The following is a 42,772-nucleotide window of genomic DNA, read 5'->3' on the forward strand; positions in this document are numbered from 1 at the left end:
GCCGGGCCGGTTTTTGACGGAGCGAACCACCCATCTGGACGAGATGGATGCAGCCGCGCGTGGGGTCGATCCAGTTGTCATCGCTGCCGAAAGCCAGAGAGAAATTCCGGCAAGACGTTATGGAACACCTGAAGAGTTCGGAGAAGTAGTTGCCTTTTTGGCAAGCGAAGGCGCGAGCTATATCAATGGGGTCGCCCTGCCGATTGATGGGGGCCTCAGCCGATCAATGATTTGAGTAAGTCAATTGCTCGAAAAAGCCTGACTACAAATGAGTAAATCCACTGCCGATGACGGATGGATCGTCAGTGGATTTACCGCAATCACGATGAATAGGGCCTGCTTCAGGCCCTATTCCTATTTTTGCATTACCATTTCATACGGAAGCCGACAGTTCCCTTGACGGAATAGCTGTCGCCAAAGTTGTTTAGGCTGGTGTTGACGAGGCCCTCACCATAGATCGAGTATTTATCGTCGTTCCAGTTGTAAGAACCACCAACACCAAGTCCGCCCCACAGACGGTCCTTCTCGCTGGCGAAACTGGTGCCTGCAACATCAACGCGTGTGCCTTCCAGGAACTCGTAGTAAAGATTGGCAATGCCGTAAACATGCGTGCGGTTCAGCATGCCATTCTCATTCTGCCACGAGTCTTCATGATCAAGCGTGAGACCAAGACGACCCTGAAGGCTTTCACCGCGGTCCAGACTGACACGTGCACCGAATGGATCGGTGAAGGCATCAAAATCGACATTGGAGTAAACCAGCTGTGCCTGTGGTGTGAGCGACCATGCCGGATCAATCGCAATCCGCTTGCCGCCTTCAAGAGACAGCGTATAGCCAAAGCCCTTGTTGCCGTCAGCAAGGTTGGCGTTGGCAAGGTTCGAGTCCAGATCGCTCTTATACCAGGTCACCTGACCCTGACCGTCGAGGTAGAAGCCATTTTCGCCATACCAGGTCAGCGTGCCACCAAAGCCGTAACCGTTCGTGCTGATCTCGCCATCACCATAAACCGAGTTAACATCGGTCTTGCCATGGGCGTAGTGGATCGTGATCCCACCAATCAGCTTGCCATTTTCTGTTTCCGTCAACAGGCCATCAATACCAGCCTGAAGTTTGAAGACATTCTGGTCGTAATCCGTACTCGAAGTCGAGAAGCGTGGATTGATGCTGTTATGTGCGCCTTCGATGCGGCCCCATACACCATTGCCTTCAATCACAACACCGGCTTCTTCAGGAGCAGCATAGGGTGTTCCAATTGGATCAGCACCCTGTGCAACAACCTTGTTGCCGTTACCGGCCCAGAAGCGATTGCCAACACGCTGCTGCAATGTCGGAACGCCGTTTAAGCCCAGCAATGCCTGAGGATAGGCTTCATAGACTGGAACGCCAGCCTGATAAAGTGGTGTTGATGGTTCGGTTGGTGTGAGCTGTGAACGCAGATACCAATTGCCATCATTAGGCGTTGAAGTGCCGCCCTGATAAAGCTGATAGGCATAGGCACCAGCCACAACCGCCTGCTTGCCGCCGACCGTATAATCACCAAGCAGCGAGAATGAGCCGTTAGAAGCACCGTTTACTTCGATAATCTTGATGCCTTCATTGGTCTGCGCACCCGTTCCACCGACATTGTTGACGCCGACATTGGTCGTGCCGGATGTATCGCCATTGACGATCATCATGTCTGTCTTGGAATTGTCGTCACCAAGAACGACGTCAAACAGCATCTGTCCGCCATTGCCATTATAGTCTCCGCCGACGATCACAGTATCGCCAACAGCATTATCAACCGTGGTGATGGTTCCGGCATTTGTCACATCGCCAGTAAATGAATAAACCCCTTTTCCATCTCCCGTTCCAATGAATGTGGAGGTGCGATCGATCGTCATATTACCGTCGAAGGCGAGCGATGCCATCCCGTCAAGCGTGGAGCCGTTGGTGAGGTTTACGCCGGTTGTTCCTTCATCCGCCTCGCCAACATGCCATGCACCATCGTCAATCGACAGATTGGCACCATCGAGATTAACAACTTCCCAGTTGATGATCTTGTTGCCATTGCTGGTCGCAGTCACGCCCTTGAGCGTGAGCGTATCAATCATGCCGTCAGCAATGGAGGTGTCATCACCGCCGTCAAGCATCTGCGAGCCGTCATAGCTCGACGCACTGACGGTTGCTGTGTCAGACCCGTCCTGACCGTAGAAACCGCCAATAAGCTTGCCACCTGTCCAGGTGAATGTATCGTTGCCCTCGTGGTTGACAATGCCATCACTGCTCTGGGCGTCATCGCGATCATCACCATAAATATTGCCGGTATAGGTTCCCGCGATCAGATTGAAGGTATCGTCGCCCAATCCAAGAATTGCATCGCCTGTGACCGTACCAGCGCTGTTGACAATGACATTGCCTCCCAGCGCGTCAGATTCTGCCGGATCGCCTGGAGCACCACCGTCACGGATAGCGATACCTGAAGTTGCTGAAAGCGTGGCCGTCTGAGCAATATTGATGGTTGCACCATTCGCGGACAATGTCTGAATACCAGCACCTGTGCTGCCGCTCACTTTGTCGACGATGCTAACGAGAGACGGTCCAGTACCTTGGTTGGAAAGCAGAATACCCGTGGCGCCTGCAATGGCACCCGATGTCTGTTGTACTGTCACACCAGTGGTGTTTGCGCCACCGCTGGCAAAGATACCGTACCCATTAGCACCACCGGTCACGTTGCCCGAAACCGCAACAGTCGTTGCGCCAGTGCCGCGATTAAACGCATAAATGCCGTAAGTTGCCCCGGTGATCGAGCCCCCTGTCTGATTTACCCGCAGATCAGTGGAACTGCTGGCGTTGCGGGCATAGACGCCATAAGTACCGGTCGCGCTCACATCGTCTGCAAGCGTAACCGCTGTCGAGCCGGTGCCTGCATTGTCTGCAAACACCCCGTAAAGACCGCCTTTGATCGTTCCTGCTTTTTGCTCAACAATGATATCCTTGGCGGTGGCGGCGTTAAAAGCATAGAGACCGGCGCGTACCACAGCCGTGACATCGCCCGAACTGATGATCGTAGTTGATCCGATACCTCGATTATTGGCAAACATGCCATACCAGTTGGCAGAAATCGATCCCGCTGTCTGGATAAGCGTAATATCGGTCGCTGCCCCTTCATTATAGCCGTAGACGCCATAGGTGTCGTTATTGGTGGCGCCAGTCTGAGTCTGATTGATGATCCCGGCCGTTGTAATCGACACAGCACCTGTGCCGTAATTGTCAGCGCGAATGCCGTGCGTATATCCGGTAATAGTGCTACCCGATTCCTGCGTAATGTCGATATTCTTCGCCGTCGAATAATTCAGCGCCCAGATGCCATTGTCACCTGCGCCGCTCAGATCACCGGCCACACCAATTATAGTCGAGCCAATTCCGCTGTGGCTCGTAAGAATCCCATTATCTGTACCAGAAATCGATCCGCCTATTTGGTTGACAATCAAATCTTGTGCATCAGCGCCATTGCTAACTTGAATACCATTCCCGGAAGTTCCCGTAACAGTGCCTGAAGTCGTAACCGTCGTTGAACTTGTGCCATAATTGGAGACGATAATACCTGCAAGGCCGGTTACGCTGCCATTTGATGTTACTGTAACGGCGCCCGATACCCCATTATTATACACCGCCATGCCAATTCCATCGGCGGAGATAATGGTTGAAGCGTTTGCGTCCGTTACGCTGACCCCACCGATCACATCGACGTAAAATGCGTCCCCAGCGGTCGACAAACCAAATCCCGGTTGGGTGATTACCGTTACAGGCGTAGGTTCCGAAATATTCACCGGCGCATCGCCGCCGCTTCCCGACGCAGGACCTGAACAGGTCCACGTCACGGAGTCTACTGTGGTACAGCTCCCCGCGAATGATGGAGACGACCAAGCAAACAGTGTTGCGAGCCCCACCGCGGTACCAACTATAAAACCTGTAAGCGAGAGCGTTAAGCCCGTGCTGAAAGGCGCGATACCGCCAGCGATGCCCTTATACTTGCCTACTCGACCACCACGAAGAAGCGTGCCTGCGTCTCTCCAATGAGCATCAGACGATCTATTGGATGCCTCAAGCAATTCGGACGACTGCTCTTCAAAATTTGCTATCGATGCGATCATGCGCAATTTCCCCTACAACTTCAAATTCACCCTATTAAGCAACATTACGCTTACTTCGCGCGCCGCAAGTGGGTTTGTCCGAACGGGCGTTTCTGAAAGTGATTTATGTATATTTTTAAAATAAAATCTACAGGGATCTACGTTATATAACGGTTAGCTCTTCAAATTCTTTAACAAAACTTTGATAATCCACTTTTGGCCCTTTTTCAGACCTAAAGAGCGGCTTCGCTAAGACGTTTTCTAATTAACTGCAAGCGCGAAAGCTGCAGACTTTTCTTTCAATACTGTAAAGGGCAACTTCCAAAGCCGCAGGGCCAAAGGGCCAAAAAAGCTATAATTGGTGCGCTCTGATGTGGTTGATCCTCAACCCATTTCATTACCCATGAGGAAGACGCAGCACAAAACTCGACAAGCAAAATAGCGCCATCCGATATGCTCAGATCGCCGATGAGATCATAAGAGCGCGGAAATGAATTATCCATTTAACGCAATGACACTGAAACCGGACGTTAAGCTCGATCATGCACCCCTGCACCTATAGGTGCAGCCGTCTTTTTCTCAGGCGTGATAGGAAAGATATTCAACCGGAATTTATTCAGTGCGGCCTGTTTTGTTGTTAGACCACATCTCTTTCTCATGCGCTCAGTCTGGCCACGCATTTGCGTGGGTCCGAGACAACCGCAAAGCCAAAGTCGCCGGCAATAGAAACTCCACGCAAACTTTCATTTGCTGCAGAGAGTTAAATCAAGACGACAGAAAGATAGTTCATAAACGGTGCTAGCCAAAACCATTTCATCATAGCCAACGAGCGCCAGGAGGCGCAGTCAAAATCCCTCTGCGATATGCAGCTTCGCAACGGCCATAGAGGCTATAACGGCCAAAGACGTTTCTAAAAGGGAAAATATGGGATGGCCGATTGCAATAGCATTGGAGAAAAACCCTTCTCAGACAATCAGTTATAGGGGCATTAGAGCACGGTAATTCCGGCTACCATATGTGCCATACTCCCCCTTTTGGTAATCAAAACGCATTTGCCAAAGTCACGGCCTTTTTTTCCTTATCGATGAAAAGTACTAGTCTTCCTTGATTAGCGATGAGTTTATTTTACAATTCTGACCTCACCTTGTGCAAAGAACAATCATTCTGCTTGCGCCTTAATCATGCAAGCGCTGCACTCAGATCGTAAGAATGCCTGTTCATTTCTCGCAAATCGAGTTGGTTTTCTACATGATCGAGGTGGTGCGCCATAAGATCTACCGCCTTGCTCCGATCCTTTTGAATTATTGCATCGACAATCTCAGCATGCTCGTCGGGTCCGCAATTAAAGTAATCTTCGTTGCGATAGACTGCGGTAATTAACGACGTGCGTGAGACCAGATCACGCATCATCGTGAACAGGAAATCTGAGGATGCAAGCTCGGCTAGAAGTAGATGGAAACCGCCCGACAGCTTGATAATATCAGTCGCCAGATTACTCAGATTAGCTATGCGTTCCTTCGCGACGTGATCATTGAGCCGCTTCAAATCAGTTCGCGTTGCCGAGCGACATAAGCGCTCGACGACGCAAGTTTCTACCGTGCGACGTACAAAGAACACATCTCTGGCTTCTGCGACCGTCGGTTTGCAGACGAAGGCTCCTCGATTGGGAACGATATCAACAAGCCCCTCGCGCTTAAGGGCGGCGAGAGCCTGCCGGATTCGTGCGCGGCTGACCTCGAAGATCTCTGCCATCTGCTCTTCTTTAAGCTGCACGCCTGGGCGCAGGCGCCGCTCCGCAATTGACAACCATACTTTCTCGACAATTTGCTGTGTCGATGCACCCTTGAGCTCTGCCATGAGCGACCCTCCCCTTCTTTGTCAAGAAGCTCAAAGCACGACAAAAAGTCAACCATCTTTGGCGTACAAACAAGACAATATTGTCAACAATAAATAGGGTATTACGCTATCTGGGGAACAATCGTGGGTGCAACCGCACTTTTGACACGCGGATAGTCGTAGCTGTTGATTTTGGACGTGGAATAACCTGCTCCGACCAGCGCTTCTGCCATTTTTACTGCAGCTGTCACTCCGTCGATCACTGGAACTCCCGTCGCCTGTTTGAGACGCTCGCACAATGACGACATTCCCGCGCAACCCAGAACGATTGCTTCTGCTCCATCTTCAGCCTTTGCGCGTTCAATTTCCCTGAGCAGGAGCTGCTCGGCATTATAGGCGTCTTCCTCGAGAGCTAGTACTGGGAGGTCGATGGCACGCACCTTGCGACAGTAACGATCTGCACCATAGTCACTCACGAGATCCTCGATGATCGCAACCGATCGCGGCAGCGTTGTTATCACAGAAAAGCGCCGGCTAATTGTCATAGCCACCTGTATCGCCGCCTGACAAATGCCGATGACCGGACCCGTCGCCACTTCGCGGGCGGCGTGCAAACCCGGATCGTCAAAGCAGGCGATAACGTAGGCATCGGCACCCAGAACCTCACCTTTCCGGATTTCCGCCAGCATTCCCGGCAACGACATCGCTTCATCCGCGCCGCCTTCGATACTAACCGGAGTGTCGATCGGGTTCGTCGCGGAGATTTGTGTTTGTTCGTGTTTAACCAGCAAAGCACTTTCGAGAGCCTGCGCTGTCATCGTGGAAGTGGAGTTGGGGTTTATAAGATAAATATGCATCTTGGAATTCTCTGTTGCCAGGCTGTTAGCCTATTGTTTCGGCTTCTTGAAATCGCCGATGGGCGGTGCTTTCAAAACGAATTGGCGATCGGATGTCACATAATTGTCGGCGTGAAGCCGGGCTATGGGCTGATAGAACTCCGGATCCACATAATGTCCTTCAGCATCGAGACAATTGCGCCGGACATGCATCTGCACAACTTCACCCAGGACCAGTGTTCGACGCGGATAATCGATTAAACGTTCGACACGACACTCGAAAACGCAGGGCGCCTCCTCGGGATAAGCGACATCGATTTTGCGACAACCAACGGGTTTCAGTCCCGCAACGTCAAGCTCGTCTACCTCACTGTCGAAACCAAGTCCGCATATGAGCATCTGTTGGGATAGCGCCATATCGACCATGCTGATCGCAAATTCCCCGGACCGACGAATATTGATCATGGTGTCTTTCGGCTCACCGCTCATTCGTGGCTGAATCCCCAGAACAACAATTGCCGGCTCATGGGAAAACACGTTGAAAAAGCTCATCGGCGCAGCATTGTTGTGCCCAGATTCTGAACGGGTCGTCACAAGAGCTATTGGGCGCGGACCAATAAAATTGGTCAGCAGTCGATAGCGGCTTTGCGGGTCAATGGCTTCGAAATCAAATTCCATGGGTAGCCCAAATGTTGAATAATAGCCTACAATCTTGTGTCATATTGTCGACAATACTGCAAGCAATTAAATCCCCGAGTTGACTTTTTCACGCGTATAGCGATTGTCTGCATCAGCAAGGAGAAACCACTTATGAATGAACCAGCTGCACTGTCGGTAGACCAGATAGTTGAACGGGTCTGGCTGTCGATCGCCGAGAGGCGATTGCGTCCTGGTGTTCAACTCAAAGAAGAACAGCTGGCTTCTATATTCAATGTTAGTCGCGCGCGGATCCGGCAGGGACTTAACGTGCTTGAACGAGATGGTTTGGTCACGATTATTCCCAATCGCGGTGCCTTCGTCAGCAAACCGTCCGTCGAAGAGGCCCGGGACGTCTTCTTTGTTCGACAGGCAGTCGAACGATGCATTGTGGAGCGGCTTTGCTCGTCCAAACTCAAAGAAAGTGTAAAAAGGCTTCGCGATCACGTCGATCAGGAACGAGTGGCCAATGCTGAAGACAGTACCACAGATATTATCAAGCTCTCCGGGGGCTTTCATCTTTTGCTCGCGGAACTGACGGGATCCGATTTCCTCTTCACAACAATGCGGGATCTTATTGCTCGCAGTTCGCTGATCATGGCCGTTTATCGTAATACCGCACGGTTTAATTGCGGGCCGGACGAACATGCGGAGATCGTGGAGGCGATCTCGGCAAAAGAAGTTCAGAAGGCGGTACATCTTATGGCGCATCATCTGGAACATGTGGAATCCGAACTTGACCTGAGCGAGATACGTGATCTCTCCCACGATCTGCGAGCAGCGTTGGCTTAAATTCGAAGGAAGCCGGGCACCGGCTCCTTCCATGATTGTTTCTTCAAGCTTCCATTTCGACGAGATGGCAGGCGACCCGGGTTCGATTAGGTAAAAGCTGCATCGCCGGCACTTCCTTTGAACACCGCCCAATCGCCAGAGGACAACGTGGATGGAACGTGCAGCCTGATGGCGGCTTAAGCGGGCTTGGAACCTCGCCTGTCGCGGGTTCTCGGTTGCGATTTGGCGCTGCAATATTGGGGATCGTCTGCAACAAGAGCTGCGTGTATGGATGCCGTGGCTCAGCAAAAAGCTCTTCTGTATCGCCTTCTTCAACAATCCTGCCCAGATACATCACAGCGATGCGGTCCGACATATGTCGAACGACGCTCATATCGTGGCTGATGAAAAGATAGGTCAGTCCCAATTCGTCTTGAAGACGACGCATCAAGTTGAGAACCTGCGCTTGAACCGAGACATCGAGTGCTGAGGTTGGTTCATCGCAGACAAGAAACTCCGGTTCACTTGCCAATGCGCGGGCAATGGAAATACGTTGACGCTGCCCTCCTGAAAACTCGTGCGGAAACTTTTCGCCGTCCGAAGGAGAAAGCCCGACGGTGCGCAAAAGTTCTTCTACTCGTTCGGTTACCTGAGCGGCGCTGTCACGCAACTTGAGTTCACGCAGTGGCTCCGCGATAATGTTTTTAACTCGCCAGCGTGGATTAAGTGACGCATAGGGATCCTGGAAAATCATCTGTGCGGATAAAGGTGCGCCGCTTTTACCGGGCGCAAAGCGCATCTCGCCACTCGTCGCATTATGCAAACCGGTAACCAATCGTGCTACCGTTGATTTTCCGCAGCCGCTTTCTCCCACAATACTCAGGCAGCCGCCGGACGGCACTGAAAAGCTGATATCATTGACAGCCTGCAGATATTGTTTTGGTTTACGCTCGACAACGCGGTTCAACCACGGTGCCGATACATCGAAGGTTTTGACCAGTCGATCAACGGTAAGAGCAGGGACTCGGTCCAGAGGTTTTGTCATGCGGTGCCTCCTGCGTTCAGCCAGCATGCACTAGCGGCCTGATCGGAAAATGTGAGTTCTGGGCGTTCGCGTAGACAACGCGGACCCACAGACTTGCAGCGTGGGTTGAATGCGCACCCATCAGGGATTGCATCAAGGCGGGGCATGGAACCATCAATCTGATTGAGCTTCTCAACACGCGCACCGAGCGAGGGAATTGAGGCCATTAGTCCTTGCGTATAGGGATGACGCGGGTGATGGAGGATTTGCTCCACCAGACCAATTTCAATCAACCGGCCAGCATACATGACTGCAATTCTGTCGGCAGCTTCTGCGATGACGCCCATATCATGCGTCACAAGCATGACGGCGGTCTGCTTCTCCTTGCACAGCTTACGCAGGAGCGAAATGATCTGCGCCTGGATCGAGACGTCAAGCGCTGTGGTAGGCTCATCCGCGATAACCAGCTTAGGTGACGCGGCAAGAGCTAATGCGATTACCACGCGCTGGCGCATGCCACCGGAAAACTGGTGTGGGTATTGGCCAACCCGTTCTTCAGGCGAAGGGATTCCTACGTCGCGCAATAGCTGTACCGCGCGCGCCTTTGCCTCAGCCTTACCTAACCCGAGATGACGGCGGATCGTTTCGACAAGCTGCGCTCCAACGCTAAAAAGCGGGTTGAGCGAGGTGAGCGGGTCTTGGAAGATTGCACCAATTTCCCGGCCGCGGATTTTTTCCATCGCGCGATCATCAAGTGTATCGATCCGTTGCTTGCCGAGCCAGACTTCACCGCCTGCGATATGTCCTGGCTGTTCGAGCAGCCCTTGTATCGCAAGACCGGTCATGGACTTTCCAGCACCCGATTCACCGACGACCCCTAAGATTTCACCTGGACGGATCGACAGGCTAACATCTGACAACGCAGTTACAGTGCCGCGCCGTCCGGGGAAGTCCACACGAAGGTTGCGGACTTCAATGACTGGTTCCTGAATGTTACCCATTTGCGTTTCCCTCTGTCGGACCCTCGATTGGGTAACTTGGCGGAAATATTTCTGCGACGGCAGGATTATTCCAGCTCCGTTCGGGATATTTGGCTATGAGCCCATCATACTGGATCTGCGCCTGATCTCGCGCTTTTTGCATATCAAAACCTGCCAGGTTTCGGTCAAGCATCGAGAGGCGACCATCGACAAAGACGGCTTGAGTGATTTTCCCCGAACCGCCGGTGACGATGGTCGTGATGGGATCAATGGAAGGGGCCATGAACGTGTCATCGAGGCGGAAAACTGCGATATCGGCCCGCGCGCCCGGTGACAAATGTCCAAGATCAGAGCGACCGAGTGCTTTTGCACCACCAATGGTCGCGGCGTCATAGAGATCTGCTGCACGCAACCTCTCCGGGGTGCCATCCGCGACACGACCGGTAATGAGACCTGCAAGCAGGTTCATCAGCATATCTGGCGGCGTAGTATCAGTGCCCATAGCAATATTGATCCCACGCTTTTTGCAGTCCGAAAACGATTTCAAGATCGATCCGCCGCGGCCTGAAACCAGCGGGCAATGAACAATGGAAACACCATTTTCGGCGTAAAGCCCCAGGTCTTCATCGGTAGCATTGGTGGCATGCGGCGCAATCAGGCGGTCGCTTAACAGTCCGTTTTTTGCGAGCCAGACAGGCGCGGTGGAGCCGTGCAACATACGCACGGTATCCACCTCCATCGTCCCTTGCGCCATATGAAGGCGGAATTTGCAGCCCAGATCACGTGCTGCAGCGTCAGTACGCTGAATGAGCCCAAGCGTTGACGTTTCCACGCGGTCTGGAGCGAGCATTCCGCGCACAAGGTCGCCGTGACGTCCATTCTGGCGTTCGATGTATGCAATTGCGTCGTTGAGCCCTTGGAAGCCGCGCTCCTCGTCAAATACGGGCACGATTTTGCCCGGTTCTTCCAACACCATTCCGCCGGTGCGGTAGGCTGGGCTTAGATAGACACGTAGCCCCAGGTCGCCCGCAGCCTCGGCAGCTGCATCGAACTCGGCGACCGTTTCGCCCCATTCTCGGTAAAACAAAGAGGCAATTGGCGCGGCTGTGGTGATACCGTTGAGCAAAAGCTGGCCGAAAGCAAACCGCTTCTGAAAGGCTAACTCCTCGGAAGAGTACATCTCATAAGGCCCAGTATCCACGTAAGAGCGTGGCCAAACCCGACCTTTTGCCCAGCCTGGGTGATGATCAATGCCGAGGATCGTTGTATCGAGATCCGAAAGCGCATCCAGATCAATCAAACCAGGACTGATCAATGCATTTCCGAAATCAACCCGGCGGGCTACCTCGCCTGTAAAACCGTGTCCGACAAACACAATCTCGCTATTTTCGAAGACCACCTCACCGTTTCTCAACAGTCGGTGTCCGCCATCCTTATGCCCCACGACCCAGCTCGCGGTGATGAGTGTCCGTCCTTCAGGGCGACGAGGTGACGAAAGATAATGCGAAAGATTTTCCAGTGATTGATTCATCACGGCATCTCCACCACAGCAATGCCCTGTCGAGCAGTGACGCGGCCGCCTTTGACCACAAGCGGTCGTGGAGCGATATCCACGACTGCGTGCGCCAGTGTCTCGCCTGTCAGGAGTGTGAAGTCAGCATCGCAGCCAACATCCAGTCCGTAATTTTCAAGTTGCATGACATCCGCACCGCCCTGAGAGACGATATGCAACAGATGCTCGAGGTCGTGATCCGAGCGAACACCATTTTTCATACCGATAACTTTTGCACGGTCCAGCATGTCTGGCTGCCCCCATGGACCCCAGGTGTCGCGGATACCATCACAACCACCGCCGATACGAACACCTGCTTCTTTCAGCCGCTTGATCGACGGCACGCTCGCAGAAGGCGCACCGGTCGTAAGAATAGCGACATCAAGGGCAGCGATTTGCTCAATGAGCTGACCGACGCGAAGATAGTCGTTCATTCCGAGCGCGAAGGCATGGCTAATTGCAACCTTGCCTTCCATACTGTTGGCACGGATACGCTCAAAGATAAGTTCCATGGTGAACGCACCAAGATCACCCGTTTCATGGAGATGAATATCGATCGGAACCCCATATTTGGTCGCAAGCGCGAACAGAATATCGAGTTGCCCCTTTGGATCCCGATCGATGCCGCAAGGATCAATCCCGCCCAGCACTTCGCATCCCTGGCGAAGCGCCTCATCAAGAAGCTCTTTCGTGCCCGGCATGACCATAAGGCCCGACTGGGGGAAAGCGACGATTTCGATATCGATGATGCCCTTGAGCTTTTCGCGTGTTTCCCAAACGCCTTCAACCAGTGAAAGGCCATGGGTCGGATCGATATCCACGTGACTGCGGATATGCGTGCTGCCGTTTGCGACCAGACCGATTGCATGGCGCATTGACTGGCGATGTGGATCAAGACCAATTTGCAGCCGGTTCTCGCGTTCAAAGTCAATCCGTTCGCGTAGGATTGCCGCGCGATTATTGACATGCCAGGGCATGCCCCATGTGGTCTTGTCGAGATGCGTATGTGCATCGATCAACCCAGATGCGACAATAGCGTTACCACCATCTTCCACGGCCATACCAGCCTCTGCTTCGAACTGTCCGAAACCGGCAATCTTTCCGTCGCGGATCAGCATGTCACAGGTGTCGCCTGCCATGGGACGGACGTTTTTGAGCAAAAGATTGTTCATAATTCTTACCTCAGTTTCGGATTAAGAGCGTCACGGAGCCAATCGCCAAGCATGTTGACGGCCACGACCAGCAAGCAAAGCTGAACGACGGGGAAAAGCACGATCCACCATGAACCAGAGAAAAGGAACTGATTGCCAATTCGGATCAGCGTACCGAGCGACGGCTGGCTCGGCGGCATCCCGATACCAAGAAAGGATAGCGTCGCTTCGGTAAGAATGGCCATGCCAAAGTTGAGCGTTGCTGCGACCATGATAGGGGTCAGCGTATTGGGAAGAATGTGATTGGCCATGATGCGTCGGGCCGGCACACCGATCAATCGCGCCGCTGACACGTAGTCCTTGCCTGTCTCGACAATAGCCTGGGCGCGCACAGTACGGGCATACTGCACCCACGCCGAAAGTGAGATGGCTAGAATAAGAACCGCAGACGCTCCAATTTCGCGCAAACTGACGGGAAGCATCTGCCGCACAACTGTGGAAACCAGGATCGCCACCAGGATGGTTGGGATCGACAGAGTGATATCACCAAAGCGCATCAACAGATTGTCGATGAAACCGCCAAAATAGCCGGAAACAAGCCCTGCGCTCATGCCAATCACAAGCGAGAGGACGACCGATGCAATGCCGATGACAATTGAAATACGTGTGCCATAAAGGATGGCCGACAACATATCTCGACCTTGCGTATCAGTTCCGAGAAGAAACGGCCATTCACCGCCCTCCTCCCATACTGGAGGCAGTTCTGCCTTCCACATGTCGAGTGCCGCACCGTCATAGGGGTTTTGTGGTGCAATTAGCGGTGCGAACACTGCAGTAAGGATCAAGATTGCGAGAAGCGCGGCACTGAACATGGCCGTTTTGCTATGGGTGAAGGACCACCAGAGATCGCTTTTACGAATGCGCTGAATAAGCGAAGGACGCACGACCGGGGTGGATTGAGAGGCTTGGGTGCTCATGAATTTGGATCCCCCTTAGATCAGCGAGCGGTGCGCAGCCGTGGATCGATTACCGCATAGGCAATGTCCACCAGCGTGTTGAGCACGACGAAGATGAAGGAAATAATGCACAGATAGGCCGCCATTACCGGAATATCGAGAAACGTGACTGCCTGGATGAACAACATGCCCATTCCTGGCCACTGGAAAACAGTTTCCGTGATAAGCGCGAAAGCAATCAGCGAACCAATATTCATTGCGGTCATGGTTACGACAGGCATGAGGCAATTTCGCAGGGCATGTCTGAAATAGATGCGCCAGCGGGGAATACCTCGAGCACGTGCAAATTTCACATAATCAGAGCGCAACACTTCGAGCATTTCCGCTCTGACGAGCCGCATCACAAGCGTTACCTGATATAGTGACAATGCAATTGACGGCAAAAGGATTGCGGCGCGGCCAGATGATGTGAGGAGCCCTGTCGACCAGCCGCCCAGCTGGATGACGTCACCGCGCCCAAATGCCGGAAACCAACCAAGCGACACCGAAAAGACGAGGATCAAGAGAATACCGACTACAAAGCTCGGTAAGGAAACACCGACAATGGAGAGAAACTGCAGACCCTCCGTATACCACTTTCCGCGTTTGATCGCAGTCAGGACACCCAACGGCAAGCCGACAAGCAAAGAGATGAGGGTCGCAACCAGCACGAGCTCAAGCGTCGCAGGGAACCGCTCGGCGATGAGATTTAATACATCCTGGCCATTGCGATAGGAGATGCCAAAATTGCCTTGCGCCGCATTGACCACGAAGCGGGTGTATTGCGTCATAAGACCATCGTTAAGGCCAAGACGCTCACGCAGATTATCGCGGTCAGCCTGCGTCATCTGCTCGTTTGCCATCATCTCGACGGGGTCGCCAGCCAGCCGGAAGATCAGAAAGGCAAGCAAAGCGACGGCCAACATCACCATGATAGCGTTTGCCAGGCGCTTAATGATAAAAACCAGCATAGAAATTCCTCAGTAACAACAGGGCACGTCGGGGGATGTTTTCACCCCCCGAGGCATTTGATTGATTTATTGGGCAAACTGCGTCAGCCAGTGACGCGGCTTGTTGTCGGGCAGCTGTACGATCTTGTCGATCTTCTTTGACATAACCCACGCCATTGGTTGCTGGTGCAAGGGAAGCATTACGATTTCCTCTTTCACCATCTTCAGCGTTTGTGTCTGTAATTCTAAGCGCTTGGTGCGGTCCATTTCGGTGGATGCCTGCACGACAAGCTTGTCGATATCCGGGTAACTCCAGCCGCCCCAATTGAAGACGCCAGCATTGGCAGTCTTGGTCTGGATCATCTGAAGAAGGATAGAGTAGCTGTCCAGCATTGGCTCAGTCGCCCAGCCGATCAGATAGACGTCGGCTTTACCACCTGTGCGTTTGGGCGCCTGTGCTGCGGTCGGCGCAATATCGAGCTGTGGCTTAAAGCCGCCGCGGCTCAACATATTCACCATTCCCTGGCAAAGCTCCTCCTCGTTCACATAAGCATCGGTTGTGCAGACAAGGGTGAATGGAAAGTCAGTGGCGCCAGCGTCTGCGAGAAGTTTCTTGGAAAGCTCTGGATCGTATTTGAGTGTCGTGTCGAGGTCCGGGGTATATCCAGGGATTTCAGGTGCCACGATCGCACCTGCAGTGCGCGACTTACCACGCATGATACGCTTCTGAATAAGGTCCCGGTCAAGCGCATGGGCAAAAGCCTGCCGCACTCGCAGATCATTGAATTTGTTCTCAGATCCGTCTGCCAGTTTGGCTTTTCGATTAAATCCCATCATCACGGTACGAAGGTCGGTGCGCTCCAACACGTTGAGGTCGGGCTGAGCTTGTAATCGCGGCAAATCCTGTGAGGGAGCATTTTCCGTGAAATTGACTTCACCAGAGAGGAGTGCCGCTACGCGGGTTGCTGCTGAAGTGATGGGCGTAAACTCAATTCGATCAATGTTCGACTGTGATTTGTCCCACCACTCCGCGTTCTTCACGAGAATGGTTTTTGAATCGGGCACACGACTTTCGAGCTTGAAAGGACCAGTGCCATTCGTGTTGTAGGTCGCATAGCCTTCGATCTTTGCACCAACATCTGTAGGCTTTTCGGAATTGTTGTTCTTCAACCAATCCGCATCGAAGATATGAATGTTGGTCAAGTCGTTTAGAAGCAGCGGATAAGGGCCGCTCAGCTCGATATCAACTGTGTAATCGTCGACTTTTTTAGAGGATTTATACGCTGGGAGATTTCCACGCAGCGGTGAAACCGGATCACTGACGCGCTTTAACGAAGCAATCACGTCATCCGCATTGAATGCCGCACCATCGTGGAATTTGACGTCTTTACGCAGGTGAAAGCGCCATACCGTATCGGAGACATTCTCCCAGGACGCGGCTAGCGCAGGCTCGATCTTCAGTTCGGCGTCGTAACGTACCAATCCTTCATAGACATGATTAAGGAATGAAAGTGTATAGCTATCGCCATAAGAATATGGATCAAGCGAGTAGATATCGCGTGATGCGCCCCATTTGAGTGTTTCAGCATGGCCCGACAACGTAAGGCTCGCTAGTACCGTGACCGCCAGGCCCAGTTTCTTCAACATATATTTGCTCCGCTCTTGGAAATTTGCGCCCCTTTTTTGGGGTCTGTTTTAATTTATCGACGGAAACCTCCCTCACGGCAGGTTAAGCCCTTTCGCCTTTACGGCGTGCTGTGAGTGTCGTGTGGTTTCCTCCGTGTTAGGTGGCCCAGCCTTTTCGGCTTGTTACTGGTCACGTTGAACAGTATGTCCAATCCCTAAAAGTTGTCAACGAGATTGTTGACAATATGAAAATATTTGCGCGCGGGACTTGTTGACAATGTCGCTCAGGGAAAACGTCAGGAACTTGCCTTCCAAAGTGGATAGCTGGAGGTAAATATCTGTTCAACCGGTGGATGTTGCCAACTTCTGTCGGGGTATTTTGCGATCAGCCCATCATACTGACGCTGCGCGTGTTCTCGCGCCGCCGCCATATCGATACCCGCAACCTTGCCACCAAGCATGGACATCCTTCCGTTGACGAACACTGCTCTGGTGATCTTGCCGGAACCACCCAGTACCAACGTCGTTATAGGGTCAACGCTCGGTGTCATATGGACATCATCGAGACGAAACACCGCAATATCTGCCTTAGAGCCTGCTGAAAGTCGGCCAATGTCGGTGCGTCCAAGTGCTTTGGCGCCGCCGAGTGTTGCAGCATCAAAGAGGTCTTTCGAAAATACCGTGTCGGATGCTTTATCGCCGATACGGCACGCGATCAGACCAACCAGCATATTCATGAACATATCCGGCGGCGCCGTATCGGTGGCCATTCCGATATTGATACCGAGTTTGCGACAGGCAGAAAACGAATTCAGAATGCTGCCCATACGTGCGGACACCAGAGGTGAATGCGCAACCGAGACGCCGTGCTGGGCATAAAGTTTGAGATCTTGTGATGTGGCGTAGGTGCCGTGTGGCGCATACAACCTTTCGCTCATGAGGCCGTTATCCGCAAGCCATTGCGGTCCCGTGACACCATGCAGTCTATGCATTGTATCAAGTTCGAGCTTGCCTTGAGCCATATGAATTCTAACTCGGCAATCGAGATCATTTGCCGCAGCCATTGTTTTCTTTAACAAGGGCAGTGTGCAGGTTTCGATACGGTCGGGAGCAAGCAGACCGTTGACGAGCCCGCCATAACGTCCTTGATTACGTTCAATGAAATTGATTGCGGAGGCAAGGCCCTGAAGCCCGCGCTCTTCATCAAAAACAGGTTCAATGCGGCCTGGCTCCTCCAATACCATGCCACCCGAACGATATGCGGGACTAAGAAAAACACGAAGACCCAGATCGCTGGCAGCCTGCGCTGCGGCTTCAAATTCTGCAACTGTTTCTGCCCATTCACGATAATAGAGCGAGGCGATCGGTGCGGCCGAGGTAATGCCATTTAACAAAAGGAGGCCGAACCCGAAGCGCTTTTGAAAAATGAGTTCTTCCTCTGAATACATTTCATAGGGACCACGTTCCAAGTAGGAGCGCGGCCAGATACGCCCTTTGCTCCACCCTGGCTGATTATCTTGGACGAGCAAGTAAGTGTCGAGATCAGACAATGCATCAAGGTCGACCAGACCAGGGCTGATCAGTGCCGTTCCGAAATCGATGCGACGGGCTACTTCTCCCTCAAAATGCGGGCCAGCATAGAGCACCCTGTCATTCTCGATCACAATTTCGCCGTTCAGAAGGGTTAAACCTTGGGGCCGTTCGCCAAGGATAAGTTGTCGAGAGATAGGCAGGGTAGAGCTGTCGATTTCCATCATGTGATGATCCTGGCCTCGAAATTAAAAGAGCGTTTCATCGAAATGAAACGCTCTTTGTCACAATCAAGTATCAGCTGTGGTCTAGTTATTCAGCCATCATTGTGTGCCAGTGACGCGGCTTATTGTCGGCGCGGAAATCCACGCTCTTAACCTTGTCAAGCATACCCCAGGCGATCGGCTGCTGGTGGAGAGGGATCAAGATCGCCTTGTCCTTGGCAATTTTCAGCGCTTCTTCCTCCAGTGCCAGACGTTTTGCAGTGTCTGGTTCTTGAGCTGCCTTTTTTACAAGCTCGTCAAGTTCTGTATAGGACCAACCGCCATAGTTGGAGACACCGGTTGAACCGCTCCGTGTCGACAGAACCTGGGAGAGGAGAGAATATGCGTCAAGGGTCGGCTCATTGGCCCAGCTCAGATTGAACATATCGGCCTTACCGTTTGTTCGCTTTGGCTGTTGTACAGCACGCGGGCCCATATCAATTGTGGGTTCAAAACCCGCGCGCTTGAGCATGTTCGCAATGCCGGAGCAGATATCTTCTTCGTTAATGCTCTCATCGTTCATACAGAGATAGGTGAATGCCAGGCCTTTCTGACCGGCTTCCTCCAAAAGCTTCTGTGCAACTTTGGGGTCAGCGGGCTGAAACACGTCAAGCGTTTTGGCGTAACCTGCGATTTCTGGAGCGATCAGTGAACCGGAAGGGCGCGCCAGAGCCCGCATGATTTTTTTGTTAATCAGATCACGATCGATACTCGCCTCGACTGCCTGTCGAACACGCACGTCCAGAAATGGGTTCGGACGGCCATCATCGAGCTTTTCCTTCCCATTGAAACCGATAAAGACCGTACGGAGTTCAGTCCGTTTGCTCACCTTAATACCGGGTGAGGATTCAAGACGCGGCAAATCCTGAATTGGCGCTGAATCGACCAGATCAATTTCGTTGGAAAGCAATGCTGCAACGCGCGTTGCGGCAGACGAAATCGGAACATATTCAATACGATCGAGATTATGTTTTTTCTCATCCCACCACTGATCATTGGCGATGAGCACTGTTTTGGAATCTGGAACGCGGCTATCGAGCTTGAACGGACCGGTGCCGTTGGTGTTGTGGGTCGCGTAATTTTCGGTCTTGGAAGCGATATCGGTCGGCTTTTCGGCATTATTGTCCTTGAGCCATTTCGCATTAAACATGAAGATATTTGTCATGTCGTTGAGGAACAGAGCAGTCGGCGCCGAAACCTCAATATCGACAGTGAAGTCGTCCACCTTTTTGACGCCGACATAAAGTGGAATGTTCCCACGCAAGGGCGAGGTCGGATCCGAAACTCGGTTCATCGATGCCACAACGTCATCTGCGCTAAATTCGGCACCGTTATGGAATTCCACGCCCTTACGCAGGGTAAATCGCCAGTATTTATTGTCGACCAGCTTCCATTCGGTTGCAAGCGCCGGCTCGATCTCGAAATTCGGACCGTATCGGATCAGACCTTCGTAGATATGATTGAGAAAAGCCAGATTGGAGGTCGAAGGGACTGAATCTGGGTCCAAAGAATATATGTCCGCCCGGCTACCCCAACGCAAAGTCGCGGCATCTGCGGATGAGACCGCTAGAGGCACTGCAATGGCTGCTGCGGCCAGCGCTGATACGAGGAACTTATTTAGACGCGTCATGCTCTTCCCTTCATGAATATCGACAGGATCCGTTCGTTCGGATTTTGAAGCAGTATCATGAGCCGTTTCATTATTGTCAACGATATTGTTGGCAATTATGATCAGGAACATCAACATCAGCGCTCTGATTACACGCATGCGCGCTGCAACCGGCACTGAACCAAAAGGGGACATAAATGAGTGGGTTACTGCTGCTCCATGGAACGATTGTAACTGTAGACGGCTCGAGGCGAATTATTGACGATGGAGGGCTTGCTGTTGAAGACGACAGAATTGTCGACATCGGTCGTGCAGCGGAACTTAAGCCACGTCATCATGAAAAGAGGATAATCGACTGCACCGGCAAAATGATTATTCCGGGACTTATCGATGCGCACGGACACGCCGGCCACGCATTGATCCGCAGCATCGCGGCAGACACGAACTCTTTATGGATGCGGATCGTCACACCTACTTATTATCACTATGTGACACGCGACTATTGGTACGCCGATGGTCTTGTCTCGGGCCTGGAAAGATTATGTGCAGGTGTGACAACATCTGCCAGCATCATTACTTCCATGCCGCGCAGCGACGACCCGACTTTTGCGATCAATCACGCGCGCGCCTATTCCGAACTCGGCTTGCGGGAAATTATTTGCGTCGGTCCAGCCGGCCTGCCGTGGCCGCAATCAGTAACACGGTGGGAAACAGGCAGCCCCGTGCGCCGAAGCGTTTCTTTCGAGGAAATGCTGGAGGGCGCCGAGGCAGTTATAGAAAATTTGGATGGAACGGCAGATGGACGCATAAAGGTTTTTCTCACACCATTCACGATAGTGCCCTCGGTTGAACCGTCGAACGCTTCAACACCTGATCTTGCCGTCAATTTGACAGATAATGATCGAATGCAGGCACGGCGTATTCGGGAAACAGCCCGCAAATGGGGCGTGCGCATCCACTCTGATGCTTTCGCCGGTCAGATCCGCATGGCATTCCAAGACAAGGAAAATGCTTTGCTGGGACCGGACGTACATCTGCAGCATTGCTGGGGCATCTCGCACGAGGAAATCGATATCCTTGCTGAAACCGGGACGCATGTCACCCATGCTCCTCCCGGACGATCAACACCGGTGATGGAAATGATGGCGCGTGGTGTACCACTTGCGATCACTTCAGACGGCGCAGCACCAAGTCGCCATTTCGACATGCTACAGATCGCTCGCATCGCTCAAGCGACACAGCATATCCTGCACAATCATGACCGTTACATTTTGCCGCCGGGCAAAGTGTTTGAGATGATAACCATCGACGCAGCGCGTGCGATCGGCATGGACCACGAGATCGGATCGCTTGAGGTGGGAAAGAAAGCCGACATTGCCATCATTGATATGCGCAAACCACATTTGACACCAAACTGGATGCCCGTCCATCGTTTGATCCATCAGGTGTTAGGCAGCGATGTAGATACAGTGATCGTTGACGGAAAAATCCTTATGGAAGATGGCAAGGTTCTGACCACTGACATGCAGGAGGCCCTGGCTTTTGGTGAATCGGAGGCTCGGGCGTTGGTGGCAAGAGCTGGATTAGAGAAACACATGCACGATCCTGCGTGGGGTCAATTGCAGCGAACCTTCAACGAGGCAGTCAATTTCCCTTCACTGCCGCAGGACAGTGCTACCCGTGAATAGGTTTCAATCCTCGTCGAGGCGACGGAAGACGAAACAATATGATAGCTGAGCGAACTATCCTGCCAAATCCGACTAGCCGCGACACGTTTTCAGCGCCGAGCCCAACTCGTTTGCATAGATGCGTTTGCCACTTACCCGAATTAAAGCCTAAACAACGGCGACGCCAACAGGGTTTCTATCAGCGTCTGCGTGAGCTTACGCACCTACTTTTGCATCAAGTTCGCATTTAGTCCGCGATCAAGTGCAACATACCAGAGTGCAGCATGGATGGGCTCGGTATTGGAACCTTCGCTACAGCTTCCATCTTAGTTGACCCATTCGATGAGAGTGGGTCGCTGAAAGTTTCAATTCCACTGAGTAAGTTTGAATGAAACCCGCTCAGTGGGTCCATTTCTCCGGGTTAAGTTCATCACTCGGTGGACGACTTCGACCGCAGCCTAATGCCCAGATGACCTGATTGGAAAGCGTGTGTTGCACTGCCTTCCAGCCGGCAGCTTTGAGAGCACTATTTACTTGCCTGTCTTGTAATTACCTCGTTTTGGAACTTCATCGATTAGCGTTTAACAGCCGCTCCAGGAGCACTGCAGCTATAATAATCGTCCCGATTACGGTCCCTTGCCAGTACGGATCTATCCCCAAGAGGTTTAATCCATTCCGAATACAGACCATGATGATTACACCAAAGAACGTTCCGATGATGGAGCCACGCCCGCCGAAAAGACTGGTGCCGCCGATTACTGTGGCTGCAATCGCATCAAGCTCCAGCCCGAGCCCGCTTGTGGGATCGACTGAGCGAATTCTTCCAGCGAGAAAGATTGCTGCCACTGCACACAAAACACCCGTAATGACATAGACCGAGATCTTATAGCGACCCACTGAAAGACCAGCGACGCGGGCTGCCTCCGGATTGGAGCCGACAGCATAAAGCGAGCGTCCAGTCTTAGTCTTTATAAGTAACCAGTAGACGGAAGCGTAAAGCAAGATAAGGAATATGACATTGATCGGGATACCGCCAATCATGCCCATTGCAATTTCGCTTAGTTGGGGCGGCAGATCGGTGATCGAGCGAGCGCCACTCAATGTGTAGGTCAAGCTTCGGCAAATTGACATCATTCCCAGCGTTACGATGAATGCTGCGACCCCACCTTTCTCAATAATAAAACCGTTGGCAAATCCAATGACTGCACCGGTGAGCAGCCCAATCGCGATCCCTGGATAGAAGCCGAAAACAGGAAAACTAACAGCCATCGCAACGCCTGTCAGTCCAACAGTTGAACCCACCGAGAGATCGATACCTGCGGTCAGAATGACCAAGGTGAGCCCGACCGCAAGGATACCGACCACAACCGACTGGTCCAATACGTTGAGTATATTGTTGTAGGTCAGAAAATAGGGACTGGCAAAACTCAGTCCAACCACGATGAAGGCGGTGAGTAAAAACATCCTTAGTTCAAGAGAATGACCGATGTGGCTGAAGCGAGACCAGAGAATTCGGGTAGTGTCGGGTGTCTGAACGCTCATGCTGCAACACTTTCTGAAGTGTGTAATGAATGATGGACAATACGATCCAATTCGCTAGCCAGTGGAAGTTTGGCGGGATCGTTCGTGAGTAACACAATCGCTCCCATCGCTTGTCCCTGCTTGCCCCGCATGGTCGCGATGGTGATGTTCGCATTCTCCGGCTGACTGAGAACGGTGGCTGAAAATGGAAAAAACTCGCCTTTTTGCAACATTCCCGCGACCGGCTCCGAATGTGCGCTGTCCAGGCAAAAGACATAGTCGTCATCATAATGGAGCCACATGCAGCCGGCATTGAATTGCTGCGCAATACGCGTCAGCATCGCACCAATTAAATGCGCCGAGCGACGCGGAGCGGACAGCATTGTCAGACGTTGGGTGTTCAGACAAGCAACCGGAACGTCTGCAACGCTTCTGCCGTCGCTTAAAACAACGACCCTGTCAGACAAGCCTAACAATTCTTCAAAATCGGAACTGATGACCAAAATGGCTGTCCCTTCATCCGAAAGCTCACGCAACGCTTTGTAGATCGTAGAACGGGTTTCAATATCGACGCCCCGCGTTGGTTCATCCAAAATCAGCAGTCTTGGGCTGGCGAGCAACCAGCGCGCAATGATGATTTTTTGCTGCATGCCGCCGCTAAATTTCAAAATATTGGCATCGTTCAGACGACCAAGGTTTAATCCCAGTCGGCTCACCACTTCATGGGCGCGCGCCTCCGATTTTTTGTAGTCTACCAATTGATGGTTCTGAAGACTTAGTTGAACGAGCATCAAGTTTTCCCGCACTGAAAAGTCCGGTATCAACCCCTGCGTTCTTCTGTCTTCGCCTATAAAACCGATACCGGAGCGAATGGAATCCAATGGGGAGCGGGGCGAAAACGCCTCGCTCGCAAACTTGATAGACCCACGCTCAACAGCACGTAGCCCAAAGATCGCCTCGACTGTTTCTGTTCGCCCTGCCCCAACCAACCCGCCAAGCCCAACAATTTCTCCGGCTGCGATGTCAAACGACACATCTTTGACCATTGGCCCTGCGGATAATCCTTCTACCTGTAAGATTTTTCTTGTTGTTCTGATGGGCCGGGTTTCATGATGCGCATAAATATTGGAAAGTTCCCGCCCAACCATCAGGCGGATAAGCTCATTGGCATCAATACTATCCGTCCTGATCCCACCGACGACGGTCGCACCTTCGCGTAAAACCGTCAGGCGGTCCGTTGCGGCAAAAATTTCCTCCATGCGATGGGTCACAAGAACAAGACTATGGCCCCGCTCAGCGAGCTTTCGCGTGAGTTCGAGCAACTTGTCACATTCGTAAGGTGACAATGAAGTCGTCGGCTCATCGAGGAATATAACTTTGGAATTGAGTGCTAAGACTTTTAAGATCTCAACAAGCTGCCGATTGGCCATTGAAAGACGGCCAACCTCGTCGTCCAAGCTGAAACCAACTGAGATCTGTAACTCGTCGATTAATGCTATCGCCTGACGACGATTGTTAGCCCAGTTTAGTCGTCCCGGCTTTGCGAATTCGGGCAGGAAAATATTTTCGAGTACCGATAAGTGAGGTGCCAGACTGGTTTCTTGCGTGACCATGCTGACACCCGCAGCGATCGCATCGCGTGGCGAGGAGAAATGAACCTCACGCCCATCAACCGTCAAACTGCCACTATCGATGCGATGCATTCCCGCAATCGCTCGCATCAATGTGCTTTTGCCGGCTCCATTTGCACCCACTATAGCGTGCACTTCGCGGTGATTGAGCGAGAAATCAACGCCTTTCAGTGCTCTCATTGAGCCAAACCGCTTTTCGATTCCCTGTGCGGTAAGCAGCAACGCAGGCTCCGTGTCATTCCGATCCAAGCGGAATCCTCCCAATTTAACTCCATCCTCGATTTTTATGATAGCGCTATCTTTTCCGATATGGCAAGCATGTGTTTGTCGACGGATTGACTTTAACAGCTTTGGAGGAGGCACGAATGAACCAGGAAGAATACGTGTTTGAGTTTGTTGATGCACATCATCACTTGTGGGATCTTAAGCGACTATATTACGCTTGGCTGACCGACAAACCATTCATCGGCCATCCCTCAGGGGATTACAGCAAGATCATGAAAAACTATCTTGTTGGTGACCTTCGTCGGGAAGCCCAGGCGGTCAATCTGATTAAGTCTGTACACATTGAAACTGCGGATGGCGAGACTGACCCGGTTCGTGAAACGCAATGGCTGCAAGAAGTTGCCGATGAAAAAGGCATGCCAAATGGCATTATTGCGCGCTGTGATCTTGCGAGCGAAGATGCCGCGAGCGAACTTGACCGGCATCAACAATTCGGTAATTTCCGTGGTGTGCGAATGCTTTCGTTTATGGGGCTTGATTTCCTGGATGCTGTCGAATTTCGACAAGGTTTCAAGGAGTTGGCAAAGCGGGATCTCGTTTACGACATGGATGCGGACTGGCAACAAATGCACAAGGCTTATGCCTTGGCAAAAGACTTTCCTTCCACGCGCATCATCTTAGGCCATTGTGGCTTCCCCAAAGAGCGGAACGTTCCCTACTTTCATCACTGGCGCAAAGCGATTGCCCAACTCGCGCAAGCACCCAATGTGGCATGCAAACTATCCGGACTGGCAATGGTCGATCACAATTGGACAGTCGAAACAATTCGGCCCTGGATAGAAACCTGCATCGAACATTTCGGCGTTGATCGCTGCATGTTTGGCACAAATTGGCCCTTGGACGGTCTTCACAGTGAATATGCAACCGTCGTCAATGCTTATCGTGAAATTGTCGACGACTACAGCGTCCCTGAGAAACGCCAATTATTCCGCCTCAGCGCTGAAAACTGGTATTGCATCTAGGCAATTGATCAGGCCGTTCCACGCCGAATAAGCTGGTGGTCAAGAACGATGGTTCTTTTCTCGCTCTTGGCCCCGTCCAATCGACTGAGCAGCATATGGGCTGCGCGTTCACCCATCGCATCGGGTTGGATGCGCACAGTCGTCAAGGCTGGAGAAACAAACGATGCGAGATCGAAATCGCCAAAACCGCAGATGGCCAACTGATCGGGCACGCGAATTCCACGTCTGTTGCATTCCAGCAATGCGGCAAGCGCTAAGCTATCGGCGGAAAAAAAGATCGCGTCTGTCAAGGGTTGCTGCCGCAACACTTCATCCATTCCGATTACTCCATCTTGGGTATTCATCGGCATCGTCAGCTCTACTCTGCAGGCTGGCGACAAACCCGCGGCTGCAATCGCCTCTGCAAGTCCCTCGAATCGTGCGGATGCTCGAGGGTCTTGGGTAGCCCCACCGCCAACAAAAGCTATTCTCTTTGCCCCACGCGCCACGAATAGATCCCCGACTGCGCGCCCTGCCGCAATATTCGAAAATCCAGTAGCCATATCAATGGCTTCCCTGTCAGTATCCCAGGTCTCGACAATCGGCAAACTGCTCGCTCGTAGCAACTCTTCTGCAACAGGTGTGTGGTTGTTTCCTGTGAGGATGAACCCCAGTGGGCGTCGTTCTAACAATGTGCGAATGATATTTTCTTCCCGCAGGGCCGAATATTCGCTGTTGCCGATGATCACGGATATGCCGCGTTTCTCCATAACATCAATGATGCTTTTCACCTCTGCAGCAAAAGCAGAACTGGATAATGTCGGAATGACAACCGCGACGACGCGACTGCTGTTAGACGCCAGATTGCGTGCAGCCTCGTTAGGAATATAGTTCAATTCACGGATGATCTGCTGGACGTGCAGACGTGTTTTCTCCGCGACTAGCTCTGGTCTGCCGATCACCCGAGAAACCGTCTGCGGAGAGACGCCCGCCTTATCGGCCACATCCGACATGGTCACGACCGGCAGGTTCAAAGAAATATTTCGAGATCGCTTCGTCCGCATTGACACCTTCGTATGTTAACGCTAACTGTATCGCAAAATGATAGCGCTAGCACAACCCGCAAATGAGACGGGAAGCCTAGTTTAAGATTCATTTTTGGGAGGAGAAACCAGGATGATTACCCGACGGAATTTTGCGGCGTTGGCCTTATGCGTCACCGCCAGCCTTTTGAACAATAGTTCTTACGCGCGTGCAAGCGATAAGCAACTCGTTTATCTGTCTGCAGGCATTGAAGCCCCTTTCTGGCGTTATGTCTCAAAGGGCGCCGAAGCGGCTGCTGCTGACCACAAATATAAGTTCACCGTCCTCGACTCCCGCAACAATGCACAAAGCCAGCTGCAAAATGCCCAGGACGCGATCGTAAAGGGTGCCACAGGCATCGTTTTATCGCCGACTGATTCCTCGACGGCTCCAGCAGTGCTCGATCTCGCAATGCGAGCAGGCATTCCCTTGAGCTTCGCGGGTATTGGCACGACATCTGGCGACTATACAACATTTGTCACCTCAGATGATGAGGCGGGGGCATACGCCGTCGGACAGGAAATGGCTAAAGCGCTTGCGACCAAAGGCTGGAATAGCGCGGAAATCGGGCTTATCCAGATTTCTCAGGCTCGCCAGAACGGCGTCAAACGAACAAATGGTTTTGTGAAAGCCGTTACCGATGCGGGGCACAAGATTGTCGCGCGCAATGAAATGCAACTCTACACCGCCGATGAGACCTATCGTTTTGTTCAAGATATGCTCACAGCGCATCCAGGTCTGCGTGGCATATTTGTGCAAACCGATACGCCAACTCTTGGCGCTGTGCGCGCCGTCGCCTCAATGCGTCGCACCTCTGATACTCTCGTTGCAGCCTTTGACGGAACTCCCGAATTTGTTCCGCTCATTAAGGACGGCGCTATTCTGGCAAGCGGAATGCAACAGCCATATCTCATGGGAAAACAGGCGGCAGAATCGGTGATTGCGAAGATCGACGGGCAGTCGCCTGCAAAGGAGCAAGTGCTTCCCATTCTGATTGTAACCGCCGAAAACATTGATGAGCAACTTCCCGTCCTGCGGGAAAATGTCTTCGCCAACGAGCTCAAATAGTTCGCTTTGTGAAGTTCAAGTGGAAAATTTCGACCCGGGAGGAACCGCCCGAGTCAGTTACTTCTCGGGTGCAAAATGATAGCGCTACCATTTTCGTGTTAAACGTAAGGGCATGTAATGCGATTGAGTGAAAAAAACTACTTCGAAGACATTGAAAATGATTATTTCTATGAGACCCCCGCCATCACCATGGGCGAGCATCATATCCTGACCTTTGCCGGACTAACGGGTGACTTCACGCCCGTACATGTTGATGAAGAGTTTGCCCGGGAAATGGGGTTTCGGGGCCGCCTTGCCCATGGTTTGCTTGGCCTTTCGATGATCGACGCGCTCAAGAACCGTTGCCTTGTCCAATTTCATGTCGTTGCGGCACTGAACTGGAACTGGCGGTTTACCGGCCCCCTCTTCATCGGCGATCAGCTGAAGGCCCATTTACGCATTACTGACAAGCGCCTGACCAGCAAGGGTAATCGCGGGATTATCACGCTCGATATCCGCGCAACAAACCAGCAAAACGAGACCGTTCAGGAAGGAACCAACCAAATCATGGTCCTTTGCCGTCCAAGCAAATGACCTGAACGGACATACTCAACTAAACTTTCATGATAGCCTTGGAGATAAAAATTGGGAATTCTATCGGGATATAAAGTCATCGACTGTTCAATCGCGATGGCCGGTCCATTTGCAACACAGCGGCTTGGCGATCTCGGAGCGGATGTCATCAAGGTGGAGCCGGTGACCGGGGAATGGCAGCGCCACGTTTCTGCTGGGGGAGCCTCTGGCAACAAGATCAATGTGTCATTTCTCTCTCTCAATCGGAACAAACGGTCTTTGGCAATCGATCTTAAAAGCGACGAGGGCAAAGCGGTATTACTTGACCTGATCAAAGATGCGGATGTCTTCTTGCAAAATTACAGGCCAGGAGTAGCAAAGCGACTAGGCGTTGACTACGAAGCGCTTTCCAAGATCAATCCAGGTTTGGTCTACGTTTCCATGTCAGGTTACGGAGAGGAAGGGCCCTATGTAGACCGGCCAGGGCAAGACCTGGTCTTGCAGGGGCTGTCGGGTGCCATGTTATCGGCAGGGCGGGCCAATGAAGCTCCCAATGCAGCTGGACAATACCTCGTTGATGCCGTTACGGCTTATACAGCCTTTGAGGGTGCACTGGCGGCCCTGCTCCACAAGGAGCGGACTGGCGAAGGTCAGTTGGTGCAGGTTAACATGCTTGATGCCATCGTCACGCTTCAGATGCAGGAACTTTCCGTATTCACGGTTGGTGGCCGTCCGCAGCAGCGATCAGCCGAACCACATGCGCATGTTTATATCCGGGCGCCTTACGGGGCTTTCGCAACGTCCGACAGTTTTATCATCATTGCATTTCCGCCTTTGGCGAAATTCGGCCAAGTGATCGGAGAAGATAGCTTTTTGACGATGAATGACGAAGATGACAGTTGGAAATACCGAGATGAAATCTTCGCAAGAACACGACAGCGTCTGAAACTGAAAACCACCGATGAATGGATGCGCCTTCTGCGCGAAGCCGATATCTGGTGCGGCCCGGTTTATGGTTATGAAGACCTGCTTGACGATCCACAGATTGCTCATAACGGAACCTTTGTAGAATATGACCACCCGACGGAAGGGCATATCAAAGCGCCGGGATTTCCAATCAAATTTTCGAAAACACCGTCCAGTGTGGATCGTGGCGCGCCGATTATTGGGCAACATACCGATGAAGTTTTGCGCGAAGCCGGGTATGACGAAGCAAAAATTCAAGCTTTAAAGCAGTCTGGTATCGTTGTCGCAGGAGTATTGTGACAATGTCAGCGCCGATCATGGGCCTCACCTGGGATCACCCTCGCGGTTACGATGCTCTCGCGGCAGCGGCAAGGTATAGTGCAGCCAGTATCGAGATTGACTGGCAAAAACAACCTTTGGAAGGTTTTGAATCGTCGCCTATAGCAGACCTATGTTCCCGCTACGATCTGGTGGTACTCGACCACCCGCACCTGGGCGAAGCCGTCGACTGCAACTGCCTATTCTCTCTTGAGGAGATTTTCGAGCCTTCCGAGCTTGCAAAACTTCTTGGGACAAGCATCGGCCCGTCGGCCCGCAGCTACGCAATGAATGGCAATCACTGGGCCATTCCGCTTGACGCAGCGACGCAGGTCAGCGCCTGGCGCAGCGATCTGATCGAACCAGACTCCGTAGGGCTTTGCTGGAATGACGTCAGTAACCTATCTGCAGATACGGGAAAGGTCGCCCTTTCTTTAGCCGGCCCTCATGCACTGCTGAGCTACTTTTCTATTCTCGCTTCTATGGGAAAACCGGCTGATCCGGATTGCGAAGTGCTTATCGATGAACAAGGAGGAAGAGATGCTTATGAGTTGATGATGGAGTTGGCGCAGCGAGCTCCCCGCAACACAATACATCTCAATCCGATAGGCATTCTCGAACATATGTCTATAAACTCCGACATAGTGATGTGTCCGTTGATCTATGGCTATGTGAACTACGCGAACAGGTCAAATGTCTTGGGGCAGAGAATCTCCTTTTCAAACGCGCCTACGTGGTCAGCGGGAGGAATGCCCGGTTCCACATTGGGAGGAACCGGTATTGCTATATCAAGGCGAAGTCCGATAACCCCGGAGCTAAAAGCTCACTTGTTATGGTTGATGAGTGAAGAGGTGCAAACAAAGTTTATTCCTCGACACCACGGACAACCATCCTCAGAAAGTGCATGGGGTGATGTTACTCTCAATCACGAATGGTCTAACTTTTACTCAAGCACATTTGACAGTGTATCTCACGCCTACGTGCGCCCGCGCTACAATGGCTACATATCCTTCCAAACGAACGGATCAGCGTATCTACGAGAGTCTGTGCTCGAACGAAGGTCATGGCGAGATGTATCAAACGGGTTACAGGCACTCTATCGCGCGAGCTTAAGCCCTTAACGACAAAAGCTACCACTCAATCGACCGTAGCGGGCAAGGCACTGGGCTGCAATCAGCCGCCCGGTCTTGTTGTTTTCACGAATTCAATCATCCTGGGGAGGAGTTACTATGAGCGTCACGCAAATTGAGCGCATCAACACCCGCAAAATAGATAAAGGCTTGGACGAAGCGAAAAAATCTTCCGAGGTTCGCAGGGCTGTTACGTCGGCTCTAATCGGCACAGCCTTAGAATGGTATGACTTTTACATCTTTGCTACAGCGGCAGCATTGATTTTTAACCGCATTTTCTTTCCGGATTTGTCACCCCTTGCAGGCACGCTTGCAGCATTCGGGACCTATGCCGTTGGCTTTTTTGCCCGCCCGTTGGGCGGAATTATCTTTGGTCGTATTGGCGATCTTCATGGGCGCAAGATAGTCCTTGTCGTTACGCTCATCATGATGGGTTTCGGCACTATGCTCATAGGTTTGCTACCAACTTATGCATCTATTGGGATCGCAGCACCTGCACTTCTAATTGGCTTGCGCATTATTCAAGGTTTAGCCGCGGGCGCCGAGTTTAGTGGCGCGGTCACGCTCGCCGCAGAGTATGCGCCAGTTAATAAACGCGGTCTTTATGCAAGTTTACCTACGCTCGGCGTATGTCTCGGAACATTGTTGTCGGCAGGCGCATTCTTTGCAGTAAGTAACTCCATGTCCGATGAAGCCTTCATGAGTTACGGCTGGAGAATTCCGTTTCTGCTGAGCATTTTTGCTGTCATCGCCGGCATTTTTGTGCGGTTGAAAGTCAATGAATCTCCGACATTCCATAAGCTTAAGGAAGAGGGAAAGACATCCGACGCGCCTATCCGCGATATGATCGAGGACTCTGGGCCGCGCTTCTGGATGGCCTTCGCTGCACGCTTCGCAGAAAATGTCTCAGGCTATCTTTTTCAGGTTTGGACATTGTCCTACATCACGTCTCAATTGCTGATTGATCGCAACATAGGTTTGACGGGTGTATTAATTGGTGCAGCATGCGGAATAATCACAATTCCACTCCTTGGTTTTGTTTCCGATCGCATAGGTCGAAAGCCAGTTTACCTCTTTGGCGCCGCGCTGTTCACGTTTGGGATTTATCCGTATTTCTGGCTGCTTAACACCCAAAACCCAACGATCATCGTCTGCACAATCGCATTTTCTATCGCAATTTCAAACTACTCGATGCTGTCTGTTCAAGGCGCGTTCTTCAACGAATTGTTTGGTGCACGCACGCGCTTCACAGCAATTTCTATCGTTAGAGAAGTCTCTGCAGTATTCGCTGGTGGAATCGCACCATTCATAGCGACTGCTTTGTTATCATGGGGAAGCGGCAGCTATATTCCTGTGGCGATCTACGCAACGATAATAGGCTTGATTACGCTCATTGGTGTGGCAATGGCTCCTGAGACCAGAGGCGCGGACCTGAACCGACTTTAGCTGCAACTATCAGCATATCGCTGCGAGGATGCACCTAGGTCTGCCATTCACGAAAAACTGGCACTTAAGGGATTAAAGCCTCTTTTGCATCACGCAGTATCAGTCTGTTCCCCAAACGATAGTTCCTCGGCCCGTTCCGCACGGCCGAGGAATACGTCTCAGATCTTCGGCCGCACCTTTTCGTCTTGTCGAACCTGTCCGCTCACGTACGCCTTCTCGCTGCAAGAATGTCGGAAAACCGCTTGAGACCCTGCCGCTCGGTCGCGGCAAGGAACTCCTTCGCCGAAGGAACGGTCTTGCGCAAGTTCTGTCGCGCCCGCTGGATGCTGGCAACCAGCGCCTCGGGAGCGACGGTATAAAGCCGGATTAGGAACTCGTCCGGCGAGATGCTGGTGTTTGCGATCATCGGCATGCAGCTTCTCGGTCAGGCGGCGGCCGATCTGGTTGAGCACGAGGCGGATCTGGTTGAGCACGAGGCGGATCAGTGGCTTGGTGCGCGAGATGTCGGAGGGCGGTACAACGAGGTAGAGGGTGGCGGGACGCGGATCGGCGACGAGATCGGCAATCCGCCAGTCGCAGCCCGCCGTAACGGATGCGACCACCGGATCGCGGTAGAGGCCGAGGAATGACATGGCTGTGGACAGTACGCCAGACCGCTCATTGTCGGACTTGTTGAGCAGCTCGCGTGCGGTGGACGCGACTACGGCATGAACGCCTGCTTCGCCCACATGCGCCGTTGCCATCATCGCCTTCAGCGTCGCCTCTATGGTGCGCCGGGGATCGGACAGCAAGCCCGCAACGCCACCGAGCGTTTTGTAGGCCTCGGCGTAGAGGACATGCAGGATGGTGCCGGCCAGCAGTGAATGGCTGGTTTTTTCCCAGTGATTGCGCTTGTCGAGCGAGCCTTCAGGATCGACCAGCACGTCGGCGACGTTCTGGACGTCGCGCACTTCCCACTCGCCGCGCCGAACCTCCAACAATGGATTGTATGCGGCGGAGTTCGCGTTTGTCGGATCAAACAGTAGGACGCGGCCATGCTTGGCACGGAAGCCTGCGGTGATCTGCCAGTTCTCGCCCTTGATGTCGTGGACGATCGCCGAGCCCGGCCAAGTCAGGAGCGTCGGCACGACGAGACCCGACACCCTTGCCGCTTCGGGTTGGCGCGAAACAATGGATGTGCTCCGGCCCGTCGTGACGCAGATATTTACGCTCCAGTTTACCGAGAACGACGCCGTCTGCACCGAGCAGCCCCGCCGCTTTCTCCTCCCGAGGCTCGGCCCAGCGTGCCGAACCATGTGTCTCTGCGCGCTTGATCTCTCTCGCGCGCCAGACCGACATACCGATCGCGACCGCAATCGCGATGAAGCCCCCGGACGCGGCGATGACGGCGCCATGGTTGAAGATCTCCGGCGCATAGGCGTCGTAAGAATATCACCACCAGAAGAAGGACGGGGGCAGGAGAAGGGTAAGCCTAGCACGGTGAACCAGGGGGCCCGAGCTGTGCCTGAAACCCAAGCCTCCATGCGACATATTCAGTCGCGCCCCAGGTGGTGGCGAGCTCAATCAGAAGGACGGTGAGGATCTGGCCCCATAGGATCTTCGTCGCGGTCGCGGTCATAGAACACCTCCGCAAAAGCGAAATGTCGATCGAACAGGCAATTTTCTGAAAATCAATAGTATCTTCAATGACTTCGTAGTGTAGCGAAGAATTTGGCTGAAAAGACGGTTTCAGTCTCTCTGCCTCGGTGATGATCATGCGTCCGGTGTGGGGGTCGACTCGCGCCGACGATCACGCGCGGTTCGCGTTCTCCCCGTCATCCTTACCGGATCGACAGTCGGTGACATTTATTCACAAAATCATCCAATGGTGATAGATATTCGCGAAGGGTAATGGTTTTGCGCAGCCGAGGCATGACCCGGTGATCGGTTTTCGCGAGGATGACGATGGGTGAATGGCTGACGCAGACGGTGACGGAGTTTCACGGGCGAGCACTACCGGAGCGGGGAACCCCTGCCGGCTATGCCGCGCTGATAGCGCGTTACGACCTTGTCGTCCCGCTGCCGGCCCGTGTCGCCGCCATCGCCGAACGCCATCATCCCACCTCTTCCGAAAGCTGGCTCATGCTGACGCCGCGGCACCGCCCGGAACCGGCTCTTGCGGAGCAACTCGGTTTCGCGTTTCGATATGAGGGTATCGATCTCCAGGTGCTGCGCTTCCTGTTCGATGCTGTCGCTCCGGCGGAGATCGAGACGATCGTGCGTGCGACGCCCACCGGCGCTTTCGCACGGCGTCTGTGGTTCCTTTATGAATGGCTGACGGGCCGCCAGCTCGATCTACCCGATCCGGGCAAGGTGCGACTGGTTTCGGTCCTCGACCCGGATCGGCAATATGCGCTAACGAACGGCGATCCCTCACCCCGGCACAAGGTCTCCAACAACCTGCCGGGAACGCCCGCCTTCTGTCCGCTCGTCCGCAAGACACCGGACCTCCTCGCCTATAGTGAGAAGTCGCTAGGCGACCGGGCGCGCGAGGCCATGGGCCGCGTCCGTCCCGATCTGGTGGCGCGGGCGGCGGCCTTCATCCTGCTCAACGACTCCAAGTCCTCGTTTGCGATCGAAGGGGAGCGGCCCTCGGGGCAGCGCGCGGCGCGCTGGGGGCAAGCAATCGCCCAAGCCGGAGCTAGGCCGTTGAGCCTTGCCGAACTCGACCGCCTGCAACGCGTCGTCATCGGCGACGCCCGCTTCGTCCGTCTCGGCCTGCGCAACGAAGGCAGCTTCGTCGGCGTCCACGACCGCGAGACCAACATGCCTGTTCCCGATCATGTCAGCGCCCGGCACGAGGATCTTCAAAGCCTGGTCGGCGGACTGATCGCGTTTGCCGATCGCGCGGCGCGCGGCGCGATGGACCCGGTCGTAGCCGCCGCCTGCCTTGCCTTCGGTTTCGTCTACGTCCACCCTTATGTCGATGGCAATGGTCGCCTGCATCGTTGGCTCATCCATCATGCGCTCGCGACGGCCGCTTATAGTCCGCCCGGACTGGTTTTTCCTGTCAGCGCCGCAATCCTGCGCAATATCGACCGCTACCGGGCGGTGCTGGAGTCTTGGTCGGCGGCGCTGCTGCCGTTCATCGAATGGCGCCCCACCGCATCGGGCAACGTGGACGTCCTAAACGACACGGCGACTTTCTATCGCTACTTCGACGCCACGGCGCATGCGGCTTTTCTCTATGCTTGCGTCGAACAGACGGTCGAATTCGATCTGCCGCAGGAGGTTCACTTTCTCCAGGCGTTCGACACCTTCTCGGAGAGTGTCCAGCAAATCCTGGACATGCCGACAGCGCAAGTCGAGTTGCTGCATAAGTTCCTGGACCAGAACGACGGACGACTGTCCCAGCGCGCACGCACGAAGGAGTTCGCAGCGCTGGACGATGCCGAGGTTGAGCGGATAGAGGCGAACTATGCACAGGCGTTCGATCGTGATCGTGTCTGACGCTCGACGGGACGTCCAGATATGGTCGTTGTCAGAGGCTAAGTCCAAGTTCGCGCTTGCGTCCGAGACCCCATTCGATACCGCCGCCCTCCTTCATGACTCCGGGGACGTACCGGCCAAGCCTTTGCTCGATCTCACTCGCCCTGGGGACGAGCTGGAAGCCGAGCCCGTCATCGATCATTGCGAAACGGCCGGAGGCAAGGACCAATTGACGGCGATAGGTGCCTTCGACCTTTACGCAGGCCGCTGCCTTGACGTGCCGCTGCCCTGTCTCGGCCGAGAGCTGCCCACCACTGCGTCCAATTCTCGCTGACGCAGCGTCCTGATAAGACCGGGTTGCAGGAGAGTGCGCTGGCCCGCGCGACGGGCGAGCCCCTCGCTCACCAGATGTTCGGTCCGCGCCTGCATGGCATCGCTCATCTCATGGCCAAAGCCGCCCCTCGACAGCGACATGTGCTCACGCTCGACAAGGCGATGGTCGAGCCAGCTAGCGCCGGGTGCGGAGATCTGTTCCTTCCGAGCGCGTTGCCAGCACGAGCGTCGGGCGCGGATCATCGGGCTGACCGAAGCGCCGGACCTCGACGATCCCGCCGTTGGGCGGCGCGTGCTCTAACGCCTCAATGCCATGAAGGCGGACGTGATGGGCTCGGCCATCGGTGCCGTCGATCACGGCATAGGCCTCGCCGGTCAGCTCGTCATGCAGGCCTCGGTCGACAAGCCGGCCGATGATCGGCGCCCCGGCCCCGCCACTGTCGATTACAAAGTCGGCTGGACCGCAATCCTGGCCTCGCTCGGTGAAAGCGCGGTGCATGGTTTTGATGATGTCGCCTCGCATCCCAAGATCGCGCAGCCGCTGCTCGGCATCGAGCTCGATCATCCATTCGCCGGGCGCGGACGACGAGGCAAGCCCCATCGTTTCCAGATGCTGGAGCCGGCCGACCATGAGGCGACCGATCTCGGGATCGTCGAGGCCGGTCCGTTCTGGCCGCAGGTCGATTAGCCCGACATGCAAGGAGCCTGCTCCGTAGCAATTCGCATCCAGCTCGACCGTACCTCTGTCGCTTGATCGTCTTGAGGCGATTGATACGGCCTTCGACCGGGCTGGTGCTCCATGAGTGGCGGATCGCTGCTTAAACGGCGCCGACATCGCGTCGAATTCCCTTCGCCAAGCTGTCCAGTTCAGTCCCCATCGAGTCGATGATCCACTGGTCCAGTGCAACTTCGTCATCACCTCGGAGAATTGCGGCCAGGCGACGAGCCAATTCACTGGCGATCTGTAGTTTTGGCGTGTTCTCGAACAGATGGTGGTGGAAGCGCTGGCTGGCCTCATCGAGCTTGTCCGGGTTCTGTCCTAGAAGCCATGTGCACGTGCGGCGCGAGGGCACGCGGTGATCAGATTTCGACAGAATGGCGGGGGGTGTACGCACAGGCCGGCCTCTATAGGAAGCTAACCAGCGGTAGAAGGTTGCCTTACCACCTCGGTACCCAAGTTTGCTGGATTTCTGCCAGCAGAACCACCTCCTCATGCGTCCCTCTTGCCAACGCCGCTCAAGATGGTTTCGAAACGGTTCCATGCAGGAGCGTTCGGCGGGTGGTCGCCGGTGCTCCGATTCGCCACCGGCGGCAAGCCAGCGTTCAATCGTTCTAATGCCCATACCTAATTTTGGGGCTATTTGCCGGGGAGATAACCCGGCTTGCCGTAGGCCAGAGATTTCAACGTAACATTCGTGACGCTCGTCTCGTCGTTGCTGTCGTAGGTTCACATTCGAGACACGCTCAACTAATTCCTTTTCGGTGTCTTTCTCGCCATCCAATTCGGCAATCCAGGCGCTCGCGGCTGTACGAACGGCCTTGCGATGGCGCCCTAGGACAAAACGGAGCGCGTCACCAATATTATTGAGGAGATGCCAGCGATCAGCAATCTGTGTAGCTTCCGGTGCGCCTCGCCGCCCCCCCCTCGGCGTAAAGCCCGGCGCGGTCTCGGGCGATGATCTCGATACCGGGATGGCGCTTGAGCCAGGCGGCTACCGAGGCTGCGTTACGATCCGGTAGGAGATCTAAGACGCGTCCGCGCCCTAGACCACAAATGATTGTGCCGTAACGTTGCCCCTTACGCCATGCCCAGTCATCGATACCAATGACCCGTGGCGATTGCGCCGGCTCAAATTCCGCCGCCTTAATCATGCGCAAAAGCGTGTCGCCGCTTACGGGCATGGCGAGCTTGTGCGAAAGGCGGGAACCCGGTTCGCCTCCAGTGGCAAACCCAATGGCCAACTGGCTCTGTCCGCATCTTGTCGTACGGCGGGCTCCTGGACGAACAAAATCGGGTAGCCTTTCGGTGAATATCTGCTGCGCACATTCCGAGTTGCTGCAACGTAATCTCCTGGTACCAAGATGGACTTGAACAACTCGCCCATGCCAGGGCAAGTCTGCAAACCGTCGAGAATAACGGCTATGGAGGCGTTTGCTGCTATGGCCGCAAGCTGGGCAAGCCGAACTTTCCACATTGGATCGGGCGATAAGCACCACCTTGCTCGCCTCAGGTCGAATCTGAACGATGGTCAGCGTCTGCGCGAACTTGTTGGCGGCGGGCAGTATGCCTACCGAGGGCGCCTTGTCAGCCAGTGGCACGAGTGCCGCCGCCTTGTCCGCTGGACTCTTCGCTGCATAAGACTGGAAAAGCGTCAGGTCGGGATGACGGGCGCGCATTTCATCGCCTTGCTCGAACCAGTGGATCGAGCCGTGCAGCTTGTAGAAATGCAGAAACTTGTCGAAACGGCGGACACGTCCTTCCGCCACCTCGCCGGGATAATAGATGTCGAGCCCATAGACGGGCGGATCGAAGCGCGCCCCGTGAACCCATCGAAGTACTGGACGCCCAGAAGTTCCAGCGCCTGTTCGAATAGGGTGTCGTGGTTCAAGGTGAAAAGATGGGTTCGGCCGAGATTGCTGTCGCGGGCAACCAGTTTTGAGAGAAACCCCAATTGGGGTGCGATCCCCTTTGCCGAAGTCGCGGACGTGGTGTCTGGCAGTGATAGCGCACATTCCGAGAAGATGGCGATCCGCAGGCGGCGAACGAACCAAGCCAAGTCGGCGTTATTTGAGGCAGGCGTTTCTGGCCAAGTGACAGCAGAAAATGGTGCACCAGCAGATTCGGCGACGACCAAGGCGTTGGCGAAGAAGGACAGCCATGCCTCAAAACCTATTGGAGCACCAAGAAAGTCCGCAAACGCCACTGCATTCTAGCGCGATTCTATGATGGGCGCGATAGAGGGCGGGAGGTCGGGCAGCGCTTCAATGGTTGCGAGAACGTACTTCTCCAGATTGGCCATGGTCTTGCCGCACGTTCCTGAGAATAGTTAGAGTTGCCGCACCGTTGGTTACGTCGATGGTATGCAAGCAGATTTCAATTCATCGTTTTAGAATCAAAAAGCCCGGCGACAGTTTGCCACCGGGCTTTGAGTGTTTAGAGCGCGTTTCGATCTGATCGCGCTCTAATTTTCTGTTTTAACGCGCATCGTTGCCCGAAAGCCGTTTCACACCTTTCGGGATGCGCTCTAGATCAGGCCTTCTTCTTTAAGAGCCTTCTGTACGGCAGGACGCGCCATGACGCGTTCGCGCAGAGCAAGAGCCTTCGGATAGGCGCTAAGATCGACCTTCAACATAAGGCCCCAACCGATGATGACGGATACATAGGCATCGGGTTGGGTAAAATCGGCCCCAAGCCAGAAGTCGTGGTCGCTTGAAAGCATCGCTTCAAGCTGACCCATGCGACGATTGATGGAGGCAATCACCGTGGTCTTTGCTTCCTCCGTCAAATTGGGCGCGAACAGACCGCCGAACGCTGTATGCAGATCACCGCAGAAGCCGAGTGCTTCCTGCAAACGAGCACGTTCAATCGTGCCATAGGCAGGCTTGAAGGCTGCAACATCTGAATGATCGCCGATATACTGCAGAATTGCTGCGTTCTGCGTAATCACGACACCGGGCTCAACCTCGATAGCAGGTACTGCACCACGCGGATTGATTTTCAGGTAGTCGGCACCACTCGCTGTTTTCTTTTCCTTGAGATCGACCACTTCCAGTTCATAGGAAAAGCCTGCTTCGCTAAGCACGATGTGGGGTGCTAATGAACATGCGCCGGGTTTGTAATAGAGCTTCATCACAGTCTCCGTTGAGATGGTTTCGCTTGGGCTTCTATCAGTTTGCTACGGGGCGACAAAATTCTTTGCTATCACGATATTGGGATATGGATTTGCTGGTGTCGTGGCTTTGTTGGATGACTTTGCCCTTTAGCCTTCTTCATCATCTATCAGAAACGGCAAAAGCCCGGCTGCATTTGCGCCGGGTTGTTTGATTTGCTTTATGTTTTGGAGATTTGGTTGCGGGGGCAGGATTTGAACCTGCGGCCTTCAGGTTATGAGCCTGACGAGCTACCGGGCTGCTCCACCCCGCGCCAGGGTGTTTATTATGAACCGGTTGGGTATTTTTTCGCGGTTGCCGCGTTGAGTGTCTGTTTTGTATTGATTTGAGAAGATGGAATTATTTGTGTGCTTAGCAGACCTGGCAGCGACCTACTCTCCCGTGTCTTAAGACAAAGTACCATTGGCGCTGGAGCGTTTCACGGCCGAGTTCGGAATGGGATCGGGTGCAGCCGCTCCGCCATAACCACCAGGTCGGCGAAGAACACAAATATGAGAAGCTGTTGTCTTTCGTGCTTTTATCATCATCAAGCTTTGCTTGATGGATATTGTAAATGGGAGTGATCAAGTCGATCGAGCTATTAGTACCGGTAAGCTACATGCGTTGCCGCACTTCCACACCCGGCCTATCAACGTGGTAGTCTTCCACGGCTCTGATAGGGAATACTCGTTTTTAGGTGGGTTTCCCGCTTAGATGCCTTCAGCGGTTATCCCGTCCGTATATAGCTACCCTGCTATGCCGTTGGCACGACAACAGGTCCACCAGAGATACGTCCATCCCGGTCCTCTCGTACTAGGGACAGATCCTATCAATATTCCTACACCCACGGCAGATAGGGACCGAACTGTCTCACGACGTTCTGAACCCAACTCACGTACCGCTTTAAATGGCGAACAGCCATACCCTTGGGACCTGCTCCAGCCCCAGGATGCGATGAGTCGACATCGAGGTGCCAAACAACCCCGTCGATATGGACTCTTGGGGGTCATCAGCCTGTTATCCCCGGCGTACCTTTTATCCGTTGAGCGATGGCCCTTCCACGCGGGACCACCGGATCACTATGACCGACTTTCGTCTCTGCTCGACTTGTCAGTCTTGCAGTCAGGCAGGCTTATGCCATTGCACTCGACGAACGATTTCCGACCGTTCTGAGCCTACCATCGCGCGCCTCCGTTACTCTTTAGGAGGCGACCGCCCCAGTCAAACTACCCACCATACACGGTCCTGGACCCGGATAACGGGCCGCAGTTAGACATCCATATAGATAAGGGTGGTATTTCAAGGATGACTCCACAATGGCTGGCGCCACTGCTTCAAAGTCTACCACCTATCCTACACATGTCGACACGAATGCCAGTGTAAAGCTATAGTAAAGGTGCACGGGTCTTTCCGTCTAACCGCAGGAACCCCGCATCTTCACGGGGAATTCAATTTCACTGAGTCTGCGTTGGAGACAGCGGGGAAGTCGTTACGCCATTCGTGCAGGTCGGAACTTACCCGACAAGGAATTTCGCTACCTTAGGACCGTTATAGTTACGGCCGCCGTTTACTGGGGCTTCAATTCAATGCTTGCACATCTCCTCTTAACCTTCCAGCACCGGGCAGGCGTCAGACCCTATACGTCGTCTTGCGACTTCGCAGAGCCCTGTGTTTTTGGTAAACAGTCGCTACCCCCTGGTCTGTGCCACCCTCATCTAGTTGCCTAAACAAGGGTCACGCTTCTTCCGAAGTTACGCGTGCATTTTGCCGAGTTCCTTCAACGCAGTTCTCTCAAGCGCCTTGGTATTCTCTACCAGTCCACCAGTGTCGGTTTAGGGTACGGTCTATATGCAGGAGCTATTTCCTGGAACCGCTTCGCTGCACATTCAATCCAATAAGAATGTACAACACACGCAATCCGTCACTACCTGCAGGCCCACGAATATTAACGTGGTTCCCATCGACTACGCCTTTCGGCCTCGCCTTAGGGGCCGGCTAACCCTGCTCAGATTAACTTTAAGCAGGAACCCTTGGACTTTCGGCGAGGGAGTCTCTCACTCCCTTTATCGTTACTCATGTCAGCATTCTCACTTCCGATACCTCCAGGATGTCTCACGACTGTCCCTTCACAGGCTTACGGAACGCTCCGCTACCACGCACATACGTGCATCCACAGCTTCGGTGTATGGCTTTAGCCCCGGTACATTTTCGGCGCAAAGACCCTTATTTAGACCAGTGAGCTGTTACGCTTTCTTTAAATGATGGCTGCTTCTAAGCCAACATCCTGGTTGTTTTGGGATCCTCACATCCTTTCCCACTTAGCCATAACTTAGGGACCTTAGATGGTGGTCAGGGTTGTTGCCCTCTTCACGACGGACGTTAGCACCCGCCGTGTGTCTGCCCAGTAGTACTCCCCGGTATTCGGAGTTTGATTAGGATCAGTAAGACGGTGAGTCCCCATAGCCCATTCAGTGCTCTACCCCCGGGGGTATTCGCTGGACGCTCTACCTAAATAGATTTCGCGGAGAACCAGCTATCTCCAAGTTTGATTGGCCTTTC

29 protein-coding genes, 1 tRNA gene, 2 rRNA genes and 2 pseudogenes (2 of these 34 cut by a window edge) are annotated in these 42,772 nt (G+C 53.5%); 10 read left to right on the plus strand and 24 right to left on the minus strand.

Features of this window, described 5'->3' with window-relative positions; translation table 11 throughout:
- Positions 1-235: the final stretch of an SDR family oxidoreductase gene (locus tag KMS41_26975; GenBank protein ID QWK81443.1), read on the plus strand. 548 nt of this gene lie to the left of the window's left edge; only the last 235 of its 783 coding nucleotides appear in the window; its start codon lies beyond the left edge, outside the window; the stop codon is at positions 233-235.
- A gap of 130 nt (positions 236-365) precedes the next feature.
- Here KMS41_26975 and KMS41_26980 read toward each other — a convergent pair whose 3' ends face one another.
- The 4 genes from KMS41_26980 to KMS41_26995 form a co-directional block, all read right to left on the minus strand.
- Entirely contained in the window at positions 366-2,924 is a 2,559-nt protein-coding gene (locus KMS41_26980) for an autotransporter outer membrane beta-barrel domain-containing protein (protein ID QWK81894.1), read from the minus strand.
- A 2,370-nt stretch (positions 2,925-5,294) separates the two neighbouring features.
- On the minus strand, positions 5,295-5,972 hold the full coding sequence (locus KMS41_26985) for a GntR family transcriptional regulator (GenBank protein QWK81444.1): 678 nt from the start codon (positions 5,970-5,972) through the stop codon (positions 5,295-5,297).
- A 101-nt stretch (positions 5,973-6,073) separates the two neighbouring features.
- Complete coding sequence (locus KMS41_26990; protein ID QWK81445.1) at positions 6,074-6,808, minus strand: aspartate/glutamate racemase family protein; 735 nt, start codon at positions 6,806-6,808, stop codon at positions 6,074-6,076.
- A gap of 30 nt (positions 6,809-6,838) precedes the next feature.
- The gene (locus tag KMS41_26995; GenBank protein ID QWK81446.1) at positions 6,839-7,465 is read right to left on the minus strand and encodes a flavin reductase family protein; all 627 of its coding nucleotides are present in this window, start codon (positions 7,463-7,465) and stop codon (positions 6,839-6,841) included.
- 132 nt (positions 7,466-7,597) lie between these two features.
- On the opposite strand from KMS41_26995, the gene KMS41_27000 reads away from it, so the two are divergent.
- A complete protein-coding gene (locus KMS41_27000; protein QWK81447.1) occupies positions 7,598-8,275 on the plus strand; it encodes a GntR family transcriptional regulator in 678 nt (225 codons plus the stop codon).
- 43 nt (positions 8,276-8,318) lie between these two features.
- On the opposite strand, the gene KMS41_27005 is transcribed toward KMS41_27000, so the two are convergent.
- From KMS41_27005 to KMS41_27045, 9 genes are all read right to left on the minus strand, one after another.
- Positions 8,319-9,299 (minus strand): ATP-binding cassette domain-containing protein, encoded by a 981-nt coding sequence (locus KMS41_27005; GenBank protein ID QWK81448.1) that lies wholly within the window; start codon positions 9,297-9,299, stop codon positions 8,319-8,321.
- Entirely contained in the window at positions 9,296-10,279 is a 984-nt protein-coding gene (locus KMS41_27010) for an ABC transporter ATP-binding protein (protein QWK81449.1), read from the minus strand. Before KMS41_27010 ends, KMS41_27005 begins: the two co-directional genes overlap by 4 nt.
- Entirely contained in the window at positions 10,272-11,789 is a 1,518-nt protein-coding gene (locus KMS41_27015) for an amidohydrolase family protein (protein ID QWK81450.1), read from the minus strand. The genes KMS41_27010 and KMS41_27015 overlap by 8 nt, the downstream gene beginning before the upstream one ends.
- Complete coding sequence (locus KMS41_27020; GenBank protein ID QWK81451.1) at positions 11,789-12,982, minus strand: amidohydrolase family protein; 1,194 nt, start codon at positions 12,980-12,982, stop codon at positions 11,789-11,791. The genes KMS41_27015 and KMS41_27020 overlap by 1 nt, the downstream gene beginning before the upstream one ends.
- Positions 12,983-12,987: 5 nt before the next feature.
- Positions 12,988-13,938: an ABC transporter permease gene (locus KMS41_27025; GenBank protein QWK81452.1), complete on the minus strand. Its 951-nt coding sequence runs from the start codon at positions 13,936-13,938 to the stop codon at positions 12,988-12,990.
- 20 nt (positions 13,939-13,958) lie between these two features.
- Positions 13,959-14,927: an ABC transporter permease gene (locus KMS41_27030; protein QWK81453.1), complete on the minus strand. Its 969-nt coding sequence runs from the start codon at positions 14,925-14,927 to the stop codon at positions 13,959-13,961.
- Positions 14,928-14,993: 66 nt separating this feature from the next.
- Positions 14,994-16,553 (minus strand): ABC transporter substrate-binding protein, encoded by a 1,560-nt coding sequence (locus tag KMS41_27035; protein ID QWK81454.1) that lies wholly within the window; start codon positions 16,551-16,553, stop codon positions 14,994-14,996.
- Between the two features lie 275 nt (positions 16,554-16,828).
- Complete coding sequence (locus KMS41_27040) at positions 16,829-18,286, minus strand: amidohydrolase family protein (GenBank protein ID QWK81895.1); 1,458 nt, start codon at positions 18,284-18,286, stop codon at positions 16,829-16,831.
- An 88-nt stretch (positions 18,287-18,374) separates the two neighbouring features.
- Positions 18,375-19,955: an ABC transporter substrate-binding protein gene (locus KMS41_27045; GenBank protein ID QWK81896.1), complete on the minus strand. Its 1,581-nt coding sequence runs from the start codon at positions 19,953-19,955 to the stop codon at positions 18,375-18,377.
- A 176-nt stretch (positions 19,956-20,131) separates the two neighbouring features.
- Here KMS41_27045 and KMS41_27050 point away from each other — a divergent pair, with 176 nt between their 5' ends.
- On the plus strand, positions 20,132-21,622 hold the full coding sequence (locus tag KMS41_27050) for an amidohydrolase family protein (protein ID QWK81455.1): 1,491 nt from the start codon (positions 20,132-20,134) through the stop codon (positions 21,620-21,622).
- A 546-nt stretch (positions 21,623-22,168) separates the two neighbouring features.
- Here the strand turns inward: KMS41_27050 and KMS41_27055 are convergent.
- Both KMS41_27055 and KMS41_27060 read right to left on the minus strand, forming a co-directional pair.
- A complete protein-coding gene (locus tag KMS41_27055) occupies positions 22,169-23,143 on the minus strand; it encodes an ABC transporter permease (protein QWK81456.1) in 975 nt (324 codons plus the stop codon).
- Positions 23,140-25,158 (minus strand): sugar ABC transporter ATP-binding protein, encoded by a 2,019-nt coding sequence (locus tag KMS41_27060; GenBank protein QWK81457.1) that lies wholly within the window; start codon positions 25,156-25,158, stop codon positions 23,140-23,142. The genes KMS41_27055 and KMS41_27060 overlap by 4 nt, the downstream gene beginning before the upstream one ends.
- Between KMS41_27060 and KMS41_27065 the strand changes: the two genes are divergently transcribed.
- Positions 25,074-26,000, plus strand: coding sequence for an amidohydrolase family protein (locus KMS41_27065; GenBank protein ID QWK81458.1), 927 nt, complete (start codon positions 25,074-25,076; stop codon positions 25,998-26,000). The genes KMS41_27060 and KMS41_27065 overlap by 85 nt on opposite strands.
- Before the next feature lie 8 nt (positions 26,001-26,008).
- Here KMS41_27065 and KMS41_27070 read toward each other — a convergent pair whose 3' ends face one another.
- Complete coding sequence (locus KMS41_27070; GenBank protein QWK81459.1) at positions 26,009-27,013, minus strand: LacI family DNA-binding transcriptional regulator; 1,005 nt, start codon at positions 27,011-27,013, stop codon at positions 26,009-26,011.
- A 142-nt stretch (positions 27,014-27,155) separates the two neighbouring features.
- Between KMS41_27070 and KMS41_27075 the strand changes: the two genes are divergently transcribed.
- From KMS41_27075 to KMS41_27095, 5 genes are all read left to right on the plus strand, one after another.
- A complete protein-coding gene (locus tag KMS41_27075; GenBank protein QWK81460.1) occupies positions 27,156-28,130 on the plus strand; it encodes a substrate-binding domain-containing protein in 975 nt (324 codons plus the stop codon).
- A 117-nt stretch (positions 28,131-28,247) separates the two neighbouring features.
- Entirely contained in the window at positions 28,248-28,703 is a 456-nt protein-coding gene (locus tag KMS41_27080) for a MaoC family dehydratase (protein ID QWK81461.1), read from the plus strand.
- A 51-nt stretch (positions 28,704-28,754) separates the two neighbouring features.
- On the plus strand, positions 28,755-29,948 hold the full coding sequence (locus tag KMS41_27085) for a CoA transferase (GenBank protein QWK81462.1): 1,194 nt from the start codon (positions 28,755-28,757) through the stop codon (positions 29,946-29,948).
- A 17-nt stretch (positions 29,949-29,965) separates the two neighbouring features.
- Positions 29,966-31,087, plus strand: a complete 1,122-nt coding sequence (locus KMS41_27090) for a carbohydrate ABC transporter substrate-binding protein (protein QWK81897.1) — start codon at positions 29,966-29,968, stop codon at positions 31,085-31,087.
- Between the two features lie 108 nt (positions 31,088-31,195).
- Positions 31,196-32,542, plus strand: coding sequence for an MHS family MFS transporter (locus tag KMS41_27095; GenBank protein ID QWK81463.1), 1,347 nt, complete (start codon positions 31,196-31,198; stop codon positions 32,540-32,542).
- A gap of 383 nt (positions 32,543-32,925) precedes the next feature.
- On the opposite strand, the pseudogene traG reads toward KMS41_27095, so the two are convergent.
- Positions 32,926-34,160: pseudogene (gene traG / locus KMS41_27100) on the minus strand (IncP-type conjugal transfer protein TraG).
- Between the two features lie 326 nt (positions 34,161-34,486).
- Here traG and KMS41_27105 point away from each other — a divergent pair.
- On the plus strand, positions 34,487-36,031 hold the full coding sequence (locus KMS41_27105; GenBank protein ID QWK81464.1) for a Fic family protein: 1,545 nt from the start codon (positions 34,487-34,489) through the stop codon (positions 36,029-36,031).
- A gap of 31 nt (positions 36,032-36,062) precedes the next feature.
- Here the strand turns inward: KMS41_27105 and KMS41_27110 are convergent.
- The 7 genes and pseudogenes from KMS41_27110 to KMS41_27140 all read right to left on the minus strand — a co-directional run.
- Positions 36,063-37,178: pseudogene (locus KMS41_27110) on the minus strand (DUF3363 domain-containing protein).
- Entirely contained in the window at positions 37,162-37,458 is a 297-nt protein-coding gene (locus tag KMS41_27115) for a hypothetical protein (GenBank protein ID QWK81465.1), read from the minus strand. The pseudogene KMS41_27110 and the gene KMS41_27115 overlap by 17 nt, the downstream one beginning before the upstream one ends.
- A 487-nt stretch (positions 37,459-37,945) precedes the next feature.
- Positions 37,946-38,830 carry an ISL3 family transposase gene (locus KMS41_27120; protein ID QWK81466.1) on the minus strand — a complete coding sequence of 295 codons (885 nt, stop codon included), beginning with the start codon at positions 38,828-38,830 and terminating at the stop codon, positions 37,946-37,948.
- 758 nt (positions 38,831-39,588) lie between these two features.
- The gene (locus tag KMS41_27125) at positions 39,589-40,194 is read right to left on the minus strand and encodes a glutathione S-transferase family protein (GenBank protein ID QWK81467.1); all 606 of its coding nucleotides are present in this window, start codon (positions 40,192-40,194) and stop codon (positions 39,589-39,591) included.
- A gap of 216 nt (positions 40,195-40,410) precedes the next feature.
- Positions 40,411-40,487 (minus strand) — tRNA-Met (locus KMS41_27130).
- Between the two features lie 105 nt (positions 40,488-40,592).
- Positions 40,593-40,707, minus strand: a 5S ribosomal RNA gene (gene rrf, locus KMS41_27135).
- Positions 40,708-40,793: 86 nt separating this feature from the next.
- Positions 40,794-42,772: ribosomal RNA gene (locus KMS41_27140) — 23S ribosomal RNA — on the minus strand (it continues 832 nt past the right edge of the window).

This window comes from Ochrobactrum sp. BTU1 (assembly GCA_018798825.1).
GTDB lineage: Bacteria > Pseudomonadota > Alphaproteobacteria > Rhizobiales > Rhizobiaceae > Brucella.

What these genes read in the sequence shown, in the direction of transcription:
- KMS41_27010 (QWK81449.1), bottom strand. Translation starts at nt 10,279, where the DNA reads ATGGGTAACATTCAGGAACCAGTCATTGAAGTCCGCAACCTTCGTGTG.
- KMS41_27055 (QWK81456.1), bottom strand. Translation starts at nt 23,143, where the DNA reads ATGAGCGTTCAGACACCCGACACTACCCGAATTCTCTGGTCTCGCTTC.
- KMS41_26990 (QWK81445.1), bottom strand. Translation starts at nt 6,808, where the DNA reads ATGCATATTTATCTTATAAACCCCAACTCCACTTCCACGATGACAGCG.
- KMS41_27000 (QWK81447.1), top strand. Translation starts at nt 7,598, where the DNA reads ATGAATGAACCAGCTGCACTGTCGGTAGACCAGATAGTTGAACGGGTC.
- KMS41_27035 (QWK81454.1), bottom strand. Translation starts at nt 16,553, where the DNA reads ATGTTGAAGAAACTGGGCCTGGCGGTCACGGTACTAGCGAGCCTTACG.
- KMS41_27050 (QWK81455.1), top strand. Translation starts at nt 20,132, where the DNA reads ATGAGTGGGTTACTGCTGCTCCATGGAACGATTGTAACTGTAGACGGC.
- KMS41_27105 (QWK81464.1), top strand. Translation starts at nt 34,487, where the DNA reads ATGGGTGAATGGCTGACGCAGACGGTGACGGAGTTTCACGGGCGAGCA.
- KMS41_27075 (QWK81460.1), top strand. Translation starts at nt 27,156, where the DNA reads ATGATTACCCGACGGAATTTTGCGGCGTTGGCCTTATGCGTCACCGCC.
- KMS41_27080 (QWK81461.1), top strand. Translation starts at nt 28,248, where the DNA reads ATGCGATTGAGTGAAAAAAACTACTTCGAAGACATTGAAAATGATTAT.
- KMS41_27025 (QWK81452.1), bottom strand. Translation starts at nt 13,938, where the DNA reads ATGAGCACCCAAGCCTCTCAATCCACCCCGGTCGTGCGTCCTTCGCTT.
- KMS41_26985 (QWK81444.1), bottom strand. Translation starts at nt 5,972, where the DNA reads ATGGCAGAGCTCAAGGGTGCATCGACACAGCAAATTGTCGAGAAAGTA.
- KMS41_27015 (QWK81450.1), bottom strand. Translation starts at nt 11,789, where the DNA reads ATGAATCAATCACTGGAAAATCTTTCGCATTATCTTTCGTCACCTCGT.
- KMS41_26995 (QWK81446.1), bottom strand. Translation starts at nt 7,465, where the DNA reads ATGGAATTTGATTTCGAAGCCATTGACCCGCAAAGCCGCTATCGACTG.
- KMS41_27090 (QWK81897.1), top strand. Translation starts at nt 29,966, where the DNA reads ATGGGCCTCACCTGGGATCACCCTCGCGGTTACGATGCTCTCGCGGCA.
- KMS41_27030 (QWK81453.1), bottom strand. Translation starts at nt 14,927, where the DNA reads ATGCTGGTTTTTATCATTAAGCGCCTGGCAAACGCTATCATGGTGATG.
- KMS41_27045 (QWK81896.1), bottom strand. Translation starts at nt 19,955, where the DNA reads ATGACGCGTCTAAATAAGTTCCTCGTATCAGCGCTGGCCGCAGCAGCC.
- KMS41_27095 (QWK81463.1), top strand. Translation starts at nt 31,196, where the DNA reads ATGAGCGTCACGCAAATTGAGCGCATCAACACCCGCAAAATAGATAAA.
- KMS41_27040 (QWK81895.1), bottom strand. Translation starts at nt 18,286, where the DNA reads ATGGAAATCGACAGCTCTACCCTGCCTATCTCTCGACAACTTATCCTT.
- KMS41_27125 (QWK81467.1), bottom strand. Translation starts at nt 40,194, where the DNA reads ATGAAGCTCTATTACAAACCCGGCGCATGTTCATTAGCACCCCACATC.
- KMS41_27020 (QWK81451.1), bottom strand. Translation starts at nt 12,982, where the DNA reads ATGAACAATCTTTTGCTCAAAAACGTCCGTCCCATGGCAGGCGACACC.
- KMS41_27005 (QWK81448.1), bottom strand. Translation starts at nt 9,299, where the DNA reads ATGACAAAACCTCTGGACCGAGTCCCTGCTCTTACCGTTGATCGACTG.